The sequence below is a fragment of the uncultured Phycicoccus sp. genome, assembly GCF_947495705.1.
GTDB lineage: Bacteria > Actinomycetota > Actinomycetes > Actinomycetales > Dermatophilaceae > Phycicoccus.
Genome location: NZ_CANLZR010000011.1, coordinates 56,611 through 104,073 on the forward strand (window position 1 = coordinate 56,611; position 47,463 = coordinate 104,073).

37 protein-coding genes, 2 tRNA genes and 1 pseudogene are annotated in these 47,463 nt (G+C 75.3%); 20 read left to right on the top strand and 20 right to left on the bottom strand.

Features of this window, described 5'->3' with window-relative positions:
• Position 1 precedes the first annotated feature (1 nt).
• Genes Q0963_RS14440 through Q0963_RS14455 form a run of 4 tightly spaced genes read left to right on the top strand, consistent with a single transcriptional unit; the run spans position 2 to position 7,582 of the window.
• Complete coding sequence (locus Q0963_RS14440; protein WP_299447328.1) at positions 2-3,163, top strand: FtsX-like permease family protein; 3,162 nt, start codon at positions 2-4, stop codon at positions 3,161-3,163.
• Positions 3,160-5,958, top strand: a complete 2,799-nt coding sequence (locus Q0963_RS14445) for a hypothetical protein (protein ID WP_299447331.1) — start codon at positions 3,160-3,162, stop codon at positions 5,956-5,958. Before Q0963_RS14440 ends, Q0963_RS14445 begins: the two co-directional genes overlap by 4 nt.
• Positions 5,955-6,872, top strand: a complete 918-nt coding sequence (locus tag Q0963_RS14450; protein WP_299447333.1) for an ABC transporter ATP-binding protein — start codon at positions 5,955-5,957, stop codon at positions 6,870-6,872. Before Q0963_RS14445 ends, Q0963_RS14450 begins: the two co-directional genes overlap by 4 nt.
• Positions 6,869-7,582: an ABC transporter ATP-binding protein gene (locus tag Q0963_RS14455; RefSeq protein WP_299447335.1), complete on the top strand. Its 714-nt coding sequence runs from the start codon at positions 6,869-6,871 to the stop codon at positions 7,580-7,582. Before Q0963_RS14450 ends, Q0963_RS14455 begins: the two co-directional genes overlap by 4 nt.
• Here Q0963_RS14455 and Q0963_RS14460 read toward each other — a convergent pair.
• Both Q0963_RS14460 and Q0963_RS14465 read right to left on the bottom strand, forming a co-directional pair.
• The gene (locus Q0963_RS14460) at positions 7,579-8,442 is read right to left on the bottom strand and encodes an acyl-CoA thioesterase II (RefSeq protein WP_299447413.1); all 864 of its coding nucleotides are present in this window, start codon (positions 8,440-8,442) and stop codon (positions 7,579-7,581) included. The two genes, Q0963_RS14455 and Q0963_RS14460, sit on opposite strands and share 4 nt — an antisense overlap.
• 124 nt (positions 8,443-8,566) lie before the next feature.
• Positions 8,567-10,039 carry a PLP-dependent aminotransferase family protein gene (locus Q0963_RS14465; RefSeq protein WP_299447337.1) on the bottom strand — a complete coding sequence of 491 codons (1,473 nt, stop codon included), beginning with the start codon at positions 10,037-10,039 and terminating at the stop codon, positions 8,567-8,569.
• A 61-nt stretch (positions 10,040-10,100) separates the two neighbouring features.
• Between Q0963_RS14465 and Q0963_RS14470 the strand changes: the two genes are divergently transcribed.
• Positions 10,101-10,931, top strand: coding sequence for a YitT family protein (locus Q0963_RS14470; RefSeq protein ID WP_299447339.1), 831 nt, complete (start codon positions 10,101-10,103; stop codon positions 10,929-10,931).
• Positions 10,932-10,963: 32 nt separating this feature from the next.
• Here the strand turns inward: Q0963_RS14470 and Q0963_RS14475 are convergent.
• From Q0963_RS14475 to Q0963_RS14490, 4 genes and pseudogenes are all read right to left on the bottom strand, one after another.
• Positions 10,964-12,151, bottom strand: a pseudogene (locus Q0963_RS14475) (MFS transporter); the annotation flags it as partial.
• 174 nt (positions 12,152-12,325) lie between these two features.
• A complete protein-coding gene (locus Q0963_RS14480; RefSeq protein WP_299447341.1) occupies positions 12,326-13,255 on the bottom strand; it encodes an epimerase in 930 nt (309 codons plus the stop codon).
• A complete protein-coding gene (locus Q0963_RS14485) occupies positions 13,248-15,383 on the bottom strand; it encodes a RecQ family ATP-dependent DNA helicase (protein ID WP_299447343.1) in 2,136 nt (711 codons plus the stop codon). Before Q0963_RS14485 ends, Q0963_RS14480 begins: the two co-directional genes overlap by 8 nt.
• A 67-nt stretch (positions 15,384-15,450) precedes the next feature.
• The gene (locus tag Q0963_RS14490; protein ID WP_299447345.1) at positions 15,451-16,806 is read right to left on the bottom strand and encodes a serine hydrolase; all 1,356 of its coding nucleotides are present in this window, start codon (positions 16,804-16,806) and stop codon (positions 15,451-15,453) included.
• Positions 16,807-16,847: 41 nt separating this feature from the next.
• Here Q0963_RS14490 and Q0963_RS14495 point away from each other — a divergent pair, with 41 nt between their 5' ends.
• Both Q0963_RS14495 and Q0963_RS14500 read left to right on the top strand, forming a co-directional pair.
• Positions 16,848-17,309, top strand: a complete 462-nt coding sequence (locus tag Q0963_RS14495; protein ID WP_299447347.1) for a thioesterase family protein — start codon at positions 16,848-16,850, stop codon at positions 17,307-17,309.
• Complete coding sequence (locus Q0963_RS14500; RefSeq protein ID WP_299447349.1) at positions 17,306-17,926, top strand: hypothetical protein; 621 nt, start codon at positions 17,306-17,308, stop codon at positions 17,924-17,926. The genes Q0963_RS14495 and Q0963_RS14500 overlap by 4 nt, the downstream gene beginning before the upstream one ends.
• Here Q0963_RS14500 and Q0963_RS14505 read toward each other — a convergent pair.
• Genes Q0963_RS14505 through pepN form a run of 6 tightly spaced genes read right to left on the bottom strand, consistent with a single transcriptional unit; the run spans position 17,908 to position 25,871 of the window.
• Positions 17,908-19,293 (bottom strand): MFS transporter, encoded by a 1,386-nt coding sequence (locus Q0963_RS14505; RefSeq protein ID WP_299447351.1) that lies wholly within the window; start codon positions 19,291-19,293, stop codon positions 17,908-17,910. The two genes, Q0963_RS14500 and Q0963_RS14505, sit on opposite strands and share 19 nt — an antisense overlap.
• 10 nt (positions 19,294-19,303) lie before the next feature.
• Entirely contained in the window at positions 19,304-20,122 is an 819-nt protein-coding gene (locus Q0963_RS14510; RefSeq protein ID WP_299447353.1) for a glycerophosphodiester phosphodiesterase family protein, read from the bottom strand.
• Position 20,123: 1 nt separating this feature from the next.
• The gene (locus Q0963_RS14515; RefSeq protein ID WP_299447355.1) at positions 20,124-21,935 is read right to left on the bottom strand and encodes a glycoside hydrolase family 13 protein; all 1,812 of its coding nucleotides are present in this window, start codon (positions 21,933-21,935) and stop codon (positions 20,124-20,126) included.
• Between the two features lie 45 nt (positions 21,936-21,980).
• Complete coding sequence (locus tag Q0963_RS14520; RefSeq protein WP_299447357.1) at positions 21,981-22,373, bottom strand: globin; 393 nt, start codon at positions 22,371-22,373, stop codon at positions 21,981-21,983.
• Complete coding sequence (locus Q0963_RS14525) at positions 22,370-23,326, bottom strand: mechanosensitive ion channel family protein (RefSeq protein ID WP_299447359.1); 957 nt, start codon at positions 23,324-23,326, stop codon at positions 22,370-22,372. Before Q0963_RS14525 ends, Q0963_RS14520 begins: the two co-directional genes overlap by 4 nt.
• On the bottom strand, positions 23,319-25,871 hold the full coding sequence (pepN, locus tag Q0963_RS14530) for an aminopeptidase N (protein ID WP_299447361.1): 2,553 nt from the start codon (positions 25,869-25,871) through the stop codon (positions 23,319-23,321). The genes Q0963_RS14525 and pepN overlap by 8 nt, the downstream gene beginning before the upstream one ends.
• A gap of 160 nt (positions 25,872-26,031) precedes the next feature.
• Here pepN and Q0963_RS14535 point away from each other — a divergent pair, with 160 nt between their 5' ends.
• The 4 genes from Q0963_RS14535 to Q0963_RS14550 all read left to right on the top strand — a co-directional run bounded on the left by Q0963_RS14535 (position 26,032) and on the right by Q0963_RS14550 (position 29,220).
• Positions 26,032-26,502, top strand: a complete 471-nt coding sequence (locus Q0963_RS14535; protein ID WP_299447363.1) for a ribose-5-phosphate isomerase — start codon at positions 26,032-26,034, stop codon at positions 26,500-26,502.
• A gap of 93 nt (positions 26,503-26,595) precedes the next feature.
• Positions 26,596-27,693, top strand: a complete 1,098-nt coding sequence (locus Q0963_RS14540; protein WP_299447365.1) for a PP2C family protein-serine/threonine phosphatase — start codon at positions 26,596-26,598, stop codon at positions 27,691-27,693.
• Positions 27,694-27,745: 52 nt separating this feature from the next.
• Positions 27,746-28,423 carry a tRNA (guanosine(46)-N7)-methyltransferase TrmB gene (trmB, locus tag Q0963_RS14545; protein WP_299447367.1) on the top strand — a complete coding sequence of 226 codons (678 nt, stop codon included), beginning with the start codon at positions 27,746-27,748 and terminating at the stop codon, positions 28,421-28,423.
• 269 nt (positions 28,424-28,692) lie between these two features.
• On the top strand, positions 28,693-29,220 hold the full coding sequence (locus Q0963_RS14550) for a hypothetical protein (RefSeq protein WP_299447369.1): 528 nt from the start codon (positions 28,693-28,695) through the stop codon (positions 29,218-29,220).
• Positions 29,221-29,332: 112 nt separating this feature from the next.
• Here the strand turns inward: Q0963_RS14550 and Q0963_RS14555 are convergent.
• Positions 29,333-29,406 (bottom strand) — tRNA-Pro (locus Q0963_RS14555).
• A 93-nt stretch (positions 29,407-29,499) separates the two neighbouring features.
• Between Q0963_RS14555 and Q0963_RS14560 the strand changes: the two genes are divergently transcribed.
• A tRNA-Gly gene (locus tag Q0963_RS14560) sits at positions 29,500-29,573 on the top strand.
• A 73-nt stretch (positions 29,574-29,646) separates the two neighbouring features.
• Here the strand turns inward: Q0963_RS14560 and Q0963_RS14565 are convergent.
• A complete protein-coding gene (locus tag Q0963_RS14565) occupies positions 29,647-30,612 on the bottom strand; it encodes a zinc metalloprotease (protein ID WP_299447372.1) in 966 nt (321 codons plus the stop codon).
• Positions 30,613-30,858: 246 nt separating this feature from the next.
• Between Q0963_RS14565 and tig the strand changes: the two genes are divergently transcribed.
• Positions 30,859-32,208, top strand: a complete 1,350-nt coding sequence (tig, locus tag Q0963_RS14570) for a trigger factor (protein WP_299447415.1) — start codon at positions 30,859-30,861, stop codon at positions 32,206-32,208.
• A 63-nt stretch (positions 32,209-32,271) separates the two neighbouring features.
• Here tig and Q0963_RS14575 read toward each other — a convergent pair whose 3' ends face one another.
• Complete coding sequence (locus Q0963_RS14575; protein WP_299447375.1) at positions 32,272-33,351, bottom strand: LacI family DNA-binding transcriptional regulator; 1,080 nt, start codon at positions 33,349-33,351, stop codon at positions 32,272-32,274.
• Positions 33,352-33,459: 108 nt separating this feature from the next.
• On the opposite strand from Q0963_RS14575, the gene Q0963_RS14580 reads away from it, so the two are divergent.
• The 3 genes from Q0963_RS14580 to Q0963_RS14590 all read left to right on the top strand — a co-directional run bounded on the left by Q0963_RS14580 (position 33,460) and on the right by Q0963_RS14590 (position 36,156).
• On the top strand, positions 33,460-34,719 hold the full coding sequence (locus tag Q0963_RS14580) for an MFS transporter (protein WP_299447377.1): 1,260 nt from the start codon (positions 33,460-33,462) through the stop codon (positions 34,717-34,719).
• Positions 34,720-34,856: 137 nt separating this feature from the next.
• Positions 34,857-35,483, top strand: a complete 627-nt coding sequence (locus tag Q0963_RS14585) for an ATP-dependent Clp protease proteolytic subunit (RefSeq protein WP_299447380.1) — start codon at positions 34,857-34,859, stop codon at positions 35,481-35,483.
• Between the two features lie 28 nt (positions 35,484-35,511).
• Positions 35,512-36,156: an ATP-dependent Clp protease proteolytic subunit gene (locus tag Q0963_RS14590; RefSeq protein WP_299447382.1), complete on the top strand. Its 645-nt coding sequence runs from the start codon at positions 35,512-35,514 to the stop codon at positions 36,154-36,156.
• Between the two features lie 77 nt (positions 36,157-36,233).
• Here the strand turns inward: Q0963_RS14590 and Q0963_RS14595 are convergent, their stop codons facing one another.
• Positions 36,234-37,673, bottom strand: a complete 1,440-nt coding sequence (locus Q0963_RS14595) for an FAD-binding oxidoreductase (RefSeq protein WP_299447385.1) — start codon at positions 37,671-37,673, stop codon at positions 36,234-36,236.
• Positions 37,674-37,776: 103 nt separating this feature from the next.
• Between Q0963_RS14595 and Q0963_RS14600 the strand changes: the two genes are divergently transcribed.
• The 3 genes from Q0963_RS14600 to Q0963_RS14610 all read left to right on the top strand — a co-directional run bounded on the left by Q0963_RS14600 (position 37,777) and on the right by Q0963_RS14610 (position 43,302).
• A complete protein-coding gene (locus tag Q0963_RS14600; RefSeq protein ID WP_299447388.1) occupies positions 37,777-41,127 on the top strand; it encodes a BTAD domain-containing putative transcriptional regulator in 3,351 nt (1,116 codons plus the stop codon).
• Between the two features lie 131 nt (positions 41,128-41,258).
• Positions 41,259-42,548 carry an ATP-dependent Clp protease ATP-binding subunit ClpX gene (gene clpX / locus Q0963_RS14605; RefSeq protein ID WP_299447390.1) on the top strand — a complete coding sequence of 430 codons (1,290 nt, stop codon included), beginning with the start codon at positions 41,259-41,261 and terminating at the stop codon, positions 42,546-42,548.
• 76 nt (positions 42,549-42,624) lie between these two features.
• Positions 42,625-43,302, top strand: coding sequence for a hypothetical protein (locus Q0963_RS14610; RefSeq protein ID WP_299447393.1), 678 nt, complete (start codon positions 42,625-42,627; stop codon positions 43,300-43,302).
• Positions 43,303-43,340: 38 nt separating this feature from the next.
• Here Q0963_RS14610 and Q0963_RS14615 read toward each other — a convergent pair whose 3' ends face one another.
• On the bottom strand, positions 43,341-44,345 hold the full coding sequence (locus Q0963_RS14615) for a LuxR family transcriptional regulator (RefSeq protein WP_299447395.1): 1,005 nt from the start codon (positions 44,343-44,345) through the stop codon (positions 43,341-43,343).
• A 167-nt stretch (positions 44,346-44,512) separates the two neighbouring features.
• On the opposite strand from Q0963_RS14615, the gene Q0963_RS14620 reads away from it, so the two are divergent.
• The gene (locus Q0963_RS14620) at positions 44,513-44,644 is read left to right on the top strand and encodes a hypothetical protein (protein WP_299447398.1); all 132 of its coding nucleotides are present in this window, start codon (positions 44,513-44,515) and stop codon (positions 44,642-44,644) included.
• 66 nt (positions 44,645-44,710) lie between these two features.
• On the opposite strand, the gene Q0963_RS14625 is transcribed toward Q0963_RS14620, so the two are convergent.
• From Q0963_RS14625 to Q0963_RS14635, 3 genes are read right to left on the bottom strand one after another with little or no spacing between them, the layout of a single operon-like run.
• Positions 44,711-45,322, bottom strand: a complete 612-nt coding sequence (locus Q0963_RS14625; protein WP_299447401.1) for a hypothetical protein — start codon at positions 45,320-45,322, stop codon at positions 44,711-44,713.
• Positions 45,319-46,623 carry a hypothetical protein gene (locus Q0963_RS14630; protein ID WP_299447404.1) on the bottom strand — a complete coding sequence of 435 codons (1,305 nt, stop codon included), beginning with the start codon at positions 46,621-46,623 and terminating at the stop codon, positions 45,319-45,321. Before Q0963_RS14630 ends, Q0963_RS14625 begins: the two co-directional genes overlap by 4 nt.
• 1 nt (position 46,624) lies before the next feature.
• Positions 46,625-47,326, bottom strand: a complete 702-nt coding sequence (locus Q0963_RS14635; protein WP_299447407.1) for an ATP-binding cassette domain-containing protein — start codon at positions 47,324-47,326, stop codon at positions 46,625-46,627.
• Positions 47,327-47,463 lie beyond the last annotated feature (137 nt).

The window sequence follows — 47,463 nt, forward strand, 5'->3', positions numbered from 1 at the left end:
GGTGAGCGGTGCACGTCTGTTGCGTCGGCGCCTGCGGACCCACCCGGTGGCCGTCGCCGCCATCGTCGTCTCGGTGCTCATGGCACTGGTCGTCGTCACGGCGCTGCAGCTCCTCGCCGCCGCCATCACCGAGGCCGGGGTGCGCTCGACGCTCGACGTGCCTCCCGCCTCCCGGTCGCTGGTCCTCGCGGGCTCCCTGAAGCCCGGTGACCTCGACCCGGTCGACACCGCGTTCCGGCGTGCCGTGCAGCGACTCCCGGACGTCACCGTGACCCGGGTCGGGACGACGACCACGCGGGCGCTGCCGTCCGGGGCCGCCACCGACCGTGCCTTCCTCGCCGACGTCGCCGGCATCGACACGGCCGCCGACCTCACCGACGGGCGGTGGCCGGTGGCACCGGACGACGCGGCCGCCGCCGGCGACGGGACCGTCGAGGTGGCCCTGCCCCAGCCGGCGGCGGAGGCGCTCGGTCTCGCGGTCGGTGACGAGCTCGAGACCGCCGACCTCGTCGACGAGGACGCCCCGCCGGTGACGCTGGAGCTCGTCGGTGTCTTCCGGCCCCGGTCGCCGCAGGACGCGCTGTGGGTCGACCTGCCGCTGGGCCTCAGCGGCGTGACGACGACCGACTTCACGACGTACGGCCCGTTCGTGCTCGCCCCGGGCACCTTCGACGGCCCGCTCGTCGGGAGCTCGGCGGTCACGTGGCGGGCCACCCCCGACCTCGGCGTGGTCGGCGCGGCAGAGCTGCGGGCGCTGGGCCGCGACGTGGACGCGGCCGCTCGCGACCTGCGCCGCGCCACCGGCCTGCCGGAGCAGGCGGGGGCCGCGGGGGCCGCCGCCCCGGCCGGGCTCGCCCTGCGCGGCCCGCGGGTGACGACCTCGCTGCCGGGGCTCGTCGACGCCGCCGGTCTGGTCGGTGACCGGATCCGGGTGTCACTGCTCACCCCCGTGCTGCTGCTGGCGCTGCTCGGCGCCGTGGCTCTCGTCGGGTCCGCAGCCCTGCTCGCGACGCTGCGGGACGGCGAGACCAGGCTGCTGCGCACCCGCGGAGCCTCCACCGCCCGGCTCGCGGCGCTCGCAGCGGGCGACGCCTGCGCCGTCGCACTGCTCGGCGTGCTCGGCACGCTGCTCCTCGCGCCGGGCGTCACGCGCCTCGCCGCCGGTCTCCCCGGGCCCTGGTGGACGCCGGCCGATGCGGCCGACCCCGCCCTGTGGCGCGCCCTGCTGCCCTTGGTCACGCTCGCGGTCCTCGTCACGGTCGCGACGACGCTGTGGGTGGGCCGGGCCGCCCGCGGCGCCACGACGGGGGCGGGTCGCCGGCGGGGGGCCCGGTTCGCCGCCGGGTCCGGCCTCGACCTCCTGCTCGTGCTGCTCGGCGCCCTCGCGGCCGTCCAGCTGCGCCGGTACGACACGGCGGGCGCCACGACGGTCGACCCGCTGACGGCGGCGGCCCCGGCCCTGGTGGTCGCCGGGCTCGCCGTCGTGTGCCTCCGGCTGCTGCCCCCCGTCGCCCGCTGGGTCTCCCGGGCCGGCGTCGGCCGGGCGGGGCTCGACGCGGCCTGGGGCGGGTGGCAGTTCGCGCGGCGGGCGGCGAGCCAGGGAGGCACCCTGCTCCTCGTCCTCCTCGCCGTCGGGATGGGCACCATCGCGCTGGGGCACTCCGCCACGGTGGGTCGGGCCGTCGAGGACCAGTCGGCCTTCGAGGCCGGTGCACCGGTGCGCGTGGTCCGCGGGATCTCCGGCGGGGACGCGCTGGGCACCGGCGCGCTCGCCACCGCCGTGTCGGGCGGCCCCGAGCGGGTGTCGCCGGTCTGGCGCTCGGTGGTCGACCTCGGCGGCATCGACGACGTGACCGTGCTCGGGGTCGACGCCGCGACGGCCGGCCGGGTGGCCGACCCGAGGCCCGACACGCTCGGCGCGGCGACCTGGCAGGACCTCACCGGGCGGCTCCTGCAGGCCCGGGACGTCGGGGGCGGTGTCGAGCTGCCCGGGGACCCCCGCGAGCTCGAGCTCACGGTGCGGGTCGAGGGGGCCGGCTCGCTGCAGCGGTTCGGCGTCGGCTTCCCGGCCTCGGCGCACGTCCGGGACTCCCGCGGCCTGGTCACCTCCCTGCCGCTCGGGGGCCTGTCCGCCACGGCCCGGACCGTGTCGACCGACCTCACCGGCAGGGACCTGCAGCCACCGCTGGCGCTCGTCGGGGTCTCGGTCCCGGTGCCGGGGTTCGTCGCGTTCCGGGCACCGGAGGCCACGATGGTCCTGGACGTGCAGGCGGTGTTCGTCGACGGGGTCGAGGTGCCGACCGGTGGTGCCCTCGCGGAGGCATCCGACCAGCGGGGGCTGTGGCGGGCCGCGGCCCCCGCTGCGCTCGACGCCGTCCCGGTCGTCCTCACCCGGGAGGTGGCGGACGCCCTCCAAGCCGGAGCCGGACGGTCGGTCGTCCTCCCGCTCGGCGTGCGCGACCTCACCGTGTCCGTCGTCGGGGTCGTCGACAGCCTGCCCACGGCCGCGACGCCGACCCGTGCCGTGCTGCTCGACCTGCCGACCGCGATGGCGTTGCCGGACCGCACCGAGGCGGGTGCGGTCCGCTCGCGGGCGGTCTTCGACCCGGGGGAGTGGTGGAGCGCCCCGCCGGACCCTGCGGCAGCGGCCGCCCGGCTCCGCGCGGACGGGGCGTACGGCACGGTGGCCGTGGTCCGCGACGAGCTCGTCGCGGACCGCCGCGACGACCCGGTGAACGCCGGCATGCGCTCGGCGATGCTCCTCGTGACCGCGGCGTCGGTCGTCCTCGCCATGGTGGGCTTCGCCGCCAGCACCGCCGCGCTCGGACGCGCCCGCAGGCACGAGAACGCGGTCCTCCTCGCTCTCGGCATGCCGACGCGGCGGATCCGGCGCGTCCTGGCGGCGGAGCGGGTCCTCGTCGTCGTCGTCACGGTCCTGGTGGGCCTGCTGCTCGGCGTGGTCGCCGCGCTCGTCGTCGTCCCCCTCCTCGTCGGGGGTGACGGTCACGCCCAGGTGCCGTCGGTCCGGGTCGTGCTGCCGCCCCTCGTCCTCGGCGGGTACGTGACGGTGCTGCTGCTCTGCCTCTCGGCCGTCGGCGCGCTCGTCCTGCGCGCGAGCGTGCACCACCTCGCCGGCCAGCTGCGGGAAGGGGAGCCCTCGTGAGCCCGGGCCTGGGGCCGTGGCGCCTCGTGCGCCGCGGGCTCAAGGTGGCCCGGGGCACCGTCGTCGCCCTCACCGTGCTCGCCGCGGTGACGACCACCTACCTCGTCGTCACGGCGCGGGTGGAGTCCCGCGCCGCGGACGTCGCCATCGCCGACACGGTCTCGCAGGCACCCGCCCAGGCCCGTGAGGTCGGACTGTCCGCACTCCCGGCCGTCGTCCCGTCGCGCCCCGACGAGACGGGCGACCCGCGGGAGGGGCCCACCGCCCCGTTCGAGGCCGTCGACGAGGCGCTGCGTGACGTCCTGGGGCCGGAGGTCGTCGCGCTCCTCGAGGAGCCGACCTGGGCCGCCCAGACCGAGCCGCTGGCGGCCACCCGGCCCGGTGGCGAGGCGATCCGTCCCGACGGCACCCAGGCCGTCGTCCGGGTGCAGAGCGGACTGGCCGAGCGGGTCGAGTGGACGTCCGGCGGGGCGCCGGGGCCCGCCCTGGACGAGGTGCGGACCATCACCGGGCCGACGGGTGCGGCGCACCCCGCCCGCGTCGTCCCGGTGGCCGTCTCGGCCGGGACCGCCCGGTCGTGGGGCCTGCGCGTGGGGGATGCCCTGGACCTGACCCCCGTCGGCGACCAGACGCCGATGGCCGCGGTGGTCTCGGGGGTCTTCGTGCCTCTCGAGCCCACGGACGGCTTCTGGGCCGCGGAGCCGCGGATGGCCGGTCTGGCCGCGATCCCGACCCCGCAGGGTGGAGTCGTGCCACAGGGTGCCCTCGTCGCCGCGGCGGAGAGCTACGGTGCCGTCTCCGACTCCCTCTGGCGCACGCCACCGGAGGCCGAGGAGCCGGCGGAGTCACCCGTCCTGGCCGCGACCTGGCGCTACCCGCTCGATGCCGGCCGGCTGACCCAGGAGGATGTCGAGCCGATGCGGCGCGTCCTCGTCCGGCTCGCCACCGACAGCCGCCTGGTGGGGCTCACGGCCCGACCGCTGGAGACCACCACCGGGCTCGCCGGGCTTCTCGACCGGTACGACTCGGCGGTCGCGGGTGCCCGCGTCCTGACGTCGTTCGCGACCGCGGGGCTCACCGCGCTCGCGGTGCTCGTCCTCGCGCTCACCGCCATCGTCGCGGTGCGCCGGCGGGCGCCCGAGATCCGCCTGCTGCGCGCCCGCGGTGGCTCGGTCCGGCAGGTGGTGGCCCAGGTCGGCACCGGCACGGCGGGCTCCACCCTGCCCGTCGTCGCCCTCGCAGCCGTCGCCGGGATGCTCCTGGTCCCGGGCACCACCGGCACGGACCTGTGGCTCCAGGTGGCGGCCGTCGGGCTCGTCCCCGTCCTCGCGACGGCCGGTGCGGCGCTCGCCCAGGTCCGCGAGCTCGACCGGAGCGACGCGTCCGAGGACGCCGTGCGGCAGCGGCGGGTCGTGCGCCTCGCCCGCCGCCTCGTCGCGGAGACCGGTGTGCTCGCCGTCGCCGTGCTCGCCGTGCTGACGGTCCAGGCCCGCGGCGGTCAGATCGCCGCCGGGCGCACCGACTGGTACGCCGCCCTCACGCCCGTCCTCGTCGCGATCGCCGTCTCGCTCCTCGTCCTGCGCCTCCTGCCGTGGCCGGTGCGGTGGGCCTCCGGGCTCGCCGGGCGGGGACGCGGGCTCGTCGCCTTCGTCGGTCTCGCCCGGGCCGCGCGCACCGGGGCCGTGGCGGCCGTGCCCGTCGTCGCCGTCGTCGTCGGCTCCTCGGTGCTGGCCCTCTTCGCCGCCCTGTCGCTGACGATCCAGGACGAGCGGGAGGTCGCCTCCTACCGGGCGGTCGGCGCGCCCGCCCGGGTCGACGCCCTGCGGGTCGACCCCGAGGACATCGCCGCGCTCGAGGCGCGCCCCGGGGTCGGCGTGGCCGTCGCGGCCTATGTCGAGTCCGCCCAGCTCGTCGCCGGGAGCCGTGCGGAGCCGGTCGAGCTCGTCGCGACGGATGCCGCCGCGTACGCGCGGGTCGTGGCGGGCACCCCGCTGGCCCTCCCGGCGGTGCCCGGGGTCGAGGGGGACCCGCTGCCCGTCGTCGCCGGTGCGCTGCCGGACGCCGAGGGCGGGGTCGAGCTGCTCGTGCGCGGCGTGCGCATCCCGGTGCGAGCCGCAGCGCTCGACGAGGACCTGGTGCGCGACGACGGCACGCGCGCGGTCCCCATGGTCGTCGTCGACCTCGCGCGCCTGCGCGAGGTCGTGCCGGCGGCCCAGCCCGACACCGCCTTCCTCACCGTCGACGACACCGGTGCCGCCGCTCTCGACGGGCTCCGCGACCCCGGCTCGCTCACCCCGAGCGGGCGGGTGACCGGGGTGGCCACCGCCGGCGCCGTCACGGACCGCGTCGCGGCCCTGGCGCTGCCGCGGCTCGTCGCGGGCACGTACGCGGTGGGGGCGGGACTCGCCGCCCTGCTGACCCTCCTCGCCGTCGCCCTGCTGCTCGCGGCGACCAGACCCGACCGCACCGTGCTCGTCCTCAGGCTCCGGGCCATGGGGCTGCGTGACGGCGGCGAGCGGGCCCTCGCCTGGGCGGAGGTGCTCCCCGTCGTGGCGTTCGCCGCGGTGTCCGGGGCCCTCGTCGGCACGCTCGCGCCGCGCCTCGTGGAGACCGCCGTCGACCTGTCACCGTTGACCGGTGGGCTCACCCGCCCCGGTCTCCCCCCGCACGTGCCGACCGCCGTCGGCGCGGGCGTGTTCGTTCTCGTCCTCGGGGCGCTCGCCCTCGTCCTCGACGCCGCGTCCGCCCGGCGCGGCAGCCTCGCCGACCACCTGCGTGGAGGAGATCCGGCATGACCACCACCCCGACCGTCCGCCGCCGCGGCGCTACCGCCGACGAGCCCCCGCAAGGACCGGACATCCTGTGCGACAACCTGGTCCGGATCTACCGAGCGGAAGGGATCGAGGTCGTCGCCCTCCAGGGGCTCGACCTGACGGTGGGGCGCGGCGAGCTCGTCGCCCTCGTCGGCGCGTCGGGCTCGGGCAAGTCGACGCTCCTGGGGATCCTGTCGGGCCTCGACACCCCGAGCGCCGGGCTCGCGCGGGTCGCCGGGCACGACCTGTCGACCACCGACCGGCGGGCCCGGCTCGAGTACCGCCGCCGCACCGTCGGCTTCCTGTTCCAGCAGGCCGGCGCCAACCTCCTGCCGTACCTCACGGCGGCCGAGAACGTCGAGCTGCCGATGCTGCTGGCCGGGGTGCGCCGTCGCGAGCGGGCCACCCGGGCGCGCGACACCCTCGAGGTCCTCGGCATCGCCGAGTGCGCCGACCGCCGCCCGGCCGAGCTGTCGGGCGGGCAGCAGCAGCGGGTGGCGCTCGGGGTCGCCGTCGCGAACCGGCCGCGCGTGCTCCTCGCCGACGAGCCGACGGGGGAGCTCGACACCCGCAGCAGTGACGAGGTGTTCGAGGCGATCCGGCGGGCCAACAGCGAGCTCGGCACGACGGTCCTCGTCGTGACCCACGACCCGCTCGTCAGCGAGCACGTCGCGCGGACGGTCGCGATCCGGGACGGCCGGACCTCGACGGAGGTGCTGCGGCGCGACGGCGGGCACCCCGCCGAGGAGTACGCCGTGCTCGACCGCGCCGGGCGGCTCCAGCTGCCCCGCGCGTTCACGGCGAGCCTGCAGATGCGGGACCGCGTCCGCCTCGACCTCGAGCCCGACCACATCGGCGTCTGGCCCGCGGCCCCCCGACCGGAGGAGGACTCATGATCGGCGAGCGGCTCGTGGTCCGGGACGTCCACCGGACCTTCGGCGTGGGTGCGACGGCGGTCGAGGCCCTGCGCGGGGTGTCGCTGGAGGTCGCGCCCGGCGAGCTCGTGGCCGTCCGCGGGCGCTCCGGCTCGGGAAAGACGAGCCTGCTCAACGTCATCGGTGGGCTCGACCGCTGCGACTCGGGGTCGGTGCACCTCGGCGAGCGCGAGGTGACGGCGATGTCGGACAACGAGCTGCTCGCGCTGCGCCGCGGGCCGGTGTCGTACGTCTTCCAGTCCTTCGGGCTCGTGCCGATCCTCACCGCGCGTGAGAACGTCGGGGTGCCGCTGCGGCTGCGGGGCGTCGACCCGCGCGACCGGGAGCGTCGCGTCACCGAGGCCCTCGAGCACGTCGGCCTGGCCGGGCACGGTGAGCACCGCCCCGACGAGCTGTCCGGTGGGCAGCAGCAGCGGGTCGGGCTGGCCCGGGCGCTCGTCGCCGAGCCGGGGCTGCTCCTGGCGGACGAGCCGACGGGACAGCTGGACTCCGAGACGGCTCGCGAGATCATGGCCCTGATCGCCCGGCTCGCCACGGAGCGTGCGATGACCACCCTCGTGACGACGCACGACCCCGTGCTGCTGTCGGCGGCCGACCGGGTGGTCGAGATCGCCGACGGGGTGGTCACGGCGGCCGCGCCCGGCGTGCGCGTGGGGGGCGGCGCGGGCTAGTCCGTGGGGCCGGGGACCCGGACCATCCCCTCCTGGGCGACCGTCGCCACGAGGGTGCCGTCGGCGGCGAACATCCGGCCGAGGCCCAGGCCGCGGCCGCCCTCGGCCGAGGGCGACTCCTCGGCGTACAGCACCCACTCGTCGGCGCGGGCCGGCCGGTGGAACCACATCGCGTGGTCCAGGCTCGCCATCCGCAGGCCCGGCGTCGTCCACGGCAGGCCGTGCCGCCGCAGGATCGGCTCCAGCAGGCTGTAGTCGGAGGCGTAGGCGAGGACGGCCTCGTGCACCAGCGGGTCGTCCGGGAGCGAGCCGACGGCGCGCATCCACACGTGCTGCTCGGCCCCCGGGGTCCGCACGCCGGTGAAGAGGTCGCCCTCGACGTGGCGCTGGTCGATGGCGCGGTCCACGAGGTGCCGGGCGCGCGGGTCGTCGATGCCGGCGAAGGTGTCGCGCAGCGAGCGGAGCGACTCCGGCCCGGGGACCTGCGGCATCGTGTCCTGGTGGTCCACGCCCCCGTCGGGGACCTGGAAGGACGCGCTCATCGACAGGATCGGCTTGCCGTGCTGGACGGCGTGGACGCGGCGGGTCGAGAACGACCGGCCGTCGCGCATCCGCTCGACGCTGAAGGTGATCGGCTGGGTGTCGTCGCCGGGGCGCATGAAGTAGGCGTGCAGCGAGTGCAGCCGTCGCCGCTCGCCGGGCAGCGTCGCGACGGTCCGGCCCGAGGCGATGACCCCCTGGGCGAGCACCTGCCCGCCGAACACCCGCCCGTGGGGCTGCTTCTGGCTCTCGCCGCGGAAGAGCGTGATGTCCTCGGCGAAGGTCTCGGGCAGGGTCACCCCGTCGGCGGCGTCGAGCATGCGGGGCTGGACACTCACCTGGGCCGAGCCCAGCTCCTCGAGGTCCAGGGTCCTCAGGAGGTCGAGGAGGGCGGCGGGCTGCTCGGCGGTCACGCCGCAACGATAGCCAGCCCGCGGGGGGTGCTCAGGCCACGAGGGGCCGGCGGGCTCCGGCGGTGTGGCGCCGGCCACGCTCGCCGGTGCTCGCCCGGCCGCTGCGGACCCGGTGGGCGGCCCGGGCGAGGCGGGCGACCGCCTCCGTCATCGTCTCCGGAGGGAGGACGTGCGGGATGCGGATCCAGCGGTCCAGGCCACCGTCCACCGCGAACCGGGGACCGCTCGCGACGAGCAGGCCCTCGGCCTCGGCGGCCGCGGTGAGGGCGGTGGAGCCGACTCCGTCGGGCAGCTCGCACCACAGGGACAATCCGCCCCGCGGCACCCGGAACCGCAGCTCGGGGAGGTCCTCGCGCAGGGCCGCCGTCAGGGCGTTGCGAGCGGCCACGAGGTCGGAGCGGCGCTCCGCCGTCAGGGCGGGGGCCTGCCGCAACAGCTCGACGAGCACCAGCTGCTCGAGGACGGGCGCGCCCAGGTCGCTCGTGACCCGCGACTCGACGAGCGCGCGCAGTGCCCCTCGGGGCGCCCTGATCCAGCCGGTCCGCAGTCCACCCCAGTGCGACTTGGAGGAGCTGCCCACGCTGATCGCGTCGACGGAGTGCGCGGCGAACGGCAGGGGGGACCGGCCGCCCTCGAGGTCGATCTCGGCGACCGTCTCGTCGATGACCGGCGTCGTCCCCGCCGCCCGGAGCCGGTGGGCGAGCGCCGCCCGCTGCTCGTCCGCCATGAGGGCGCCGGTCGGGTTGTGGAAGTCGGGGATGAGCACCGCGGCCCGCGCGGACGCGGACCCGATGGTGCGGGCCGACTCCTCGACGTCCCAGCCGTCGGGGTCGACCGGGATCGCCCGGAGCCGGGCCCCGAGCGCCCGCAGCCCGTCGAGGGTGTTCGGGTACGTCGGGTCCTCGACGACGACGCGGTCGCCGGGGCGGAGCAGTGCGCGCGCCACCACCCCGAGGCCGGCGACCGCCCCCGAGGTGACGAGCACGTCGTCGGCGGAGGTGGGCAGGCCGCGGTCGCGGTAGCGCTGGGCGATGGCCTCGCGCAGCTCCGGGACCCCGAAGGTCAGGTACCCCGCGCCGGTGAGGTACGCCGGCAGCTGCTCGACGGCCCGCTCGTAGGCCTCGACGATGCCGCTCGGCGCGCGGGTCGCGGCGCAGGTGAGGTCGACGACGTTGGCCGCGACGTCGGCGGGGAACAGGCCGCCCGTGCCACGCGGGTGGGTGCCCGAGGGCAGCGTCGCGACCGACCCCGACCCCTGGCGCGACGCGAGGTAGCCGGCCTCGCGCAGGACGTCGTAGGCCCGGGTCACGGTGGTGCGGCTGAGGCCGAGGTGGTGGGTCAGGTCACGCTCGCTCGGGAGCCGGGTCCCGACGGCGATCCGGCCGTCGGCGACGGCGAGCCGGAGCGCGTCGGCCAGCGCCCGGTAGGCGGGACGGGCCCGGGCGACGTCCCCGACGAGCCGCGCGGTCCGGGCGGCGCTCACGGTGGGGGTGGCGGGTGACATGAGGCCACTGTCCCACGATTGGCCCTCGATTACGGAGCCAATTCCGCCGACGATGGTGGGCATGTCCCCGCTCCAGCTCGTCCGGCGCACGGCGGCCCGCCGGGTCGACCTCGTGCCGATGAACCCGGTCGACCAGCTCCGCGCCGGGCACCTCGGTCGGCGCGTCACCCAGCTCCTGGCCGGCCTCGTCCTCTTCGGCGTCACGATGGCGCTGCTCCTGCGGGCCGGTCTCGGGCTCGAGCCCTGGGGCGTGCTCCAGTACGGCCTCATCCAGCACGTGCCGATGTCCTACGGCGCCATGAGCATCGCCGTGTCGTTCGTCGTCCTCTTGCTCTGGGTCCCGCTGCGGCAGTGGCCGGGCCTCGGCACCGTCCTCAACGCCGTCGTCATCGGGCTGGCCATCGACGCGACCCTCGCCGTCGTCCCCGACATCGAGGGGCTGCCGTGGCGGGTGCTCACCATGCTCGTCGCGATCGTCGGCAACGGGGTCGCCGGGGCGATGTACATCGGCAGCCAGCTCGGCCCCGGCCCGCGGGACGGGCTGATGACCGGGCTGTCCCGGCGCACCGGCCGCTCGATCCGGCTCGTGCGCACCGGCCTCGAGGTCACCGTCGTCACCCTCGGGTGGCTGCTCGGGGGAGTCGTCGGCATCGGGACCCTGCTCTACGCGCTGCTCATCGGGCCGGTGGTGCAGCACTTCCTGCCGATGCTCACGGTCCGGGTCCACCCACCCGTGCGACGTCAGGACGCGGCGGGCGCGAGCCTCGCGTCCGGCTCGGAACGCCAGGACCAGATCGCCGCCGCCAGCGCGGCGCACAGCAGCACGAGTGAGATCCCGAGCGCGCCGCGCAGCGCGGTCCCGGGGTCGCCGGTGCGCGACACGGTCACCTGATAGGCCGTCATGAGGACGGCGGCGCCGATCGCGGCGCCGATGCGCTGACCGGTCTGGAGCGCGCCCCCGGCCGCGCCGCCCATCCGGGTCGGGACGTCGGCGAGGGAGAGCGTGAAGTTCGGTGAGACGGTGGCCCCGCCCCCGAGCCCGGCGACGAGCAGCGGCACGGCGAGGACCAGCCACATCCACCGGCCGCCCTGCGACGGCGGGGCGAGCACGCCCAGCGCGACGACCCCGCTCATCATGACCGCCAGCGCGCCGACGGTGAGGGGGCGCCCGACCCGGCTCACGAGCCGGCCCGCGACCGGCGACGCGACGGCCGAGCCGACCGCGAACGGGGTGAGCAGCAGGCCGGCGTGCAGCGGCGAGTACCCCAGGCCGTCCTGGAGGTACACGCTGAGCACGAGGAAGATCCCCGTGAAGCCCGTGAAGTACAGGCTGCCCACGACGATGCCGCTCGCGTAGCCCGGCGTGCTGCGGAGCAGGCCGAGATCGAGCAGGGGGGCGGCCCCGGTGCGCACGACCCGTCGCTCCCAGCGGACGAAGGCGGTCGCCAGCACCGGGACGAGCAGCAGCAGCACCAGGGGGAGCCGACGCCCGGTCTCGAGGCTCACGACGGGGTAGAGCAGCGCGAGGACCGTGCCGCCGAGCAGGGCCGCACCCGGGAGGTCGAGCCGGGCGCCGGCCGGTCCGTCGGCGTGCACGCGGCCGGGGACGAGTCGGGCGATGGCGACGAGCAGGACGGCGCCGATCGGTACGTTGACGAGGAAGATCCAGCGCCAGCCGTCCTCCTCGCCGAACGCCGCGATGAGCAGCCCGCCGACGATGGGGCCGATGGCGGAGGACACCGACACGGTGAAGCCGAAGAGCCCGAAGGCGACCCCGCGCTCGCGGCCCTGGAAGAGGGACTGGATGAGTCCGGTGCTCTGCGGGGTGAGCAGACCGGCGGCGAAGCCCTGGACGAGCCGGGCGGCGACGAGGACGGCGACGTGCGGGGCGAGCCCGGCGGCCGCGCTGGAGAGGACGAACCCGGTGAGGCCGATGAGCATCATCCGGCGCCGGCCGTAGGCGTCACCGAGGCGGCCGCCACTGACGAGGACGAGCCCGAGGGCGAGCGCGTACCCCGACACGACCCACTGGATCGTCCCGGCGTTCGTGTCGAGGCCGGTGCGCATCGACGGGATGGCGACGTTCACGATCGTCACGTCGAGCAGGACCATGAAGCCGACGGTCAGGGTGACACCGAGGACCCGCCAGCGCCGGGGGTCGGGCTCGGCGGCCGCCGGCTCGGCGCGCTCCTCGGTCTCCTGGCTCACCCGCTCACGCTACGCGTCGCCGGGCGTCGGGCGGGCATCGGCGGGCGGACCCTGGACAGGCGCGGCCGGGCGCGGCGCTCAGCCGAGCAGGTCGGCGAGAGCCTCGTCGAGGTCGGTGTGCTCGAGGTGGAAGCCGTCGGCGAGGAGCCGGTCGGGGGTGGCGTGGCGGCCGGTGAGGGCCAGCGCGGGGTCGGAGCCGAACACGAGCCACGCCCCCACCCGCACGAGCGCGGTGGGCGTCGGTGGCGCCCACGGGCGGTGCAGTGCCCCGCGCAGGGCGCGCATGAGGTCGCGGTTGCGCACCGGCGTGGGGCCGGTGACGTGGACGACGCCGGAGAGGCTCGAGGCGGTCGCGAGGTGGAGGACCGCGCGCACGAAGTCGTCGACGTGCATCCAGGACACCCATTGCGTCCCCGGGCCGACCCGTCCGCCGAGGAAGCGCCGGGCGAGCGTGGTGAGGCGGTCCAGGGCCGGGGTGCCCTGCTCGAGGACGACCCCGGTGCGCAGGACGACGAGGCGTTCCGCGGCGGCCCCGGCCAGGGCGTGCTCCCACGCCGTCGCGACCCCCGCCATCTGCGGCGGCCCGTCGGCCGGCGGGGAGCCCTCGGTGAGCCGGGTCTCGCCCGCGTCGCCGTAGATCGCCAGCGTGCTCATCTGGAGCCAGACCGCCGGCGCGCCGTGCCGGCGCGACGCCTCGACGAGGGCGCGGGTCGGCTTGACGCGCGAGGCGGTGAGGCGGTCGACGGCCCGGCGGGTGGGGCGCCGGTCGACGAGCTCGCCGGCGAGGTTGACGAGGATGCTGCCCGGCACCAGGTGGCCCCAGTCGCCGGCGAGCGAACGGCCGTCCCAGCCCAGCTCGAGGTGCGGGGCGTCGGCGCGGGGGCTGCGGGTGAGGACGACGACGGTGTGCCCGGCCGCCGCGAAGGCGTCGGCCAGGGCCCGGCCCAGGGACCCGCGACCGCCCGCGAGGACGACGGTGGGCCGGGCGGCGCGCGGCGGCTCAGCCATCGACGGCGAGGGCGAAGGGCAGGACGGCGGGCGCCCCGGCGAGGCGCAGCGCGCGCCCGGCGACGGTGAGGCTCCAGCGCGTCGAGACGACGTCGTCGACGAGGAGCACGGGCCCGGGGGTGGTGGCCAGGGCCGCGGCGAGCTCGGGGCCCACGACGAGCCGTTCCCAGACCCCGGCGAGCCGGTAGGCGCTGTTGCCGCCCATCTCGCCGGTGGGGCCGCCGTGGGCGAGGTCGAGGGAGCCGAGGAACCGGAGCCTGCCGATCTCGGCGAGGCCGGTGGCAAGGGACCCGACGAGCTGGGGACGGCCGCGCGAGGGCATCGCGACGACACCCACCGGCCGCTGCGCCCAGCCCCACTCGGCGAGCACGGGGACGCAGGCGCGGAGCAGCTCCGGGGTGGCCGGGGCGTCCTCGCGCAGCACCTCGCGCAGCCGCTGGCCCCAGCCGAGGTCGGAGAGCCGGGCGAGGGCGCGCCCCGCGGCCACGCCCTCCTCCGCCGGGATCCGGCCCTTGACGGGCACGCCGACGCGGTCCATCCCGGTGGGCCACTGGGCGCGGGGGTCGACGTCGACCCCGACCCGGGTGAGCCGCTCGCGGGCGGCCCCGACGACGGTGTCGGGGACGTCGGTGGGGTACCAGGGGCCGGCGCACCCGTCGCAGCGCCCGCACGGCACGGCGGTGTCGTCGTCGAGGCACTCCTGGAGGAAGGCCATCCGGCACGCGTCGGTGCGCTCGTAGTCGACCATGAGCTGCTGCTCGTCGCGGCGTGCGGCGGCGACGCGCTCGTAGCGGTCGGCGTCGTAGGTCCAGGGGACCCCGGTGGACACCCAGCCGCCGGAGACCCGCTGGACGGCGCCGTCGACGTCGAGCACCTTCAGGAGCAGCTCGAGGCGGGTGCGCCGGACGTCGACGGCGGTCTCGAGCGCCGCCGTCGACACGGCACGCCCGGCCTCGGCGAGGGCGCGGAGCACGGCCGCCGCCTGGTCCTCGCGCGGCATCGACACCGACGCGAAGTACCGCCAGATGTCGGTGTCCTCCGGGCCGGGCAGGAGGAGGACGTCGGCCCGGTCGGTGGCGCGGCCGGCACGGCCCACCTGCTGGTAGTACGCGACCGGGCTGCTGGGGGCCCCGAGGTGGACGACGAAGCCGAGGTCGGGCTTGTCGAAGCCCATGCCGAGGGCGGAGGTGGCCACGAGCGCCTTGACCTCGTTGTGCCGCAGCGCCTCCTCGAGACGCTCGCGGTCGGCGGGGTCGGTGCGGCCGGTGTACGACGCGACGGCGTGGCCGGCCTCGCGCAGGCTCGCGGCGACGTCCTCGGCGGCGGAGACGGTGAGCGCGTAGACGATGCCGGACCCCGGCAGGTCGCCGAGGTGCTGGAGCAGCCACCCCAGCCGCTGCTCGGGCGACATCGAGCGCAGCACTCCGAGGCGGAGCGAGTCGCGCGCCAGCCCGCCGCGGACCGTGAGCACCGGGCGCCCCCCGACGCCCAGCTGCTCTTCGACGTCGTGGACGACGCGGGCGTTGGCGGTGGCCGTCGTGGCGAGCACCGGGACGTCGTCGGGCAGGCCCTGGAGCAGGTCGCGGATGCGGCGGTAGTCGGGCCGGAAGTCGTGGCCCCAGTCGCTGACACAGTGCGCCTCGTCGACGACGAGGAGGCCGCACCGCCGCGCGAGGTCGGGGAGCTGCTCGTCGCGGAAGCGCGGGTTGTTGAGCCGCTCGGGGCTGACGAGCAGGACGTCGACCGCGTCCTCGGCGAGCGCCGCGCGCACCTCGTCCCAGTCCTGGGCGTTGGCGGAGTTCATCGTGACGGCCCGGATGCCGGCGCGGCCGGCCGCCGCGATCTGGTCGCGCATGAGCGCGAGGAGCGGGCTGATGATGACGGTGGGGCCGGCGCCCTCGGCGCGGCGCAGCGCGGTGGCGACGAAGTACACGGCGGACTTGCCCCACCCGGTGCGCTGGACGACGAGGACGCGGGAGCGCTGGGCCACGAGGGCCGAGACCGCCTCGAGCTGGCCGTCGCGGAAGTCGGCGTCCTCGCGGCCGACGAGCCGGCGCAGCGCCACCCGGGCGCGGTCGGCGAGCTCGGCAGAGGGGGGCGCGGGTGCGGCGGCGGTCGGTGTCGTCATGGTGCGCCCACCGTATGCCGCCGACCCGACACCGGGTGGACCGCCGTCCACAGGCCGGCGGCCCGGGTCAGGACCAGCCGGCCGGGTCGACGCCGCCGGGGACGTCGGCGTCGGGGTCGTAGGGGGTCCGGGTGAACCGGAACGAGGCGAGGTCCAGGTGGGACACCGTGCCGTCGGAGCGCCGCACCACCAGCAGCGGCTCACCGGCGTTGTAGCCGTCAAGGCCGACCCACGCGTCGGGCCCGACCCGGGCGAAGCGCGACCCCCGGGCCTGCCCGGGCTCGCCGAGGACGAGGTGCTCGTCCACGAGGCGCGCGGTGGTCGTCGACGGGCCCCAGTGCCACGTGCCGACGAGGTCCAGCAGCGACGCGTCCCCGGCCGCCGACCACGGGGGCACCGGGTGCGGCGCCTCCGCGTCGAGGACGCCGAGCAGGTCCTCGGTCAGCGACCGCAGCACGGTGGCGGAGGTCGTGTTCGTCATCGTCACGACGCCGTCGCCGCCCTCGAGGCGCACCCGGAGCCCCGCGAGGAAGCCCGGCATCGACCCCCCGTGGCCCGCGAAACGGGCGCCGTCGACGTTCCACACCTGCCAGCCGAGGCCGTGGGCGCCGGTCCACGGCTGCCCCGGCTCGTCGACGACGTGGTGCGGCTCGCACATCTCGGCGAGGGTGTCGGCGTTGAGCAGTCCCGCGGTGTCGCCGGCGAGGAAGCCGGCCCAGCGGGCGAGGTCGTGCAGGGTGGTCCACAGCTGGCCGGCCGGGGCCATCGCGCCGCCGTCGTGCTCGGGCTCGGGCAGCAGGACGTCGGCGAACGGGTGCACCGCCAGCCCCTGGGCCGCCCGGCCGCTGGGACGGGTCGTCGTCCGGGTCATCCCCAGCGGCTCGAGCAGCTCGGCCCGCACCACCTCGGCCCAGCCGGTGCCGTGGTGCACCTCGAGCAGCCGCCCGAGCGCGCCGTAGCCGACGTTGGAGTAGTGGAAGCGCCGGCCCTCGCGGAACCGCTGCCCGACCGGGGCGGCCGTGAGCGCGTCCCAGTCGCCGCCGGGCGTCCGCTCCCACCAGGGACCCGGCGTCTCGGCCTGGGCGCCGGCGGCGTGCGTCAGCAGCTGCTCGATGCTGGCGCGCCCCAGCGGCGAGCCGGGCACGTGCTGCTCGAAGCGGTCGGTGAGGTCGAGCCGGCCCGCGTCGCGGAGCCGGAGGACGCACACGGCGACGAAGGTCTTGGTGATCGAGCCCATCCGGTACTGGGTGTCGTCGTCGGCGGGCTCGCCCCCGGCGCGCCCGTCGAGGGTCCCGGCGGCCCCGCTCCACACGAGGGCGCCGTCGCGCACGATCCCGGCGACGACCGACGGCAGCCGGCCCGCGCGCTGGGCGGTGGCGAGCACGTGGTCGAGGTGGCGCGTCGTCGAGGGCTGCAGCGGCATCCGCCCACCCTAGGACCCGGCGGTGCTGGGAGGATGGGCAGATGCCCGGTCCCCACGCCTCCCGCCCCTACCGCGTCGAGGTGCCGCTGCGGTGGTCCGACATGGACGCCTACGGCCACGTCAACAACGTGCAGTACCTGCGCCTCCTCGAGGACGCCCGGGTCATCGGGTTCCGGGAGTGGTTCCCCGACCGGCCGACGCTGCTCGACGAGGGCATCGTCGTCTCCCGCCACGCCATCGAGTACCGGGCGCCGCTCACGTACCGGCCCGAGCCCGTCGAGGTCGACATGTGGGTGACGCGGGTGCACGGCGCCGGGTTCGACCTCGGGTACGTCGTCCGCGACCCGGACGCGGTGGGCGAGCGGGAGTACGCCGTCGCCGAGACCGGGCTCGTGCTCTACGACTTCGCTACGTCCACCCCCCGCCGCCTGTCGGCCGAGGCGCGCAGCCAGCTGGCCGCGCACTCCGGCGACGCCGTGACGTTCCGGTGGTCGGGCCGGTGACCGACGTCCTGCACCTCGTCGACGCCGCCTCGCTCGGGGACCTCGGGCGCTACGCCGGCCGGGCCCGGGCCCTCGACGACGCCGGGGCGATCCGGCTCCAGGCGTCGGGCGACGTGCTCGCGGCCTGGGTGGGCGTGGTCCAGGGCAGCGGCATCCTCGCCGAGGGGACGGTGCTCGGCCTGCGCACCTTCGCCCTGCGCGAGCCCGCGGAGTGCGACCTCGTCGTCCCGCTCGGCGCCGTCACGGACCGGACGGCCCGGCACGACGGGTCCGGCGACCTGGCGGTCCCGCCCCTGCGCGCGCTCGCGCCGTGGTCGGCGGTCAGCCCGCCCCGCTCGGGGTGGGAGCCCGCGGGGGAGGTGCCCGGTGACGACCTGGCCCGCGCCGCCCGGGCGGGGCTGGACGAGGTCAGCGCGGCCGTGCGGGAACGGGGAGCGGCGGCCGGGTTCGTCCGCGACCGGGTGTGGGCCACCGAGGTCGCCCCCGGCGTCCGGGCGGGCGGGGCGTTCGCGGCGTTCTCGCTGGGGTTCCTCGCGCCGGGTGGAGCGGTGCGGGTGTTCCGCGCGAACCGGTGGACGCGGCTCACCGCGCCCGGTGGTCACGTCCTGATGCGCTGACCCGCCGGGACGACGACGGCCGCGACGAGGGCCAGGCCGAGGAAGATCGCGCCGAACAGCGGGTTGTCCTGACCGGGCACGTGGAGCGCCGCGAAGGCGGCGGTGGCCGCCGCGATGCCCAGGACGCTGCCGAGGACGTCGGAGAGCTGGAGCGCGGAGGAGGCCTCGCCGTGGTCGTGCACCGGGCTCAGCTCGAGCGCCACGACCGTCGTCGTCGTCACGCCGGTGCCCATCGCGAGCCCGGCGAGGAACAGGGCGAGCACACTGAGCCAGCCGGGGAGGTCCGCCCAGGCGACGGCGGAGAGCCACACCAGCCCCGCGGCCAGGAAGACCCCGCCGACCTCGACGAGCCGGTACCGCGGCAGGTGCAGCACGTCGTGCCCCTGGTACCAGGCACCGAGGGCCCAGCCGATCGCCCCGACGGCCAGGGCGAGCCCGGCGACCTGCAGGCTCGCTCCCCGCTGCCCGACGAGGAAGAGCGGGACGTAGGTGATCCCGCCGTAGAACGCGGCGCACAGCAGTGCCCGGGACAGGATCACGCTCGGCAGGCCCCGGCCCATGACCCAGGTCGCGCGCGGCAGCAGGACCGGCGCGACGACGGCGACGCCGAGGAGGCCGACGAGTCCGACGACGGTCTTGGCCGACAGCTCGAGGTCGAGCTCGTGCGAGCCGAACTGCAGGGCACCCGCGGCCAGCGCCACGGCCACCCCGGCCCAGGCCGTCCGGACGTGGGTGCGGTGGTCGCGGGTGCTGACGACCTCGCGCAGGCGCGAGGTGTCGGTGCGCTGCTGGGCCCGGCGCAGTGCGAGCACGGTGACGAGTACCGGGACGACGACGCCGAGGAACACCCAGCGCCACGACAGGTGCTCGGTGACCCAGGCCGACACGGGGGGGCCGGCCAGCGCCGGGAGCACCCAGGCCGCCGACACGTAGGTGAACAGCCGCGGCCGGATCACCTCGGGGTAGACCCGGCCGGCGATGACGTAGAGCATGACGACGAGCAGCCCACCGCCGAGCCCGGTGAGCGCCCGACCCACGAGGAAGACGTCGAAGCGCTCGGCCAGGCCGCATGTCGTGGAGCCGACGGCCAGCAGCACCTGCCCCACGAACGCCCCGGGCAGCGGGCCGGACCGGTCGGTCCACACCCCGGCGAGGACGATGCCGAGGAGCTGGGCGGTCAGCATGACCGAGAACGCGAAACCGTAGGAGCGCACGGCGTCCAGCTCGCGGGCGACGTCCGGCATCGCCGTGGACACCGCCATGGACTCGAAGGCCACGATCGTGACGAGGGCCAGGACGGCGACCGTGACCTCGAGGTAGGGACGGCTCAGCGGCCCTGCGGCCGTCCGGGTCGTCTGCTCGTGCACTTGCGCCAATCTAGCCTCCGGACCCGGCCATCGGGGGGTGTCCGCGCTCGACGAGCACGTCGCGCAGGACGTCGATCCGGTCGGCCACGATCCCGTCGACCCCGAGGTCGAGCAGGCGGTGGTACTCCTGGGCGTCCTCGCGCGACCAGTCGTGGAACCACACGTGGACGTGCTTGCCGAGCCGGTGGGCGCGCCGGACGAGCCCGGGGGTGACGAGGGTGATGGTGCGGCCGCCGACCCGGTGCTCGGCCGGGATCTGGAACACCGGTGCCGGGGTGTGCAGGAGGCGGGTCACCGGTCCGGGGCCGAACCGCAGGGCCGCGGTGCCGAGCTGCCCGGCCGCGGTCGCGACGTCGGGCCCGAGCGCCCTGCGGACGGCCCGGATCCGGCGCGGCGAGAACGACCCGAGACAGACCCGCCGGGTGGCGTCGTGCCGGCGCACCACCTCGAGGGTGGGCGCGAGCGCGGAGTCGGCCTTGACGTCGATGTTGAGGAAGGTGTCGGGGAAGGCCTCGAGGAGGTCGCCGAGCAGGGGGACCGGCTCGATGCCTCCGACGCGGGCCTGCCGCACGACGGACCACGGCAGGTCGGCCACCCGCCCGCGCGCGTCGGTGACCCGGTCCAGCACCGTGTCGTGGAACGCGACGGCCCGGCCGTCGGACGTCGCGTGCACGTCGGTCTCGAGGTACCGGTAGCCCATCGCCACGGCGCGCCCGAAGGCCGCGAGGGTGTTCTCGAAGCCGATGTTCTCGGGCAGCCGCGCCCCGCCCCGGTGCGCCAGCGCGATCGGGGCGGGGGAGGAGAGGTAGGCGTAGTCGGCAGCGCGCACGTCAGGCGGTGGCCACGCGCAGCCAGGCCGTGGTGTCGGCCGGGAGGTGGCCGGGCGAGAGCGGCCCGGACGCGACGAGGACCTCGCCGTCGGGGAGCGGGACCGGGTCGGGGCCGATGTTCGCGAGGACGAGCACGTCGGCGTCCCGCTCGGGCGAGCTGTTGCGGACCGCGACGACCGTCTCGGAGGTGAGGGCGTCCCACGTGAGGGCGCCACGCCCCAGGCACTGCTGGTGGCGGGTCCGCAGCAGGGCCTTGTAGAGCTCGAGGGTGGAGCCGTCGACGCCCGCCTGCTGGTCGACCGCGAGGTCCGCGTACGCCTCGGGCTGGGGCAGCCACGGGTCGTCGCCCGGCCCGAAGCCGAGGCTCGGGGCGTCCTTGACCCACGGCATCGGCACCCGGCAGCCGTCGCGGCCCGCGATGGCGTGGTCCGTGCGGTGGAAGGTGGGGTCCTGGCGGACCTCGTCGGGCATCGTCGTGTGCTCGGGGAGGCCGAGCTCCTCGCCCTGGTAGAGGTACGCCCCACCCGGGAGCCCGAGCATGAGGGCCGTCGCCGCTCGCGCCCGGCGCAGGCCGAGCGCGGCGTCGGGCTGGGGGTCGGTGGCCCGGATGCCGTTGGTCCGCGGCGCGCTCTGGTCCAGGCCGAGCCGGGTCGCGTGCCGCACGACGTCGTGGTTCGAGAGCACCCACGTCGTCGGCGCACCGACGGCGTCGTTGGAGCGCAGCGAGGACTCGATGACCCGGGCGAGCGCCGCCGCGTTCCAGTGCGTGTCGAGGAAGTCGAAGTTGAAGGCCTGGTGCATCTCGTCGTCGCGGACGTAGCGGGCGAGCCGGGTCGCGGGCTTGACCCAGGCCTCGGCGCACAGGATGCGGTCGGGCTCGCCGTAGGAGTCCAGGACGTCGCGCCAGGCGCGGTAGATCTCGTGGACCCCGTCCTGGTCCCACATCGGGGCGTTGCCGGTCGCGCTGTGGTCGAGCACCATCGTGCCGTCGTGACCCTCGAGCTCCTCGACGTCGCGGCCGATCCCGCTGGGCCCGGTGTCGGCGTCGACCTCGTCGAAGACGCCCATCGGGCCGTGCCAGTCGGGGAGCCCGTCCTCCTTCACGAGGCCGTGCGCGACGTCGACCCGGAAGCCGTCGACGCCGCGGTCGCACCAGAACCGCAGGATCGACTCGAACTCCGCGCGGACCTCGGGGTTGTGCCAGTTCAGGTCCGGCTGGGTGACGTCGAAGATGTGGAGGTACCACTGGCCCGGCGAGCCGTCGGCCTCGGTGACCCTGGTCCAGCCGCGGCCGCCGAACACCGACGACCAGTTGTTCGGGGGCTCCGCACCGCCCGGGCCGCGGCCGTCCCGGAAGACGTACCGGTCGCGCTCGGGGCTGCCGGGTGCCGCGGCGAGCGCGGCCTGGAACCACGCGTGCTCGCTGCTCGTGTGGTTGGGGACCAGGTCGACGACGACCTTCAGGCCGAGGTCGTGGGCGGTCGCGATCATCGCGTCGGCGTCGTCGAGGGTGCCGAAGCGCGGGTCGATGTCGCGGTAGTCGGCCACGTCGTAGCCCGCGTCGTTCATCGGGGAGACGTAGAAGGGGCTGAGCCAGACCGCGTCGACGCCGAGGTCCCGCAGGTACGGGAGGCGGGCGGTGATCCCCGGCAGGTCACCGATGCCGTCGCCGTCCGCGTCGGCCCAGGAACGGGGGTAGATCTGGTAGATCACCGCGTCGTGCCACCAGGGCGCGTCCGGCTCGTCGGCGCGGTGGACGATCGTGCCGGGAGCGGTCAGGGCGGGTGTGCTGTCGTGGGTCACCCGCACCATGCTTCCGCATCGCCGGGGCTCGGCGAAATCCCCGTGCAGACGGGTTCAGGGGGCGAGCGGAGGGACGTCCTCGGCGCTGTTGACGAGCATGTGGGCCGCGCGCAGGAAGTAGTCGCGCATCTGCTCCGCCTGGGGCTCGGGGATGCCCGCCGCGTCGACCGCCGCCAGCATGTGACGCATCCACCGGTCCCGCATGTCCAGGGTCACCGGGAACGGTGCGTGGCGCATCCGCAGCCTCGGGTGGCCGCGCTCCTGGCTGTACGCCGTCGGGCCGCCGAAGTACTGCTCGAGGAACATCCGGAGCCGGCGCTCGGCCGGCGCGAGGTCCTCCTCGGGGTAGAGCGCCCGCAGCGGGGGGTCGGCGGCGACACCCTCGTAGAAGGCGTGCACGAGCCGTTCGAACGTCGGCGCCCCGCCGACCTCCTCGTAGAGGCTCATCGCGGGCCGGCCGGGGCGAAGGGCGGCAGCGGCGGACCCTGGATGTCGTTCGCGTCGAACGCGGCCTTGATCCGTGCCCGCAGCTCGCGCTGGACGGCGAAGTTCTCGCCGGCGAGGGTCTTGGCGAGGACCTTGACGGTCACGGTCTGCCCGGCGATCGAGTCGACGCCGAGCACCGTGGGGGCCTCGATGAGCTTGGGCTCCCACTCGGGGTCGACGGCGAAGGTCCCGCACACCTCACGGACGACCTCGAGCACCCGCGAGATGTCCTCGCGGTACGACACTGGCATCTCGACCCAGGCGGCGCCGTAGCCCTGCGACCGGTTCCCGATCCGGATGATCTCGCCGTTGCGGACGTACCAGACGACGCCGTCGAAGTCGCGCAGCCGGGTGATCCGCAGCGTGACCTCCTCGACGGTGCCGATGGCCTCGCCGGTGTCGACGACGTCACCCACCCCGTACTGGTCCTCGAAGATCATGAAGATCCCCGACAGGAAGTCCTTGACGAGGCTCTGCGCGCCGAAGCCGATCGCCACGCCGCCGACGCCGGCGGAGGCGAGCAGGGGGCCCAGGGGGAGGCCGATGAGACCCATGATGGTGAGGGCGGCGACGACGCCGATGACGAACGTCGAGATGCTGCGCAGCAGCGACCCCACTGTCTGGACCCGGGAGCGGTGCCGCTCGCCCGCCAGGCCGATCGTCGTCGCGAGGACGTTGCCGCGCGCGTCGGTCTCCCGGGTCCGCTCGCTCGAGCGGGAGGTCATCGTCGCGACGGTGCGCCCGATGAGCCGGTGCAGGGCCCAGCGGGCGACGAGGGCGATGAGGATCGTCGCGAGCACGCGCAGGCCGTCGGTGAGCAGCCAGGCCTGGGCGGCCTCGACGACTCCGACGACGACCTGGGTGTCGAGCGCGGCCAGGTCGGGCAGGCTGAGGACGGTCGTGGCGTCAGTCACGGGCATCACGCTCCTGGGCGGTCAGGGCGCGCGCCACCGGGTCGCGGTTCTCGGCGACGAGGCGGCGCATCGCGGCGGGGGCGTCGGGGTGCTCGTCGAGCCACGTCTGCGTCGCGTCGAGCAGGGCGGCATCGGCGAGGGGGCGGGGGTAGAAGCCGAGGACGATGGCCTCGACGAGGGCCGAGGAGCCCTTCTCCTCGACGGTGTCGAGCATGGCGTGGTACCTCTCGACGTAGGGGCGCAGCAGGTGCTCGGGGGTCCCGGTGCGGACGAGCCCGAGCCCGAGCGCCTCGACGACGGCGTTCGGCAGGCCCGTCTCCTCGACCGCGGCGCGCCACGCCATCGCCTTGGCCTCGGCCGTCGGCATGGCCGCCCGCGCCCGGGCGGCCCGCTCACGACCCGTCGCGGTGTCCTCCCGGGCACGCTCGGCGTCGATCTCCGCCTCGTCGGCGGCACCGACAGCGGCCAGGGCGGTGAGCAGGGTCCAGCGCATCTCGAAGTCGACGTCGAGCCCGTCGAGGGTCTCGGTGCCGTCGTAGAGGGCGCGCAGCGCCGCCGGGTCGTCGCCCGCGGTCGTGAAGCCGGCCGCGGCGGTGACGAGCTGCAGCTGGGCGTCGCTGCCCGGTGCGGCGGCCCGCGCCAGCTCCCAGAGGCGGTCCCGGGCGCCCGCCCGGGTGGCCTCCCGGTGCTGCGGCGCGGTGTACGAGAACACGGCGACCCGCAGCTGGGCGAGCAGGGTCCGCAGCAGGGTGGAGTCGGCCTCGTCGGCGAGGCTCGCGAGGGCGAGGTCGGCGAACGCGCGCGCGCCCATCTCGGCCTCGCGGGTCATGTCCCACGCCGAGGCGAGCACGAGCGAGTGGGGCAGCGAGGACGTGAACGCGCGCGGGTGCGCCAGGGCCGTCGCGAGCGAGCGCTCGTCGAGCCGGATCTTCGCGTAGGTGAGGTCGTCGTCGTTGACGAGGAGGAGGTCGGGCTGGTCGCGGCCGAGGAGGGCCGGGACCTCGGTGAGCGGGCCGTCGACGTCGACCTCGAGGACGTCGGTGCGCTGCAGCTCGCCGTCGTGCAGGCGGTAGAGGCCGACCCCGAGCCGGTGCGGGCGCGGGACCCCGATGCCCTCGGCGGAGGTCTGCTCGATGACCGCCGACGCGATGCGGCCGCGGTCGTCGACCTCGACGCGGGCCCGCAGGGTGTTGACCCCGGCGGTCTCGAGCCACGCGGCCGACCAGGCGTGCAGGTCGCGCCCCGAGGTCGCCTCGAGCTCGACGAGGAGGTCCGCGAGGCTCGTGTTGCCCCACGCGTGCTTGCGGAAGTAGGTGCGGAGACCGTCGCGGAACGCGTCCCGACCGACGTAGGCCACGAGCTGCTTGAGCACCGACGCGCCCTTGGCGTAGGTGATGCCGTCGAAGTTGACCTCGACGTCGCGCAGGTCCTCGATCGGCGCGACGATCGGGTGGGTCGTCGAGAGCTGGTCCTGGCTGTAGGCCCAGTCCTTCTCGTAGGTGCAGAACGTCGTCCAGGCGTCGCGCCACTCGGTGGCCTCGGCCTGGCACGTCGTCGACGCCCACTCGGCGAACGACTCGTTGAGCCAGAGGTCGTTCCACCAGCGCATCGTCACGAGGTCGCCGAACCACATGTGGGCCAGCTCGTGGAGCACGGTCAGGGCGCGCCGCTCGACGAGGGCGTCGGGCACCTTGGAGCGGAAGAGGTAGATCTCGGAGATCGTCACGCACCCGGCGTTCTCCATCGCCCCCATGTTGTACTCCGGCGAGAACAGCTGGTCGTACTTCTCGAACGGGTAGGCGCAGTCGAACTCCTCCTCGAAGAACGCGAAACCCTGCTTCGTCAGCGTGAACAGGTTGTCGGCGTCGAGGTACGGGGTGAGGCTGCGGCGGCAGAAGATGCCGAGCGGGATCTCGCCGGCCCGGGTGGTCACGGAGTCGCGGACGACGTCGTACGGCCCGGCGACGAGGGCGGTGATGTAGCTCGACAGGCGCGGGGTCCGCGGGAACCGCCAGGTCGCCGACCCCTCGCCGGCGGGCTCGGACGGGGGCGTCGGCGAGTTGGACACGACCTGCCAGTGCGCCGGTGCCGTGACCGTGAACGCGAAGCCGGCCTTGAGGTCGGGCTGCTCGAAGACGGGGAAGGCCCGACGGCTGTCGGGGACCTCGAACTGGGTGTAGAGGTACACCTCGTCGTCCACCGGGTCGACGAACCGGTGGAGCCCCTCGCCGAAGTTCGTGTAGCGACCCGTCGCCCGCACCGTCACCGTGTTCTCGGCCTGGAGCCCGGGCAGGCGCACCCGGCTGTCGGCGTAGTGGGCCGCCGGGTCGAGGGAGGTGCCGTTGACGACGAGCTCGTCGACGGAGGCGCCGACGAAGTCGAGGAAGGTCTCGGCGCCCGGGGAGGAGCAGCTGAACCGCACGGTGCTCGTCGTCGCGAACGTCTCGTCGCCCGTCGTCACGTCGAGGGCGATGTCGTAGGTGTCGACGGTGATGAGACCGGAGCGGGCAGCAGCCTCGTCGCGGGTGAGGTTCGTGCCGGGCACGGGGGCTCCTTGCGGATGAGAGAGACGAACGGCGGATCGGGTCGGCGCGCGAGAGGGCGCACGAGGTCCAATCTTCACACGGTGACGGGCCGGTGACCGAGTCGGCGGGGCCGGGGACGGCATGGCACCCTGGGTCCGATCTTCGACACGGAGGACTGACATGACTCGCGTCCACATCGCCGGCGACCACGCGGCGTTCGAGATGCTCGGCGACCTCGCGGCCCACCTCGAGGCCGAAGGGCACGAGGTGGTCAACCACGGCCCGCACACCTACGACGCCCTCGACGACTACCCGGTGTTCGTCCTGCGCGCCGCCGAGGCGGTCGCGGCGGAGCCCGAGAGCCTCGGGGTCGTCCTCGGCGGGTCAGGCAACGGCGAGCAGATGGCCGCCAACAAGGTCAAGGGGGTGCGGGCGGCGCTCTGCTACGACGAGGAGCTCGCCCGGCTGGCGCGCGAGCACAACGACGCCCGGATCATCTCCATCGGGGCGCGGATGGCCGACCCCGAGACCGCGCGGGCCATGGTCCGCACGTTCGTCGCGACGCCGTTCAGCGGTGATGACCGCCACGCGCGCCGGATCGCGATGCTCGACGCGTACGAGGCCGACGGCTCCCTGCCGCCGCTGCCCTGAGCCGCCGCCGGCGCACCTGCGCCGATCCTGTGGCGGCACCCCGGCCCGCGCACTACTGTGGCCGCGGCCCGGTCGACGGTGAGAGGGGTGAGCATGGCTGCTTTCGCGCGTCCGGACACCTCCGGTGAGCCCAAGCGCCGCGTCTACGCGAACCGTTTCCTCGGCGTCGACTCCGGCCCGTTCATCATGCCCGGCCTCATCGCCGGCGTCCTCCTCTTCGGGATCGCCGTCATCCGCTGGCCCGACGTCGTCCCGATCTCGGTGTTCTTCCCGTTCCTCGTCGTGTCCGGGCTGCTGCTCGACCCGCGACGGCTCCTCGTCGTCCAAGCGGTCTCCCTCGCCGTGGTCGCCGCGTGGATCCCGAACTCGATGCTCGGCGTCGTGCGGGCGGGTGGCGTGCTCGGGGCCGTCCTGGCGGTCATGGCCCTCGTCCTCGTCATCGCCCGGTCCAGGGCCCAGCTCGGGCTGCGGGGGCTGAGCGGCGACCGGATGTTCGCCGACCTGCGCGACCGGATCGCCTCCGTCGGGCAGGTGCCGGCCCTGCCCGAGGGGTGGACCGCCACCTCCTGCATCCTGTCGGCGCACGGCGACCTCTTCTCGGGGGACTTCGTCGTCGCCCACCTCAGCCCGTCCGGGAACCGGCTCGAGATCGCCCTCGTGGACGTCAGCGGCAAGGGGTCCGGCGCGGGTACCCGGTCGCTGCTGCTCTCCGGTGCTCTCGGCGGGCTCCTCGGCGCGGTGCCGTCGGCCGACTTCCTGCGCGCGGCGAACGAGTACCTCATCCGGCAGGGCTGGGAGGAGGGGTTCGCGACCGCCGTGCACGTCGACCTCGATCTGCGCACCGGTGAGTACTCCATCGCGAGCGCCGGCCATCCGTCCCCGGCGCTCTACACCTCGGGCCGAGCCCGGTGGACGGTGCTCGACGCCGGCCGGGGCCCGCTGCTCGGGATCGTCGCCGACGTCACCTTCCCGCGCCAGAGTGGGCGACTCGACCGCGGCGACGCCCTCCTGGTGTACTCCGACGGCGTCGTCGAGGCGCGCGACCGCGACCTCAGCGACGGCATCGACCGGATGCTCGGCGTGGCCGCCATGTCCGTCCTGCGCGACGGCGACGTCGCCCGCGATGTGTGCGTGGCAGCCCGTTCGGGGGAGGATGACGACCGGGCCGCACTCGCCGTACGGCGGGTCTGAGGCCCCGCGCCGGCCCGGCGCGCCCCTGTCCGTCGACCCCGGAGGCTCCACCGTGGCACCCCGCCCGGTCCTCGACCACACCCCCCGCGAGGGCGTCCGCACGTTCACCCCGCGCTGGCGCAACAGCCCGCTCACCGACGAGCGGATGGACACCCTGCTCCCCGGCCGCGCGCTGCCCGACGGCCCACTCGTCCCGGCCGAGGCCTTCGGACGGCAGGGGCCGGTCGTCCTCGAGATCGGCTCCGGGCACGGGGCCGCGGCCATCGCCTACGCCGCGGCCCACCCGGAGGCCGACGTCGTCGCCGTCGACGTGCACGTGCCCGGGATCGCCCGGATGCTCGCCGCCGCCGACGCGGCCCAGGTGGCCAACCTCTGGGTGCATCCCGGCGACGCCCTGCCGCTGCTCACCGAGCGCATCGGGCCCGGCACCCTCGCCGCCGTCCACCTCTTCTTCCCCGACCCATGGCCCAAGACGAGGCACGCCAAGCGACGCTTCGTCCAGCAGCACACGCTGACGCTCATCGCCTCCCGGCTCGCCCCCGGCGGGGTCCTGCGGATCGCGACCGACATCGACGCCTACGCCGCGCACTGCCGCACCCAGCTCGAGGCGCACGGCGGCTTCGACGTCGTCGAGGGGGAGCGGCCGACGTGGCGACCGGACGACGGCTTCGAGGCCAAGGGGCTACGGCACGGACGCTCGGTGTCGGAGTTCCGCTGCACCCTGCGCTGAGGCGACAGAGCCGGCCGGCCGCACTCCGCCAGGCCGGCCGCGCGCTCGCGAGCCGACCGCGCGTTTCGCGCTGCCCGGGTGGCCGAGCCGCACGACGGCGTCGCTCACCGCGCGGAGCTGCGGGCGCAGGGCGTGTCACGCGACGACATCCGCACGGAGGTCGCGGCGGGGCGCTGGCGGCTCGCGGGCCGGCACACGGTCGTCGTCGGCACTGGAGATCTGTCACGGGCCGCGCGGTGGCCGGGGTCCGGCTGCACCGGCCGCGCACGGTGGGTCCCACCACTGGGTCGTCGCTGCGTCGGGCCACCACCGAGCTCGCGGCGATCCGCGCGGCCGGCTGGGCTCGCACCGACCGGGCCGCCGCGCTGCTGGTCTGCCTCCCGGTGCAGCAGCGGCTGCTTCGGTGCGACCGGCTGCTCGCCGCCTGGCAGGAGGTCCGGAGGAGCCCCAGGGCTGAGTTCCTCGGCACCGTCATCCGCGACGTCTGCGACGGGGCGCAGGCGCTGGGTGAGCTGGACCTCACACGGCTGTGTCGCCGCGTCGGACTCCCGGCGCCGGACCGTCAGGTGGTCCGTCGGCACGACGGCGGACGGGTGTACCTCGACGCGGTGTGGGAGGACGTCGGTCTCGTCCTCGAGGTGGACGGCGATCACCACGCACTGGCGCTGAACCCGGTCGACGACGCGCTGCGGCAGAACGAGGTGACCATCGGCGAACGCCCCGCCGAGCGCGCGCTGGAACGCGCACCTGGCATGCCGGCATGGGGAGCTTCGCTCCTTGTCGTCGTGTCGGGGTAGCCGGAGCCGCGGGGTGCGTCACCTCGTACCTCGGAGCCGCACTCCCGCTCCCGTCATCCGGCTCCGGACACGCCACTGGCCCGGCTCCTTCGTCGCCGGGCCAGTCGTCGTGTCGGGGTAGCCGGATTTGAACCGGCGGCCTTCCGCTCCCAAAGCGGACGCGCTACCAACCTGCGCCATACCCCGGTGCGCCCGGGGACCAGGGCGTGTTCTGATTTCGGTTCCCGCGCGCGCCGCCCTAGGCTAGCGCTGCCCTCGCGGTGGACGCCGACGAGGTGCGCGGGCGTAGCTCAATGGTAGAGCCCCAGTCTTCCAAACTGGCTACGCGGGTTCGATTCCCGTCGCCCGCTCCACCACCGCCCACGCGGGAACGACGACGGGGTCCCCGGCCGCAGCCGGGGACCCCGCCGTCGTTCCGGGTGGCTGCTACGCCTTGGCTCCCGCGCGGAACTGGACCCACGCGTCGTTCATCCGCTCGACCTGGCCGGGAGTGAACTCGTTCATGCACGAGTCCTGGGTGTAGTCCATGAAGTTGTGCACCGGGTCCAGGCCGGGCGCGGCACACGAGTCGGCACCGACCGGGCAGTTGAACTGCGGGTGGGCTTCCTTCGGGGTGTCGGCCACGCCGTCGCCGGCGGCGCTGCACCCGTGCGCGAAGGTGTGCTCGAGCATCATCCAGTGGCCCACCTCGTGGGTCAGGGTGTCGCCCTCGGCGTACTTGCCGGCCGTCCCGCCGGGCATCGACTCGTCGAGGATGACGACCCCGTCGATGAAGTCGCGGCCCTTGTTGTAGCCCTTCGGGAAGTAGGCCCAGCCGAGCAGCCCGCCGCCGATGTCCGCGACGTAGACGTTGAGGGTCGTCGCGTCACCGGTGTGCAGGGCCTTCTTCATGTCGCGCTCGGCCTTGCCCGGGCTCACGGTGGACCAGGCGGCGTTGACCGTGTACGTCGTGTCGACGAGGTCGAACCGGAACGGGCTGTCGGCCGCCGTCGGGGAGGTCCGGCCCGCGAAGGAGTCGTTGAGGACCTCGACCTGGTCGGCGATCATCGTGTCCATCCGGGTCCGCTCGGCCCCCGTCAGGGCGTGGTCGGACAGCACGTGGAAGACGGTGTCGATGAACACCGAGCCGTCGGCCATCCGCGGCGCGTCCTTGATGACCCCGTACGCCTTGGCCTCGTTGTCGGGGTACAGCTTGGGCTCGGCCGCCGCCGCGCCGTCGGCCACCCGGGCGCCGCTGGCGCCGAGGGCCGGGTCGCACTCCAGGACGGCGGGTGAGGGGGTGCCCGCGGCGGTGGCGGCGGCCGTGCTGCCGGTGAGGGCGGCCGCCGCGACGAGTCCGGCGGCGAGCGCGCCGGCGGCGGTCAGCCGGGCGCGGGTGGGGGTCGAGAGCATCATCGGGTCCTTCGGGTCGGGCGCGCTCCTCCTGCCGGGCGCGCACGTGGAGGGGACGGTACCGGCTGGGGGTCCCGGACCGCAGGGGGACGAACCTCCCGATTCGGCCGCCCCGCCGGGGGCCGCTAGCATGGACCTTTGGCGTCGTCCCGGGCGCCCGCGTGTCACGCGGCCCCGGACGGACCCGGCGCAGGCCGGGCCCCGACGCGAGACCGTGAACCCGACACCCCAGGTGGAGTGCCCGAAGTGAAGAGTGCCGTCGAGACCCTGACCCCGACTCGGGTCAAGCTGACCGTCGAGGTCCCCTTCGAGGAGCTCAAGCCGCTCCTCGACAAGGCCTACGCGACGATCGCGTCCCAGGTGCAGGTGCCTGGCTTCCGCAAGGGCAAGGTCCCCAGCCGGATCATCGACCAGCGCGTCGGCCGCGGCGTCGTCGTCCAGGAGGCCGTCAACGACGCGCTCCCGCAGTTCTTCGCGCAGGCCGCCGAGGAGCAGGACGTCCGCGCCATCGGCCAGCCCGAGGTCGACGTCACCGCCGTCCCGCTGGAGGACGGCCAGGACCTCGAGTTCTCCGTCGAGACCGACGTCCGTCCCACGATCGAGCTCCCCGAGCTCGAGGGCATCGCCGTGACCGTCGACGACGTCACCGTCTCGGACGAGGACGTGGAGGAGCGCATGACCGCCCTCCGCGAGCGCTTCGGCGCCCTCGTGGGCGTCGACCGTGCCGTCGAGACCGGCGACCACGTCTCCATCGACCTGTCCGCGACGATCGAGGACGAGGAGATCGACTCCGTCGAGGCCGTGTCCTACGAGGTCGGCTCCGGCAACATGATCGAGGGCATCGACGACGCGCTCGTCGGGATGACCGCGGGCGAGACCAAGACCTTCACCGCGCCGCTGGCCGGCGGCGACCGCGAGGGCCAGGAGGCCGAGTGCACCGTCACCGTCCAGGCCGTCAAGGTCCGTGAGCTCCCCGAGCTCGACGACGAGTTCGCCCAGCTCGCCTCGCAGTTCGACACCCTCGACGAGCTCCGCGCCGACGTCGTCTCGCAGGCCGAGCAGGCCAAGAAGTACGAGCAGGGCATCCAGGCCCGCGACAAGGTCCTCGAGCACCTCCTCGAGACCATCGAGGTCCCCGTGCCCGACGGCATCGTCAAGGCCGAGGTCGACGCCCACCTCGAGGGCGAGAGCCGGATGGACGACGACGAGCACCGGGCCGAGGTCGACGAGTCGACGCGCAAGGCGCTGAAGTCGCAGTTCCTCCTCGACGCGATCGCCGAGAAGCTCGAGGTCAAGGTCGAGCAGCCCGAGCTCATCGAGTACCTCATCATGAGCGCGCAGCAGTACGGCATGGACCCGAACCAGTTCGCCCAGGCCGTCGACCAGCAGGGCCAGATCCCGGCGATGGTCCAGGAGGTCGCCCGCCGCAAGGCGCTCGCGGCCGTCCTCGACGGCGCCGTGGTCACCGACGCCAGCGGCACCCGCATCGACCTCGACAACCTCGTCCCCACGGCCGAGACCGACACCGTCGCGGACTCCGGCGACGCCGAGACCCCCGCGGCCGACGAGGCCGAGGAGGCCGAGGCCCGGGTCTGACCCGCCGCCACGACACGGTGCCGCGCCCCCACGAGGGGCGCGGCACCGTCGCGTGTGGGGGGCTCAGCCGGGCGGGGGAGCGGTGGTCGTGCCGAGCCGCAGCGAGACGGGGAACGCCTCGTCGGTGACGGGCTCGCCGTCCAGGGCGCGGCGGACCAGCGCGCCCAGGGCCCGGCCCTTGGCCACCCCGGGCTGGAGCACCGTGGTGAGCGTGGCGTCGAGCCAGGGCAGCTCCACCCCGTCGAAGCCGGTCACCGAGACGTCGTCGGGCACCCGCAGGCCGAGCGCGCTCGCGGCCCGGACGACGCCGGCCGCGAGCAGGTCGGCCTGGCAGACGACGGCCGTGGGGCGACGCGCGGGGGGCACGTCGAGGAGCAGGCGGCCGGCGGCCTCGCCGGCGCCCACCGTGAGGTCGGCGGCCTGGACCACCGGCGCGCCGGCGCCCGCGAGCCGCCGGAACCCGTCGACCCGGCCCCGGGCGTCCGGGTACGCGGCCTCGTCCACGTCGCGGGCGGTGGCCCACCCGGTGCTGCCTCCCGGCGCGAGGGGCATCGAGACGTGGGCCAGCCGGCGGTGGCCGAGGTCCAGCACGTGCTGCGTGGTGAGCCCCATCGCGGCGGCCTCGTCGGTGCGGACGTGGACGACGCGCGGGTCGAGCGGGGCCCCGCTGCCGACGAGGGTGACGCCGCGCGCCGCGAGGTGGTCGACGACCGGGTTGTCGCTGAGCCCGCACAGCGGGAAGACGGCGGCGTCGACGGCCTGGGTCGCGAGCTGCCCGACGGCCCGCTCGGGGTCGTCGACGGGCTGCGCGACGAGCAGCATGGTGCGGTCGGCGGCGTCGAGCTCCTCGGCGAGCCCGTCGAGCACGGCCAGCGCGAACGGGTCGCGGAAGGCGAACCGCAGGGGGCCTTCGACGAGCACCGCGACCGTGCCCACCCGGCCCTGACGCAGCGACGACGCGAGCGGGTCCGGGCCGGCGAACCCGAGCTCGGCGGCCGCGGCACGCACCCGCTCCGCGGTCGCCTCGGCCACCGGCCCCTTGCCGCTGAAGACGAGCGAGGCGGTCGAGGTGGACACCCCGGCGCGGTCGGCGACGTCACGCAGCGTGCTGCGGCGGCCGAGGACGGGGACGGCGCGGGTCACGGGTGTTCGGCTTGACGGGTCGCGGACATGGGAGCCACAATATCGAATCGATTCGATCGAATCGATTCGACACGACCCGCACCCTGTCTCACCGCCCGAGGACCGCCCGTGACCACCCGCCTGACCGACGCTCCCGCCCTGCCACCCGCCCGGGTCGCGGGGGCGCGGACCGCCGTCTTCGTCGTCTTCGGCCTCGCGGGCCTGGTCTTCGCGTCGTGGGCGTCCCGGATCGCCGACACCAAGGTCGCCCTCGGGCTGACTGCGGGCGAGCTCGGCGTCACCCTGCTCGCGGCGAGCGTCGGCTCCGTCGTGGGGCTCCCCCTGGCGGGCCGGGTCAGCGACCGGCTGGGCGCCTCACGCACCGTCGCCCTCGGCATGGGCGTGGCGCTCGCCGGCCTCGTCGCCGTCGGGGCGGTCGTCACCACCGGAGGCTCCCGCCTCGTCATCGGTGCCGGCCTGTTCCTGCTCGGGCTCGGCGTCGGGCTGTGGGACGTCGCCATGAACCTCGAGGGGGCCGGGGTCGAGCGGGCGCTCGGCCGCTCCGTCATGCCGCACTTCCACGCCGCGTTCTCCGGCGGCACCGTGGTGTCGGCGCTCATCGGCGCCGGGATGTCGTGGGGGAGCGTCTCGCTCCTCGCGCACTTCGTCGGGTCCGCCGTCGTCACCGTCGGCCTCGCCGTCTGGGCGGTGCCGCGGTTCCTCCCACGGTCCGCCGTGCCGAGCTCCACCGACGCCGCCACCGGGGCACCCGTCCGGCAGCGCTCGGCCTGGCTCGAGCCGCGGACCCTCCTCATCGGCGTCGTCGTCCTGGCGGCCGCGTTCACCGAGGGCACGGCCAACGACTGGCTCGCCGTCGCCTTCACCGAGGGCCACGACGTGCCCGAGTGGGTCGGGGTCCTGGGCTTCGCGACGTTCCTCACCTTCATGACCGTGGGGAGGATCCTCGGCACCGGGCTGATCGACACCTACGGCCGGATCCCGGTCCTGCGGGTCAGCTTCGCCCTGGCGGTCCTCGGGGCGGCGCTCGTCGTCTTCGGCTCCGACTGGGTCGCGTTCATCGGGTCCGCCGTCTGGGGTGTCGGCGCGGCGCTCGGGTTCCCGGTGGGGATGAGCGCCTCGGCCGACGACCCCGCGCGGGCGGCGGCCCGGATGTCGGTCGTGGCCACGATCGGCTACGTCGCCTTCATCGCCGGCCCGCCGCTGCTCGGGTTCCTCGGGGACCGCGTCGGCGTCCTGCACTCGCTGCTCGTCGTCGGTGCGCTCGCCGTGCTCGCCCTGTCGGTCGTCCCCTCGGTCCGCGAGCCCGACGGCCGGCCCCGCTCCGCGCCGCGTCCCCCGGCCCCCGCGACGGACGCTCCCGTCGGCTGACCGGCGGGCGGGTCCGGGGGTCCTCGGGGCCCGTTGTGCTCAGGGCGAACACACGGCGGACCGGGAGTACCTCCGCCTGGGCCGGGCGTTAGGGTCACTGGAAGGTACGAACCACACGAGCGAGGAGCGACACGAGCGTGAACGACCCCGAGATCGTCGCCGCGGGCGAGGGCCAGAAGTCCGGCCTCGACGACCACATCTACAACCGGCTCCTCAAGGAGCGGATCATCTTCCTCGGCTCCGACGTGCGCGACGACAACGCGAACGCGATCTGTGCGCAGATGCTGCTCCTGGCGGCGGAGGACCCCGAGAAGGACATCTGGCTCTACATCAACAGCCCCGGCGGCTCCGTCACCGCGGGGATGGCCATCTTCGACACGATGCAGTGGGTGCCCAACGACGTCGCCACCGTCGCGATGGGCATGGCCGCGTCGATGGGGCAGTTCCTCCTCTCGGCCGGGACCCCGGGCAAGCGCTACGCCACCCCGCACGCCCGCGTCATGATGCACCAGCCCTCCGGCGGCATCGGCGGCACGGCCTCGGACATCAAGATCCAGGCCGAGCAGCTCATCCACATCAAGAAGCAGATGGCCGGGCTCATCGCCGAGCACACCGGGCAGACGGTCGACCAGATCGAGATCGACTCCGACCGCGACCGCTGGTTCACCGCGCCCGAGGCCAAGGAGTACGGCTTCGTCGACCACGTGATCACCAAGGCCGACATGGCGGGGCGGCACGGCGACAACCCCGTGACCTCCGACTGACCCGGCCGAGACGACGCGAGAGAGAGACATGTACCCAGACATCACCGGCCGCCTGGCCGTGCCGGGCCCGCAGAGCCGCTACATCCTCCCCCAGTTCGAGGAGCGCACGTCCTACGGGATGAAGCGCCTCGACCCGTACACCAAGCTGTTCGAGGACCGCATCATCTTCCTCGGCGTGCAGGTCGACGACGCGTCCGCGGACGACGTCATCGCCCAGCTCATCGTGCTCGAGTCCCAGGACCCCGACCGCGACATCCTCATGTACATCAACAGCCCCGGCGGCTCGTTCACGGCGATGACCGCCATCTACGACACGATGCAGTACATCCGCCCCGACGTGCAGACCTTCGTCATCGGGCAGGCGGCCTCGGCCGCCGCCGTGCTCCTCGGCGCGGGAGCCAAGGGCAAGCGGTTCGCCCTGCCCAACGCGCGGGTGCTCATCCACCAGCCCGCCATCGAGGGCACCGGCGGCATGGCGTCCGACCTCGAGATCCACGCGAACGAGATCATCCGGATGCGGGGGTGGCTCGAAGACACGATCGCCGCCCACTCCGGCCGTGACGTCGAGCTCGTCCGCAAGGACATCGAGCGCGACAAGATCCTCTCGGCCGACGCCGCGAAGGAGTACGGCCTCATCGACGAGGTACTCGCCTCGCGCAAGGGCTCCGTCTGAGCGGACGCCGCTGACCGTGCCGACGCCGCCCGCACCCCGAGGTGCGGGCGGCGTCGGCGTGTCCGCCGGGACGCGGGTCAGCTGCCGGACTCCCGCTCCGCGCCCGGCACCGGGTGGTTGCCGACGAAGAGCCCGGAGGGGTCGACCGTCGCCCGCACCTCGGTCAGCCGCCGCCACGCGTCCTGCGAGAAGAACGACGCGACGTCGACCGGGTTCTCCGCGAAGTTCAGGTAGTTCCGGCCGTTCGCGAACGGCGCGAGCGTGTCCGTGAGCGCGTGGGCCTCCTCGTGCGCCCGGGCCCCGCGCTCAGGGGTCATCGCGATCCCGAGCGCCAGGGTGAGGAACGTCCCCTCGAAGTGCGAGGTCGCGCCGCCGCCCGGGTGCGGCCGGCCGAGGGCGCCCCCGAGCTGGCGGAGCTCGAAGAGGTCGATCGCCGTGTCCGCGCCCGGCCCGACGGCCTCGAGGACGCTCGCGATCGCGGACTCGGGCAGCGAGTGCAGGATCGCGGTCGAGGACGCGACCGGGGTCGGCCCCTCGGGGTCCATGTGCAGCCGGATCAGCTCCCGCGTGGGTACCCGTCCGAACGTGTCGACCTCCGGCTCGAGCGCCCGCAGCGGGGCGAGGATCTGCCGGGCGGTCTCGTCGTCGGCGAGCACCGCGCCGTCGATGACGACGATGTCGCGGCCGCGCACGATCTCCGGGACCTCGGGCAGCGGCGGGACCCGCAGGACCCGGAAGGACGTCGTCACCTCGTCCGGGGCGTCGACGGCCCAGGCCGCCCAGGTCCGCAGCACGTCCTCGGTGTGGGCGACGTCCCAGAAGAGCATGCCGCCGTACGTCGTCGCGAAGTCGAACATCCGCAGCTCGAGCGCGGTGACGACGCCGAAGCTGCCCCCGCCGCCGCGGACCGCCCAGAACAGGTCGGGGTGGTGCTCGGCGTCGGCCCGCAGGATGCGGCCCTGCGCGTCGACGAGCTCGACGGCGACGAGGTTGTTCGTGCACAGGCCCAGCTTGCGGGCGTACCACCCGGAGCCGCCGCCGAGGCTGTAGCCGGCGATCCCGACGTCCGGGGACGAGCCGTGGAGCACGGTGAAACCGGCCTCGGCGGCGGCCTCGACGACCGGCTCCCAGACCAGGCCGGCGCCGGCGCGCACGACCCGGCGCTCGGCGTCCACCGTGATCTCGTCGAGCCGGCCGAGCCGCACGAGGACGACGTCGGCGAGGCCCTGGGCGGCGAGCGGGCCGGCGTTGTGGCCGGTCGACTGGGGGGCGACGCGCAGGCCGAGCACGGCCGCGGCCCGCACGAGGGCGGAGACCTCCTCCGCCGAGCGCGGGTAAGCGACGGCGGCCGGTCGCTGGTCGACCGACGCGGCCCACGGCGCGCGGGCGTCGTCGTAGCCGGGCTCGCCCGGCAGGTGGATCTCGGCGTCGCAGAGGTCGCGCAGCGCGGCGGCGTCGACGATCTCGGCGGGCCGGGACGTGGGGTGGGTGATCTCGAGGGTCATCGGGTCCTCCATGGGTGGGTTGCTGTCGTGGAGGACCATCGCCGGTGCCACTTGGAGTCGACTTGGAGCCGGATTGGGGGCGCGCTGCGGGCCGGTCGCTCCGTATGCTCGCGCCGTGGAGGTCGCGGTGCTCGGCGCGGTCGAGGTGCGCGCTCCCGGCGGGCCCCTCGACCTCGGTACCCCCCGGCAGCGCAGCCTCCTCGCAGCCCTCGCCCTCTCGGCGGGACGCCCGGTCCCGGTCGACGTCCTCGTCGACCTGCTGTGGGGGGAGACGCCGCCGCCCGGGGTGACGACGACGCTCCAGGCGTACGTCGCCGGGCTGCGCAAGGTGCTCGAGCCGGACCGGCCGCGCCGCGCGCCGGCCCGGGTCCTGGTCACGGCGGCGCCGGGCTACGCGCTGCGCGTCCCCGAGGCGGCCCAGGACAGCGTGCGCTTCGACGCCGCGGTCCGCGAGCAGCACCGCCGGCTGTCCGGCCCGCTGCTCGACCCACCGGCGCTCGGCGCGGAGGAGCTCGAGGCCGCGGTGGCCGCGCTCGACGAGGCGCTCGGCTGGTGGCGCGGCACTCCGTTCCTCGAGCTCGGCGAGGCGGCGGCCGCCGTCGCGCAGCGGGCGCACCTCGAGGAGCTGCGGGTCGTCGCGCACGAGGACCGCGCCGCCGCCCTGCTCGCGCTCGGCCGGCACGGCACCACCGCCGCCGAGCTCGAGGCGCTCACCGCGCAGCACCCGCTCCGCGAGCGGCTGTGGGCGCTGCGGGTGCTCGCCCTGACCCGGGCCGGGCGCCAGGCCGACGCCCTCGACGCGCTGCGGCAGGTACGCCGGCTCCTCGACCGCGAGCTCGGCATCGACCCGGGTGCGGAGCTGCGGACGCTGCAGAACGCGGTGCTGCGCCAGGACCCCGCTCTCTCCTGGCGCCCGCCGCCGCGGGCGTCCGCGCGCCCGGCGCCGACGACCGGGGAACCGGCAGGGCCGGCCGTCCACCGCCGCGCCGACGTCGCCCCGTGGCCGCTGCTCGGTCGCGACCACGAACGGGCCGCGCTGCTCGAGGCGCTGGCGGCGGCGGCCGACGGCCGGACCCGGTTCGCGGCGGTCTCCGGCGACCCCGGGATCGGCAAGACCCGGCTGAGTGCCGAGCTCGCCGAGGACGCGCGTGCCCGGGGCCTGCGGGTGGCCGTGGGGCACTGCTCCCAGGACGAGGGCGCGCCGCCGCTGCACCCGTGGCTCGAGGTGCTGGAGGGGCTCGGCCTCGAGGCGCCCGACGTCGCCGGCGCCGGCCCCGGCGACGACTTCCGGGCCTGGGACCACGTCGTCCGGCGGGTGCGGCAGAGCACCGCCGACGGCCCGGTCGTCGTGGTCATCGACGACCTGCACTGGGCGGACTCGGCCTCTCTGCGGGTGCTGCGGCTGCTCGCGGACACCACCCGGGAGGCGCCGCTGCTCGGCATCGTGACGTGGCGGGACCGGCCGGCGCCGTCCGGGCTGCTCGCGGACGTCCTCGAGTCCCTGACCCGGGCGCACGCGCTGCGGCTGGCCCTCGGGGGCCTGGCCGCGGACGACGTCGCGGGCATCGTCACGGCGGTCACCGCGCAGCCGACCGGCGTCGACGACGCCCGCCGGCTCCGCGAGCGCACCGACGGCAACCCTTTCCTCGTCGTCGAGTACGCGCGGACCGCCGCCCACCCGGGCGGTGCGGGGTCCGCCACCGGTGGCCTCGCCGGGCTGCTCGACGACGCCGGGCCACCGGCGGCGGTCCAGGAGCTGCTCGCCCGGCGCGTCGAGCGCCTGCCCGAGCGCACCGCGGACGTCCTGCGGCGGGCCGCGGTCCTCGGCCGGCACTTCGACGACACGACCCTCGTGGCCCTCGTCGGCGGCGTCGAGGACGAGGTCCTCGAGGTCCTCGAACCGGCCGTCTACGAGGGTCTGGTGCGCGAGGAGGGGATCGGCCGGTTCGCCTTCGCGCACGCCCTCGTGCGTGACGCGGTGTACACCCGGCTCGGCCCCACCCGTCGCGCCCGCTGGCACGCCGTCGCGGCCGGGGCGCTCGCGGACCAGCCGGGCCGGGAGTCGGAGGAGGCCCACCACTGGCTCGCCGCGGGCCCCCGGCATGCCGCGCAGGCCTGGCCGGCGGCCCGGCGCGCAGCGCGGTCGGCCGTGTCCGCCCACGCACACGACGAGGCGGTCTCGCTCCTCCGCTCCGCCCTCGACGCGATGACGCACGATCCGGCGAGCACGGCGCGGGACCGCTACGACGCGCTCATGGAGCTCGTCGCCGCGAGCCGCTGGGCGGCCCGGTGGGACGAGCTCACGACGACCGTCGAGGCCGCGATCGCCGTCGCCGAGGAGCTCGGCGACGTCGAGCGTCTGGCCCGGGCGGCGGTCGCCACGACCGAGGGCGTCCTGTGGCAGTCGGCGCCCGAGGGTGAGGCGCACCCCGGCGTCGTCGCCGCCCTGCGCCGTGCTCTGGCGGAGCTCCCGGCCGGGGACTCGCCGCTGCGCGCCCGGTGCCTGCTCGGTCTCGCCACGGAGACGTACTACGCCGACCCGCACGACGAGCGCCGCAGGCTCGTCGACGAGGCGCTGCACATGGCCGCCCGGATCGGCGACCCCGGCCTGCTCATGGCCGCCCACCAGGTGGGGTTCATGGCGCTGCTGTGCGGGGACCCCGCGCACGAGCGGCTCGCCCACGCCGACGAGGCGCTCGCCGCGGCCCGTCGCGCCGGGGACGAGCAGGGCGCCCTCGTCTCGACGACGCTGCGGGCCGTCGCGCTCTCCGAGCTGGGCCGGACCGCGGAGCTGTGGCCGGCGGTGCGCCGCGCCCGGGCCGAGGCGCTGCGGCTGCGGGTCCCGTTCGGCGAGCTCGTCCTGGACAACATGGTCGTGCCCTGGCTGGCGATGGCCGGACGGTGGACCGAGTGCGAGGAGGCCCTGACCCGCCTCCGGGCGCACGTGCACACCGGCATCCACCAGGCCGTGGAGGCGCTCGAGGGGGCCGAGCTCGGCGTGGCCGTGTGGTCCGGCCGGCCGGGGGAGGCCGCGGACGCGCTGGCGACGCTGCTCGACGGTCCGTTCCCGCTCGCCGCGACCGTCGCCGCGTACCGCTGGCGCGCCGGGGACGAGGACGGCGCCCGCGCGGTCCTCGCCGAGCACCCGGTCGACGTCACCCCACAGATGTGGCTGAGCCCGGTGAACTGGGCGCACGCCGCGTGCCTGGCGCTCTACCTCGGGGACCCCGCGCTCGCGCGCGAGGTCCGGCACCGGTTGGCCCCGCTCTCCGGGCACGCCTGCACCGCCGGGTCCGGTATGGCGTCCGGGCCGGCGGACGCCTACCTGGCGTTCGCGGCCGCCGCCTGCGGTGACGGCGCCGACGCGTCCGCCCTGGCCGACGCCGCCCTCGCGCAGTGCGCGCAGTGGGAGATCCCTGTCTTCGCGGAGTGGTTCGCCGGGGAGCGGGCACGCCACGGGTTCTGAGGACGGCGGCGGGTTGCGCTGACAGCGGACACACGCGACGCGCCGGGTCGGCCGACGGTTCAATGGGTGCAGGAGGAACCCTCGGCGGGTAGCGTCGGGGGCGTTGCCGGAGTCGAGGGAAGGACGCATCCGTGGCGCGCGTCGGAGAGACCAGCGACCTGCTGAAGTGTTCCTTCTGCGGGAAGTCGCAGAAGCAGGTCAAGAAGCTCATCGCCGGCCCCGGCGTCTACATCTGCGACGAGTGCATCGACCTCTGCAACGAGATCATCGAGGAGGAGCTCGCCGAGTCCAGCGACCTGGGCCTGGACGAGCTGCCCAAGCCGCGTGAGATCTTCGACTTCCTCGAGAACTACGTCGTCGGCCAGGACGTCGCCAAGCGCGCGCTGGCCGTCGCGGTCTACAACCACTACAAGCGGATCCAGGCGGGCGAGGCGGCCGGCAGCGGCAAGAAGGACGCCGAGCACGTCGACATCGCGAAGTCCAACATCCTCCTCATCGGGCCCACAGGCTGCGGCAAGACCTACCTCGCCCAGACGCTCGCGAAGATGCTCAACGTCCCGTTCGCCATCGCCGACGCGACGGCGCTCACCGAGGCCGGCTACGTCGGCGAGGACGTCGAGAACATCCTCCTCAAGCTCATCCAGGCCGCCGACTACGACGTCAAGAAGGCCGAGACGGGGATCATCTACATCGACGAGGTCGACAAGATCGCCCGCAAGAGCGAGAACCCCTCGATCACCCGTGACGTGTCCGGCGAGGGCGTGCAGCAGGCCCTCCTGAAGATCCTCGAGGGCACGACGGCGTCGGTGCCCCCGCAGGGCGGGCGCAAGCACCCGCACCAGGAGTTCATCCAGATCGACACGACGAACGTGCTCTTCATCGTCGGCGGCGCCTTCGCCGGGCTCGAGAAGCTCATCGAGTCCCGCAACGGCAAGAAGGGCCTCGGCTTCGGGTCCGAGCTGCACACCCCCAAGGACCTCGCCGAGAGCATCCACGAGGTCATGCCCGAGGACCTCATGAAGTTCGGGCTCATCCCCGAGTTCATCGGCCGGCTCCCGGTCATCACGACGGTGACCCCGCTCGACGTCGCGGCCCTCGTGCGCATCCTCACCGAGCCGCGCAACGCGCTCGTCAAGCAGTACCAGAAGATGTTCGAGATCGACGGGGTCGTCCTCGAGTTCAACACCGAGGCCATCGAGGCCGTCGCCGAGCAGGCACTCGCCCGCGGCACCGGCGCACGAGGACTGCGCGCCATCATGGAGGAGGTCCTCCTCCCGGTGATGTTCGACGTCCCGAGCGACGAGGAGATCGCCAAGGTCCTCGTCACCCGCGAGGTCGTCCTCGAGAACGTCAACCCGACCATCGTCCGGCACGAGGCCGAGACCGGTCGCAAGCGCGCCCCGCGCAAGCGCTCCGCCTGACCCGACGGCGTCCCGCCGTCCACATCCGGGCGTGCCGGTAGTGGCGCCCGGGCGCTGCGGTGGTAACGATGGGTCCGTGGCGACCACCTTCCGGCTCCGGGCCGGCGACACCGGGCCGGTGCAGCAGTCACCGGTGACGTGCGGATCCGCGTGCCTCACGGTCGCGCGGATGCTCGTCGACCCGGTGTTCGCCTCGTGGGTCCGCACCGGCGAGCCGCACCCGCCCGGGTCGCCGTCGGGCGCCACCCAGGCCGAGCGGTTCGCCGCCTACGAGCGGGTCGTCATGCGCCGCACCAACGGCCTCGTCGGCGCGGGGCGTGTGCTGTCGCTCCCGTGGCCGCGGGCGCTCGGCACCCCGCCCTGGGGTGCCAAGCACGAGCTGGAGTTCGGCGCCTCCCGGCGCGGGACCGAGTACGAGCTCGATGTGCTCCGCGGCCGTGACGAGGGCGGCCTGCTGACGGGCTTCGACCGGCTCGTCGACGTCGTCGCCGACGGCGAGCCGGCGCTGCTGTACATCGGCAACCGGCTGCTGCCGCGGCACGTCGTCCTCGTCCTGCCGGGCGACGGCGACCGGATGCTCGACGTCTACGACCCCGCGACGGGCCGGGTCGACCACCTGCGGCGCGACACCGTGGTCGAGCGACGCATCGGGCTGTCCGGCTGGGACGTCCCGTGGCTCGCGGTCCGGCCCACCGGACTGCGGCGCGTGGAGGACCGCAGCCCCGCCCGCAACCCGCGACCGATGCCGGCCTGACCGGCTCCTCACGCGGCGTCCCGACCCCGGGCCGCGCCTCAGGGCCGAGGACGGCAGTCGCCGAGCCACCCGTTCGCCGCGGCTCGCAGCGCCAGGTCGAACCGCCCCTTGGCGCCGACCTTCTCGCACGTCCCGGCCACGATGCGGCGGACCGTCCGCACCGACTGTCCCGTGGCCCGCGCCACGGCCTCGTCCTTGTGGCCGAGCGCCAGCAGGCGAAGGACCGCGAGCTCGGTCGGAGTGAGCGGCGAGTCGAGGTGCGGGGACGCGACGGGCTCGCCGAACGGCGTGGCAGTGGCCCAGTACCTCTCGAAGAGGTCGACGAGCAGGGCCACCACGGCGGGGTTGCGGACGTGGATCGCGCCCCGGCCGGGCTCGACGGCGTTGTTGGCCACCACGGCCTCCCGCCCGTCGACGACGAGCATCCGGGTGGGGAGCGTCGGGGCCAGCCGCGTCCGGACCCCCATGGCCGCGCTCTCGCGCAGGGCCCGAGCCATCGCCGGGTCCCGGACGAAGGCCTCGAGCCCGATCGTGCGCATCGCGACCCCCCGCTGCGCGAGGAGCTCGTCGAGTGGGCGGGACTCGGTGATCGCACGGACCGACGGCTTGCTGCTGACGAAGGAGGCGACCTCCACCCGGGCGTCCGCCACGAGCTGGTCGATCCGCATGAGGACCGCGTCGCGGTCCGGGAGCGGGACCACGGCGTCCGGGTCGACGTCCGGGGTCGCCTCCGAGTAGAGCTGCGTCAGCTCACGTAGGTCGTGCCGCAGCGCTGCGAGTCCCGCGAGGTGGTCCTGGAGGTCACGCTCCCGCGTCGCGAGGTCCTGTCCGATCGTCAGGCTCGGGTGGACCGCCCGCCAACCGCCGGGGACGACCTGGGACTCGACGGCCAGGCCGCGGGCACGCAGCTGGTCGAGGAGCGGGCGCAGCTCCGCCTCGGGGCGACCGAGCCGCGCAGCGAGGTCGGCGGTCGAGGCGTTCGGGCGGGCTGCGACCGCGGCATACACGTCGGCCTGCCACCGGCCCCCCGTCACCCCGCTCACGGACCCAGACCCTACTGTGGGAGAGGGGATCTCGCTGCGGGATCGCCGGGCGTTGCACGTCGATGCCACGTCGTCATGCGGACATCGCGTTCGGCCACGGCGCCCTTCCGTCCTCGCCACGATGAGCGCACCGGCGAGACAGGCTCGTCGAGGACAGGAGGGGAAGCATGACCGTTCGTCGTCTCATCGCCGTCATCGTGGTGTCCACCGCGCTGGGCACCGCTGGGGGGACCGCCCAGGCGTCGGACTCGTCCCGCGCTCCGGCGGACCGGGCGAAGGTGTGCGTCGCCTGCTGGTGACGTACCGGAGGCGAAGGGGTGGGGCCAGGAGGGTCCCACCCCTTCGCCGTGTCGTGGACGCCCCGGTCAGTCGGGGAGCGAGCCGAGGCGCGTCACCGTGCGCACGGCGAGGAGGCTCCCGAGGGCGAGGAGCGCGACCGGGACGACGAGGGTCGGGGGAAGGACGGTCTGGGTGCCGTACCAGGCCGTCGCCAGGGCCCCCGCGGCCAGCGGGCCCGGCTCGGAAGGGGCGACGACGACGGCGGCGATGACGAGCGCCGCCCCACCGATGACCGCGAACGCAGGCCGCCGCAGGACGGCGAGGAGGGCCAGCATGGCCCCTGCGGTGGCGACCCACCCCAGGGCCGCTGCACGCCCGGTGAGGGCCTCGCAGAGCAGGCCGACCGCGAGCAGCGCGGTGACCGAGCAGGCGACGACGGTCGCGAGGTAGGGGCCCTGGGACCGCGTGGTGCCCCAGGCCCACCATGGCGTGGGCCCGGAGAGTGCGAACACCGGTGCGGCGCCGGCGAGGAGGCCGGCGACGAGCGCGGCGTTGAGGGTCCCCGAACCCACCGACCCGGGGACGACGACGGTCTGCTCACCGACGACGACGTGGACGACGCCCGCGAGGCCGAGGAGCCCGGACGCGGTCCGCAGGTCGTACGTGCGCAGCACCGTCCACACGCCGGGGGCCCTCACGGCGCGGGCACTTCCGGCACGAGGTCGGCTCGGCACGCCGCAGCGGCGGGCAGCGCCGCGCGCAGCCAGGCCTCGCGGCTCTCCCGGTCGAGAGTCCGGAACGTGGCCCATGCCCCGGTGCCGGCCCGGACCGGACGGTCCGCGAGGTCCCCGGCGAGGCCGGTGAGCACCTCGGAGGCGCGGGACCAGGTCTCGAGCTGGTCCGGGAGGAGTCCGTCGGAGGCCGCCCAGCAGCCGACGGGGTCGAAGACGGTCGCGACGGCGCCGACGACGCCGGTGTCCGACCCACTCCACCGGAAGCCGACGTCCGGCCCGGCGTGGCCGCTCCTGCCGTCCGTCCGTTCGACCTGCCAGGGCGACAGCTCGAGCACCCGGTCCCCGGTCTCGAGACCCGCCGAGCGCCGCACCTCCACGGCCGCGGCGACGGCCGGCCCCACCTCGGCGAGGCCGTCCGCGTGCTCCGGGAGGACGCAGACGGTCGTCCCGGACCAGGTGCCGCAGGCCGTCGCGCGGCTCTCGGGGTCCGGGTGCACGTCGTAGACGGATGCCGAGAACCATCCGCTCCAGACGAGGAAGACCAGGAGCGCACCGACGGACAGCGCGTCGCCGCCGAGCTCCCACGGGCCCCGGGTGGTGATCGGGCGGCTGCGGAGCAGCAAGAAGGCGACGGCGCCGAGGAGCAGGAGCGCGATCCCGCGGTGGCCCACGACCTCGGCATCGAGCTCGTACCCCGCGAGCGACTCGCCGGCGCCCCCGGTCCGCAACCAGGCCCGGCCCGCGGGGAGGAGGCCGACGACCAGCGCCCACACCGTGATGGTGACGACCGCCGAGGTGGCCGGGTGGGGAGCCAGGCGTCCGGCGACGGCACCGAGGAGACCGCACGCCAGGAGGGTGACGACCGCACTGGCGGCCGCCAGCAGCGGCCATCGTGCCGAACCTTCGACGCCGTCGAGGACGAGCGGCAGGGTCGCAGCGGTCACCCCGAGAGCGGCCAGCCCGGGCGCGGCCGCGAGGAGGGCGCTCCGGCGGAGGGCGGAGCCGCCGCGGACCGTCGTCGCGAGCCAGTCGCCCCGACCGCCCCTCAGCGCGTCGGTGACGACCCAGGCGGCCACGCCTGCGGTCACGGGACCGGTCAGCTGGACCTGAGCGGCCCACTGGACCCACGCCCAGCCCCACTCGGTGCGCCACGAGGAGAACGACTCCTGCATGACGGTGAGGGCGAGGACGAACATCCCCGGCGCCGCCACGAGGAGGGGCGTGCGGGACAGGAAGGAGGCACGACGGGCGCGGAGCAGCCCCATGTCACACCGTCAGCATGCGGAAGGCCGAGCGCACGGCGTCCGCTCGTGCGTCGGCGGACATGGCGGCGGCGTTCTCCACGGTGGCGACGCCCTTGGGGCCCAGGAGGATGACGCCGCCGGGCCACCGGGCGACGTCGTCGATGCTGTGCGTCGTGATGACGACCCGGTGTCGCGCCGACAGCGCGGTCAGGGTGTCGACGAAGGCGTCGCAGAACAAGGGGTCCAGCTCGGAAGTCGGCTCGTCGAGGAGGAGCAGGTCCGGGGCGTGGACGAGGGACTGGGCCAGAGTGAGACGACGCCGCTGCCCGCCCGACAGCCGACCGGCGCGGCGGTCCGCGACCTCGGTCAGGCCGGCGGCCTCGAGGGCCGTGGTCACCCGGGCCGCGACGGCGTCCGCGTCGACGCCCCGCAGGTGTGCCGCGACGCCGCACACCTCGCGAGGCGTCAGCCGCGCGGGCCAGATGATGGTCTGCGGCGCATAGCCGATCCGGGCGAGGTCGCGGGGGTGGCGCAGGACCTGACCCTCCCAGCGGATCTCGCCCGTGTGACGGACGAGGCCGGCCAGGACCTGGAGGAGCGTCGTCTTGCCGGCCCCGTTCGGCCCCATGACGGTCGTCACCGGCTCGTCGAGGACGGCGCTCACGTCCTCGAGGACGAGCGTGCGGGAGCGTCGCGCGGACACGTGGTCGAGCTCGATGGTCATGACCGGCCTCTCGTCGGCGGCGTGGGGGGGGGGCCCGGGGGGGGGGGGCCCCCCCCCCCGGGGGGGGGGGGGGGGGTGCCCCCCGGGGGGGCCCAGGCGCAGCCGCGCGGGGGATAACACCGCGGGGGTGAAGGAGA

What these genes read in the sequence shown, in the direction of transcription:
- Q0963_RS14450 (WP_299447333.1), top strand. Translation starts at nt 5,955, where the DNA reads ATGACCACCACCCCGACCGTCCGCCGCCGCGGCGCTACCGCCGACGAG.
- Q0963_RS14455 (WP_299447335.1), top strand. Translation starts at nt 6,869, where the DNA reads ATGATCGGCGAGCGGCTCGTGGTCCGGGACGTCCACCGGACCTTCGGC.
- Q0963_RS14460 (WP_299447413.1), bottom strand. Translation starts at nt 8,442, where the DNA reads ATGCTCGACGCCGCCGACGGGGTGACCCTGCCCGAGACCTTCGCCGAG.
- Q0963_RS14465 (WP_299447337.1), bottom strand. Translation starts at nt 10,039, where the DNA reads ATGTCACCCGCCACCCCCACCGTGAGCGCCGCCCGGACCGCGCGGCTC.
- Q0963_RS14470 (WP_299447339.1), top strand. Translation starts at nt 10,101, where the DNA reads ATGTCCCCGCTCCAGCTCGTCCGGCGCACGGCGGCCCGCCGGGTCGAC.
- Q0963_RS14480 (WP_299447341.1), bottom strand. Translation starts at nt 13,255, where the DNA reads ATGGCTGAGCCGCCGCGCGCCGCCCGGCCCACCGTCGTCCTCGCGGGC.
- Q0963_RS14485 (WP_299447343.1), bottom strand. Translation starts at nt 15,383, where the DNA reads ATGACGACACCGACCGCCGCCGCACCCGCGCCCCCCTCTGCCGAGCTC.
- Q0963_RS14490 (WP_299447345.1), bottom strand. Translation starts at nt 16,806, where the DNA reads ATGCCGCTGCAGCCCTCGACGACGCGCCACCTCGACCACGTGCTCGCC.
- Q0963_RS14495 (WP_299447347.1), top strand. Translation starts at nt 16,848, where the DNA reads ATGCCCGGTCCCCACGCCTCCCGCCCCTACCGCGTCGAGGTGCCGCTG.
- Q0963_RS14515 (WP_299447355.1), bottom strand. Translation starts at nt 21,935, where the DNA reads ATGGTGCGGGTGACCCACGACAGCACACCCGCCCTGACCGCTCCCGGC.
- Q0963_RS14520 (WP_299447357.1), bottom strand. Translation starts at nt 22,373, where the DNA reads ATGAGCCTCTACGAGGAGGTCGGCGGGGCGCCGACGTTCGAACGGCTC.
- Q0963_RS14535 (WP_299447363.1), top strand. Translation starts at nt 26,032, where the DNA reads ATGACTCGCGTCCACATCGCCGGCGACCACGCGGCGTTCGAGATGCTC.
- Q0963_RS14540 (WP_299447365.1), top strand. Translation starts at nt 26,596, where the DNA reads ATGGCTGCTTTCGCGCGTCCGGACACCTCCGGTGAGCCCAAGCGCCGC.
- Q0963_RS14565 (WP_299447372.1), bottom strand. Translation starts at nt 30,612, where the DNA reads ATGCTCTCGACCCCCACCCGCGCCCGGCTGACCGCCGCCGGCGCGCTC.
- Q0963_RS14590 (WP_299447382.1), top strand. Translation starts at nt 35,512, where the DNA reads ATGTACCCAGACATCACCGGCCGCCTGGCCGTGCCGGGCCCGCAGAGC.
- Q0963_RS14595 (WP_299447385.1), bottom strand. Translation starts at nt 37,673, where the DNA reads ATGGAGGACCCGATGACCCTCGAGATCACCCACCCCACGTCCCGGCCC.
- Q0963_RS14620 (WP_299447398.1), top strand. Translation starts at nt 44,513, where the DNA reads ATGACCGTTCGTCGTCTCATCGCCGTCATCGTGGTGTCCACCGCGCTG.
- Q0963_RS14630 (WP_299447404.1), bottom strand. Translation starts at nt 46,623, where the DNA reads ATGGGGCTGCTCCGCGCCCGTCGTGCCTCCTTCCTGTCCCGCACGCCC.
- Q0963_RS14635 (WP_299447407.1), bottom strand. Translation starts at nt 47,326, where the DNA reads ATGACCATCGAGCTCGACCACGTGTCCGCGCGACGCTCCCGCACGCTC.